Annotated in this window: 50 protein-coding genes and 5 tRNA genes (1 of these 55 running past the window's edge); 18 read left to right on the forward strand and 37 right to left on the reverse strand. The window is 39.0% G+C overall.

Annotated elements, in window-relative coordinates; all coding sequences use genetic code 11:
* The 5 genes from FVB32_RS00005 to FVB32_RS00025 form a co-directional block, all read right to left on the reverse strand.
* A partial coding sequence (locus tag FVB32_RS00005; protein WP_222707937.1) for a hypothetical protein occupies nucleotides 1-1,029 on the reverse strand: 1,029 nt, incomplete at its 3' end.
* A 335-nt stretch (nucleotides 1,030-1,364) separates the two neighbouring features.
* A complete protein-coding gene (locus FVB32_RS00010) occupies nucleotides 1,365-5,486 on the reverse strand; it encodes a proprotein convertase P-domain-containing protein (RefSeq protein ID WP_147740545.1) in 4,122 nt (1,373 codons plus the stop codon).
* 208 nt (nucleotides 5,487-5,694) lie between these two features.
* The gene (locus tag FVB32_RS00015) at nucleotides 5,695-7,647 is read right to left on the reverse strand and encodes an OmpA family protein (RefSeq protein WP_147740546.1); all 1,953 of its coding nucleotides are present in this window, start codon (nucleotides 7,645-7,647) and stop codon (nucleotides 5,695-5,697) included.
* 11 nt (nucleotides 7,648-7,658) lie between these two features.
* Nucleotides 7,659-8,609, reverse strand: coding sequence for a PorP/SprF family type IX secretion system membrane protein (locus tag FVB32_RS00020; RefSeq protein ID WP_147740547.1), 951 nt, complete (start codon nucleotides 8,607-8,609; stop codon nucleotides 7,659-7,661).
* Nucleotides 8,610-8,623: 14 nt separating this feature from the next.
* Nucleotides 8,624-12,853, reverse strand: coding sequence for a T9SS type B sorting domain-containing protein (locus tag FVB32_RS00025; protein ID WP_147740548.1), 4,230 nt, complete (start codon nucleotides 12,851-12,853; stop codon nucleotides 8,624-8,626).
* Nucleotides 12,854-13,253: 400 nt separating this feature from the next.
* Between FVB32_RS00025 and FVB32_RS00030 the strand changes: the two genes are divergently transcribed.
* Together FVB32_RS00030 and FVB32_RS00035 are read left to right on the forward strand one after the other, a co-directional pair.
* On the forward strand, nucleotides 13,254-14,843 hold the full coding sequence (locus FVB32_RS00030; protein WP_147740549.1) for a peptide chain release factor 3: 1,590 nt from the start codon (nucleotides 13,254-13,256) through the stop codon (nucleotides 14,841-14,843).
* Nucleotides 14,844-14,952: 109 nt separating this feature from the next.
* Nucleotides 14,953-15,390 (forward strand): hypothetical protein, encoded by a 438-nt coding sequence (locus tag FVB32_RS00035; protein ID WP_147740550.1) that lies wholly within the window; start codon nucleotides 14,953-14,955, stop codon nucleotides 15,388-15,390.
* Nucleotides 15,391-15,442: 52 nt separating this feature from the next.
* On the opposite strand, the gene FVB32_RS00040 is transcribed toward FVB32_RS00035, so the two are convergent.
* The 27 genes from FVB32_RS00040 to FVB32_RS00170 form a co-directional block, all read right to left on the reverse strand.
* Nucleotides 15,443-15,760: a DUF3467 domain-containing protein gene (locus FVB32_RS00040; protein ID WP_147740551.1), complete on the reverse strand. Its 318-nt coding sequence runs from the start codon at nucleotides 15,758-15,760 to the stop codon at nucleotides 15,443-15,445.
* 57 nt (nucleotides 15,761-15,817) lie between these two features.
* Nucleotides 15,818-20,116 (reverse strand): DNA-directed RNA polymerase subunit beta', encoded by a 4,299-nt coding sequence (rpoC, locus tag FVB32_RS00045; protein WP_147740552.1) that lies wholly within the window; start codon nucleotides 20,114-20,116, stop codon nucleotides 15,818-15,820.
* Nucleotides 20,117-20,172: 56 nt separating this feature from the next.
* Nucleotides 20,173-23,982, reverse strand: a complete 3,810-nt coding sequence (rpoB, locus tag FVB32_RS00050) for a DNA-directed RNA polymerase subunit beta (RefSeq protein ID WP_147740553.1) — start codon at nucleotides 23,980-23,982, stop codon at nucleotides 20,173-20,175.
* Between the two features lie 129 nt (nucleotides 23,983-24,111).
* Nucleotides 24,112-24,495, reverse strand: coding sequence for a 50S ribosomal protein L7/L12 (gene rplL, locus FVB32_RS00055; protein ID WP_147740554.1), 384 nt, complete (start codon nucleotides 24,493-24,495; stop codon nucleotides 24,112-24,114).
* 53 nt (nucleotides 24,496-24,548) lie between these two features.
* Nucleotides 24,549-25,064 (reverse strand): 50S ribosomal protein L10, encoded by a 516-nt coding sequence (rplJ, locus tag FVB32_RS00060; RefSeq protein ID WP_147740555.1) that lies wholly within the window; start codon nucleotides 25,062-25,064, stop codon nucleotides 24,549-24,551.
* Nucleotides 25,065-25,086: 22 nt separating this feature from the next.
* The gene (rplA, locus tag FVB32_RS00065) at nucleotides 25,087-25,779 is read right to left on the reverse strand and encodes a 50S ribosomal protein L1 (RefSeq protein WP_147740556.1); all 693 of its coding nucleotides are present in this window, start codon (nucleotides 25,777-25,779) and stop codon (nucleotides 25,087-25,089) included.
* Between the two features lie 19 nt (nucleotides 25,780-25,798).
* Nucleotides 25,799-26,236 carry a 50S ribosomal protein L11 gene (gene rplK, locus FVB32_RS00070; protein WP_097047425.1) on the reverse strand — a complete coding sequence of 146 codons (438 nt, stop codon included), beginning with the start codon at nucleotides 26,234-26,236 and terminating at the stop codon, nucleotides 25,799-25,801.
* A 148-nt stretch (nucleotides 26,237-26,384) separates the two neighbouring features.
* Nucleotides 26,385-26,936 carry a transcription termination/antitermination protein NusG gene (gene nusG, locus FVB32_RS00075; RefSeq protein WP_147740557.1) on the reverse strand — a complete coding sequence of 184 codons (552 nt, stop codon included), beginning with the start codon at nucleotides 26,934-26,936 and terminating at the stop codon, nucleotides 26,385-26,387.
* Between the two features lie 6 nt (nucleotides 26,937-26,942).
* Nucleotides 26,943-27,131, reverse strand: a complete 189-nt coding sequence (gene secE / locus FVB32_RS00080; protein WP_147743359.1) for a preprotein translocase subunit SecE — start codon at nucleotides 27,129-27,131, stop codon at nucleotides 26,943-26,945.
* A gap of 21 nt (nucleotides 27,132-27,152) precedes the next feature.
* A tRNA-Trp gene (locus FVB32_RS00085) sits at nucleotides 27,153-27,225 on the reverse strand.
* Nucleotides 27,226-27,345: 120 nt separating this feature from the next.
* Entirely contained in the window at nucleotides 27,346-28,533 is a 1,188-nt protein-coding gene (tuf, locus tag FVB32_RS00090) for an elongation factor Tu (RefSeq protein WP_147740558.1), read from the reverse strand.
* 47 nt (nucleotides 28,534-28,580) lie between these two features.
* Nucleotides 28,581-28,652: transfer RNA gene (locus FVB32_RS00095), tRNA-Thr, on the reverse strand.
* Between the two features lie 80 nt (nucleotides 28,653-28,732).
* Nucleotides 28,733-28,805: transfer RNA gene (locus tag FVB32_RS00100), tRNA-Gly, on the reverse strand.
* Nucleotides 28,806-28,915: 110 nt separating this feature from the next.
* A tRNA-Tyr gene (locus FVB32_RS00105) sits at nucleotides 28,916-28,997 on the reverse strand.
* A 24-nt stretch (nucleotides 28,998-29,021) separates the two neighbouring features.
* A tRNA-Thr gene (locus FVB32_RS00110) sits at nucleotides 29,022-29,095 on the reverse strand.
* Between the two features lie 101 nt (nucleotides 29,096-29,196).
* Complete coding sequence (gene hpf, locus FVB32_RS00115; protein WP_147740559.1) at nucleotides 29,197-29,499, reverse strand: ribosome hibernation-promoting factor, HPF/YfiA family; 303 nt, start codon at nucleotides 29,497-29,499, stop codon at nucleotides 29,197-29,199.
* A 58-nt stretch (nucleotides 29,500-29,557) separates the two neighbouring features.
* Nucleotides 29,558-30,448, reverse strand: a complete 891-nt coding sequence (locus FVB32_RS00120; protein ID WP_147740560.1) for a tyrosine-type recombinase/integrase — start codon at nucleotides 30,446-30,448, stop codon at nucleotides 29,558-29,560.
* A 94-nt stretch (nucleotides 30,449-30,542) separates the two neighbouring features.
* Nucleotides 30,543-30,737: a 30S ribosomal protein S21 gene (rpsU, locus tag FVB32_RS00125; RefSeq protein ID WP_147740561.1), complete on the reverse strand. Its 195-nt coding sequence runs from the start codon at nucleotides 30,735-30,737 to the stop codon at nucleotides 30,543-30,545.
* An 82-nt stretch (nucleotides 30,738-30,819) separates the two neighbouring features.
* A complete protein-coding gene (locus FVB32_RS00130; protein ID WP_147743361.1) occupies nucleotides 30,820-31,959 on the reverse strand; it encodes an acyl-CoA dehydrogenase family protein in 1,140 nt (379 codons plus the stop codon).
* A 33-nt stretch (nucleotides 31,960-31,992) separates the two neighbouring features.
* On the reverse strand, nucleotides 31,993-32,859 hold the full coding sequence (locus FVB32_RS00135; RefSeq protein WP_147740562.1) for a ComEA family DNA-binding protein: 867 nt from the start codon (nucleotides 32,857-32,859) through the stop codon (nucleotides 31,993-31,995).
* Between the two features lie 9 nt (nucleotides 32,860-32,868).
* Nucleotides 32,869-34,485: an alanine/glycine:cation symporter family protein gene (locus FVB32_RS00140; RefSeq protein WP_147740563.1), complete on the reverse strand. Its 1,617-nt coding sequence runs from the start codon at nucleotides 34,483-34,485 to the stop codon at nucleotides 32,869-32,871.
* 86 nt (nucleotides 34,486-34,571) lie between these two features.
* On the reverse strand, nucleotides 34,572-35,579 hold the full coding sequence (locus FVB32_RS00145; protein WP_147740564.1) for a potassium channel family protein: 1,008 nt from the start codon (nucleotides 35,577-35,579) through the stop codon (nucleotides 34,572-34,574).
* Between the two features lie 2 nt (nucleotides 35,580-35,581).
* Nucleotides 35,582-35,809: a PspC domain-containing protein gene (locus FVB32_RS00150; protein ID WP_147740565.1), complete on the reverse strand. Its 228-nt coding sequence runs from the start codon at nucleotides 35,807-35,809 to the stop codon at nucleotides 35,582-35,584.
* 2 nt (nucleotides 35,810-35,811) lie between these two features.
* A complete protein-coding gene (locus tag FVB32_RS00155) occupies nucleotides 35,812-37,098 on the reverse strand; it encodes a DUF2851 family protein (protein WP_147740566.1) in 1,287 nt (428 codons plus the stop codon).
* 72 nt (nucleotides 37,099-37,170) lie between these two features.
* A complete protein-coding gene (locus tag FVB32_RS00160) occupies nucleotides 37,171-37,482 on the reverse strand; it encodes a rhodanese-like domain-containing protein (protein ID WP_147740567.1) in 312 nt (103 codons plus the stop codon).
* Nucleotides 37,483-37,556: 74 nt separating this feature from the next.
* Complete coding sequence (locus FVB32_RS00165; RefSeq protein WP_147740568.1) at nucleotides 37,557-38,171, reverse strand: thioredoxin family protein; 615 nt, start codon at nucleotides 38,169-38,171, stop codon at nucleotides 37,557-37,559.
* Nucleotides 38,172-38,177: 6 nt separating this feature from the next.
* Nucleotides 38,178-38,732, reverse strand: coding sequence for a TlpA disulfide reductase family protein (locus FVB32_RS00170; protein ID WP_147740569.1), 555 nt, complete (start codon nucleotides 38,730-38,732; stop codon nucleotides 38,178-38,180).
* 132 nt (nucleotides 38,733-38,864) lie between these two features.
* On the opposite strand from FVB32_RS00170, the gene FVB32_RS00175 reads away from it, so the two are divergent.
* The 13 genes from FVB32_RS00175 (at nucleotide 38,865) to FVB32_RS00235 (ending at nucleotide 49,690) form a co-directional block, all read left to right on the forward strand.
* On the forward strand, nucleotides 38,865-39,311 hold the full coding sequence (locus tag FVB32_RS00175) for a MarR family winged helix-turn-helix transcriptional regulator (protein WP_147740570.1): 447 nt from the start codon (nucleotides 38,865-38,867) through the stop codon (nucleotides 39,309-39,311).
* 2 nt (nucleotides 39,312-39,313) lie between these two features.
* Nucleotides 39,314-39,946 carry an NAD(P)H-dependent oxidoreductase gene (locus FVB32_RS00180; RefSeq protein WP_147740571.1) on the forward strand — a complete coding sequence of 211 codons (633 nt, stop codon included), beginning with the start codon at nucleotides 39,314-39,316 and terminating at the stop codon, nucleotides 39,944-39,946.
* Between the two features lie 41 nt (nucleotides 39,947-39,987).
* A complete protein-coding gene (locus tag FVB32_RS00185; protein WP_147740572.1) occupies nucleotides 39,988-40,563 on the forward strand; it encodes a YceI family protein in 576 nt (191 codons plus the stop codon).
* Nucleotides 40,564-40,803: 240 nt separating this feature from the next.
* Nucleotides 40,804-42,201, forward strand: a complete 1,398-nt coding sequence (locus FVB32_RS00190) for an anthranilate synthase component I family protein (RefSeq protein WP_147740573.1) — start codon at nucleotides 40,804-40,806, stop codon at nucleotides 42,199-42,201.
* 2 nt (nucleotides 42,202-42,203) lie between these two features.
* Nucleotides 42,204-42,773, forward strand: coding sequence for an anthranilate synthase component II (locus FVB32_RS00195; protein WP_147740574.1), 570 nt, complete (start codon nucleotides 42,204-42,206; stop codon nucleotides 42,771-42,773).
* Nucleotides 42,774-42,811: 38 nt separating this feature from the next.
* The gene (locus tag FVB32_RS00200; RefSeq protein ID WP_147740575.1) at nucleotides 42,812-43,168 is read left to right on the forward strand and encodes a four helix bundle protein; all 357 of its coding nucleotides are present in this window, start codon (nucleotides 42,812-42,814) and stop codon (nucleotides 43,166-43,168) included.
* Nucleotides 43,169-43,194: 26 nt separating this feature from the next.
* A complete protein-coding gene (gene trpD, locus FVB32_RS00205) occupies nucleotides 43,195-44,190 on the forward strand; it encodes an anthranilate phosphoribosyltransferase (RefSeq protein WP_147740576.1) in 996 nt (331 codons plus the stop codon).
* Nucleotides 44,187-44,972: an indole-3-glycerol phosphate synthase TrpC gene (trpC, locus tag FVB32_RS00210; RefSeq protein WP_147740577.1), complete on the forward strand. Its 786-nt coding sequence runs from the start codon at nucleotides 44,187-44,189 to the stop codon at nucleotides 44,970-44,972. The genes trpD and trpC overlap by 4 nt, the downstream gene beginning before the upstream one ends.
* Nucleotides 44,969-45,610 carry a phosphoribosylanthranilate isomerase gene (locus FVB32_RS00215; protein WP_147740578.1) on the forward strand — a complete coding sequence of 214 codons (642 nt, stop codon included), beginning with the start codon at nucleotides 44,969-44,971 and terminating at the stop codon, nucleotides 45,608-45,610. The genes trpC and FVB32_RS00215 overlap by 4 nt, the downstream gene beginning before the upstream one ends.
* Nucleotides 45,607-46,788: a tryptophan synthase subunit beta gene (gene trpB, locus FVB32_RS00220; RefSeq protein WP_147740579.1), complete on the forward strand. Its 1,182-nt coding sequence runs from the start codon at nucleotides 45,607-45,609 to the stop codon at nucleotides 46,786-46,788. Before FVB32_RS00215 ends, trpB begins: the two co-directional genes overlap by 4 nt.
* Complete coding sequence (trpA, locus tag FVB32_RS00225) at nucleotides 46,785-47,546, forward strand: tryptophan synthase subunit alpha (protein ID WP_147740580.1); 762 nt, start codon at nucleotides 46,785-46,787, stop codon at nucleotides 47,544-47,546. Before trpB ends, trpA begins: the two co-directional genes overlap by 4 nt.
* Nucleotides 47,547-47,567: 21 nt before the next feature.
* Nucleotides 47,568-49,073 (forward strand): M20/M25/M40 family metallo-hydrolase, encoded by a 1,506-nt coding sequence (locus tag FVB32_RS00230; RefSeq protein WP_147740581.1) that lies wholly within the window; start codon nucleotides 47,568-47,570, stop codon nucleotides 49,071-49,073.
* A gap of 179 nt (nucleotides 49,074-49,252) precedes the next feature.
* Nucleotides 49,253-49,690 carry a LytR/AlgR family response regulator transcription factor gene (locus tag FVB32_RS00235; RefSeq protein WP_147740582.1) on the forward strand — a complete coding sequence of 146 codons (438 nt, stop codon included), beginning with the start codon at nucleotides 49,253-49,255 and terminating at the stop codon, nucleotides 49,688-49,690.
* A 15-nt stretch (nucleotides 49,691-49,705) separates the two neighbouring features.
* On the opposite strand, the gene FVB32_RS00240 is transcribed toward FVB32_RS00235, so the two are convergent.
* The 5 genes from FVB32_RS00240 to FVB32_RS00260 all read right to left on the reverse strand — a co-directional run bounded on the left by FVB32_RS00240 (nucleotide 49,706) and on the right by FVB32_RS00260 (nucleotide 55,562).
* Complete coding sequence (locus FVB32_RS00240; RefSeq protein WP_147740583.1) at nucleotides 49,706-50,377, reverse strand: uracil-DNA glycosylase family protein; 672 nt, start codon at nucleotides 50,375-50,377, stop codon at nucleotides 49,706-49,708.
* 20 nt (nucleotides 50,378-50,397) lie between these two features.
* Nucleotides 50,398-52,944, reverse strand: coding sequence for a phosphoenolpyruvate carboxylase (locus FVB32_RS00245; protein WP_147740584.1), 2,547 nt, complete (start codon nucleotides 52,942-52,944; stop codon nucleotides 50,398-50,400).
* A gap of 149 nt (nucleotides 52,945-53,093) precedes the next feature.
* Entirely contained in the window at nucleotides 53,094-53,855 is a 762-nt protein-coding gene (yaaA, locus tag FVB32_RS00250; protein ID WP_147740585.1) for a peroxide stress protein YaaA, read from the reverse strand.
* 91 nt (nucleotides 53,856-53,946) lie between these two features.
* Nucleotides 53,947-54,972, reverse strand: a complete 1,026-nt coding sequence (locus tag FVB32_RS00255) for an RluA family pseudouridine synthase (protein WP_147740586.1) — start codon at nucleotides 54,970-54,972, stop codon at nucleotides 53,947-53,949.
* Nucleotides 54,973-54,974: 2 nt separating this feature from the next.
* Nucleotides 54,975-55,562: a PASTA domain-containing protein gene (locus tag FVB32_RS00260; RefSeq protein ID WP_147740587.1), complete on the reverse strand. Its 588-nt coding sequence runs from the start codon at nucleotides 55,560-55,562 to the stop codon at nucleotides 54,975-54,977.
* A gap of 79 nt (nucleotides 55,563-55,641) precedes the next feature.
* Here FVB32_RS00260 and FVB32_RS00265 point away from each other — a divergent pair, with 79 nt between their 5' ends.
* From FVB32_RS00265 to FVB32_RS00275, 3 genes are all read left to right on the forward strand, one after another.
* Nucleotides 55,642-56,616: a D-alanine--D-alanine ligase gene (locus FVB32_RS00265; protein ID WP_147740588.1), complete on the forward strand. Its 975-nt coding sequence runs from the start codon at nucleotides 55,642-55,644 to the stop codon at nucleotides 56,614-56,616.
* Nucleotides 56,617-56,648: 32 nt separating this feature from the next.
* Nucleotides 56,649-57,107 (forward strand): pantetheine-phosphate adenylyltransferase, encoded by a 459-nt coding sequence (gene coaD, locus FVB32_RS00270; protein ID WP_147740589.1) that lies wholly within the window; start codon nucleotides 56,649-56,651, stop codon nucleotides 57,105-57,107.
* Between the two features lie 198 nt (nucleotides 57,108-57,305).
* On the forward strand, nucleotides 57,306-57,671 hold the 5' end (the start) of the coding sequence (locus FVB32_RS00275) for a PAS domain-containing sensor histidine kinase (protein WP_147740590.1). It continues 1,476 nt past the right edge of the window; the window shows 366 of its 1,842 coding nt (coding positions 1-366); its start codon is at nucleotides 57,306-57,308; the stop codon falls past the right edge of the window.

Genomic DNA, 57,671 nt, shown 5'->3' on the forward strand with positions numbered 1-57,671 from the left:
AGCCGCTATTGCTGCTGCATTAGCTGCTACGCCAGCTGAATCGTCTAAAGCAGAAATGTCCGCTGAAAAACTCGTCGCCCCTTCCGCTACAGTTACACTAGTACCATCAAAGCTCACTCCCGTAATGTCGTCGTCTGCCGTAGCATCCACATAGGCCTTCGTCGCCGCGTCCTGTGCATTGGTAGGGTCCGCAAGGTCCGTGATCGCATTGTTACCTGCGCTCGCGTCCTGACCAATTACATCTTCTAAATCTTGTATCTCGTTCGTATCACTTAAATCACCATCTGCCGTATTATGAGCCGCTATTGCTGCTGCATTAGCTGCTACGCCAGCTGAATCGTCTAAAGCAGAAATGTCTGCCGAGAAGCTCGTAGCCCCTTCCGCCACCGTTACACTAGTACCGTCAAAGCTCACCCCCGTAATGTCGTCGTCTGCCGTAGCATCCACATAGGCCTTCGTCGCCGCGTCCTGCGCATTGGTAGGGTCCGCAAGGTCCGTGATCGCATTGTTGCCCGCGCTCGCGTCCTCTCCGATAACATCCTCCAGGTCCTGCGCGTCTGTATTCACTAAGGCAGCAATATCAGCCAAGGCAACAGAAAAGGTATTGGTGTCGGAATCTGTAATTACCAAATTGGTATTAGTTCCATCAATACCAAAAGAAGTTATCGTAGTGTTTGTATCTGTAAGAGTATCACTCAAGCTACTTAAATCAACGTTTACACTTCCTCCATTTTCCAACGTCAATGTCAAATCGTTGGTTGCTCCATTGAAGGTGAATCCTGTAAGTTGCTGATCATCTGTGGAAGTTAATTCCCAAGAATCCCCATCCCAAAAAAAGATCGTTCCAGTACTGGTGTTCACATATATATCTCCAGCATCTGCACCACCTGGGGCAACAGCTCCTGGACTGGATACCGCTGTACCACTAAGCACTTCACAATTGCATTGATCTTGCAAAGTTACTGTGGTCTGCGAATAGACAAATCCAGAGAAAAATAGAAGCGTAACGACTATAATGCTCTTTTTCATGGGGTTAGCGTTAAATGACATTGTCTGTATGTGTTTTATGTAATCTTTTATGCTTATTCTCCGTGTAGCATCTCCTTATTCAGTATTTTGAACACTACTACACTTTACAAAATTACCTTTACCTATAGGGGAAGAAAATATTTGTTGTGTATGTCTGAATTCCGAAGGTATAGCCATCAAAACCTGAGGTCATCATGTTAAAAAAATTGTATTTTTTGAAGGTCATTGGTCGACAAAACCAGTAATTTCAGTAGCTCAGGTGATTGTTCAAAAACGCAAAATACACTTATAAGAGGCGATAAAACCTCTTATAAAAGCGCTCTTTTTTATTAAAATTAATCTCTATTTACCCTGTAGGTAATCCTTCGGTTGGTAATCACGCTGGAGACCCTAATGGTCAATTCGGCAGTGTTTGAGATTTCTGAACTACAGATGTAAGCTGAATTGGAAACCAGAACCCGATATTGCTCACCATTATTTGCTGTTGTCGGATTCGTAATGGTAAGTGTATTGGTTCCTGAACCGCTATAAATTCCGGTATCGGAAATGTCGTTCCATGTAGCGCCATTAAATCGTTGCCATTGGAACGCATCTGCATTTGTAGTGGTTATAGTAAAGGTAGTACCACAACCTGGGCAGGTTGCAGCGTCAACAGGCTGCACTGATATGGCAGGGGCAATTGAAGCTTCACGAAAATCAAAAACTGTATTTGTATCTCCGTCTGCAGGAGCTGTATAGGTAGCACCCTGAACGGAGCCATCAGCATTTATTAAGGGGGTTCCAGTACCGTAAGTACCATTATCGTCAGCGTCAGCGTTGACATCGGCATAGGCTTCATCCGCATCATTACAGCCATCGGCATCACTATCAGTTTCTGTATAATCATCATTTCCATCTGAATCTGAATCTGAAATCGTATAGTTTACCGTTCCACTATTTTCTTGACCGCTAGCTTGCACACTATCCGGTACACCATCCGTACCGACAGCACCAGTAAGTCTACCTGAGGAATGTGTCTGATCATGACCGGCTTCTACAACGTCATAAATACCATCGTTATCACTATCTAAGTCCCAATCGTCATAGACACCATCATTATCCGTGTCAATTGCTCCGGCCCAAATAATGACATTTACCAACAAGTCTTCACCTGCTGCATCGAAACCTCCTCCTCCATTTGAGTGAGGCACAATTCCTCTTTTACCTGGAGCGGTTCCAACTTCCATTGCATCGCCTTGTTCCCAAATAACTAAAGATCCTGCACCTGCGCTTGGATCCTGGCCTAAAACTGTTCCAGTGGTTAAACCATTTCCATAATACTGGGCGTCACCGATGGTATAATTTCCTAAAGCTAAACCCGAGGTTATGGGGTGTGTATTATTTACAATATTAACAGCTGTTGATGAACCATTTGAGCCTGAGGCAGCTCCTAAAATTTCATCGTGTAATGCAGGTTCACTTGTAATAACACCATTTGCCGTAGTAGTCATGTTCGCAACGTTTGCAAAGGCATCGCTACTAAAAACATCTTCATAAACAAATGTCACCGCAAAATTATTCGCATCTCCGCCAACATTATCATCAACTACTGTAACAGTGTATCCCAGAGCCGTTAGTTTATCAATGGTATTTTGTTCTTCAGTCCCCGGGGTTCCGTTTGTAACCCATAATACTGTTTTTGGAGATTCAACCGAGTCTAATATTCCGTCGTTATCATCATCCAAATCTGTGATATCAGAAATTCCATCGGAGTCACTGTCAATTGCAATGGTCAATGTAGCTCCCGAAGAGGTAATTGAAGGACAACTTCCAGTTGAATTTGAAACGATTACCCTGTAGATATATCCGTCCTTGGTCAAACTAGGAGACAAAACTGAGAGCGTAGCGGTAGTAACTCCTGAATACTCAGCTCCGTTTGAAACATTTGCAAAGCTTCCGCCACCATTGGTGCTGACCTGCCACTGAAAGGTATCCGTGTTGGTTGAACCTACAGTGAACGTCCCATTGTTACCTAAGGCAACTATTTGGTCGCTTGGTTGGGTATCAATTGTGATTGGGTCCACTGTAATGGTCTGGGTAACATCAATGCTATTTCCAGCTTCGTCAGTCACTCTATATGTTCTTGTGATTATTTCTGGGTTGGTACCTCCGTCACTTACGTCGCTAACAAAAGTTACCACTGGATTGGTAGTACAATTATCCATTTCATCTGTTACTACGGTAATATCTGTTGATGGCACATCTCCGCTACAAAATACCGTAACCGGTGCAGGGTTGCTTGCTGTTGGTGCAACATTATCAACCGTAAGTGTGGTAACTCCTGTTATACTTAGAACAGGATCACCTGTTGTACCTCCGTACTCAACAATATAGCCTTGAGGGGCATATGCTCCCCCACCTCCAGCTTCAGGTAAATCGTTCCAAGAGCCTGGGGTTGTTGTAACTGATGGATCTGTAATGTGTGCATAATCTTCATTTCCCGAGTTGTTTGGTTCTCCAGAGTTCCAAAATGCAAAATTGGGAGTAGTTCCACCAACACCACCATTCCAAAAGTTAGTTCCTGCCTCAGGACCGGTTACCCAGTTCCAAACACCTTCGGTAGTTGCATCACTACCTCCAATCCATCCTACCCCTTGCGCTTGAGAACCAGAAAAGTCTGCTTCAGCCTGAGAAGTTAAAGTTGCCAAATATCCTTGCAAACCAAAATAAGTTCTTAGTGCTGCCGCATCTCTGGCAGCAGTCCATGAAATTCCTGGATCAGCTATAAATTCGTAATAATGTCCTGTCGGCGGCAAATAATTTGCGGTTCCCGGTGTAATGGAAAACTGTCTAGTACCTGTAGGGCTACCTGAGCTACTGGAATATTCCACTGCAAGGATGGCAGCCTCAAACTCTGCAAAGGTCGTTGGACCTTGTAAGGTAAGCTCTCCTTCTACTGCATCCCAAGTTGCTGTAATGTTCGGGTGTGTTCCGGTAAGTGTCAATAAATCTTCTCCATTGATATATCCTGAAGAAATTTGAATAAATATGGCATCGGTAGTAGTATCATCTGGGTCGGTAAGGCTTACTGTTTCAACAATTGTTTGTGAAGTTCCGGGGCAATAAGCTTGATCGCCAGTTACTGTTAGTACAGGGGGTTGATCAGCAGTCGGCACTATTGATTCGCTTAAATCGTCTGCCGTGGCATTGCTATCCAATTGATCGGCAACTACAGCCGTTATTGTATTTGTAATTGTAGCTCCATTTGTACCTCCATTAACGTTCGCAACAATATTCAGAGTTGCTGTAGCTCCATTATTTAAGCTTCCAACAGTCCAGACGCCGGTTCCCGAGTTATAAGTGCCATCATCACTAACATAAGTAACTCCAGGCGGCAAAAGGTCCGTAATACTAACATTGGTAGCGTTTACCGGCCCATTGTTTGTTACAGCAAGCGTATAGGTTATGTTAGAATTCTCCTTGGGAGTTGCATTATCCACTATTTTGGTCACGGCCAAATCGACCGGTATGGCAGGGGAACTACAAATATGAATGGCAAAACCACTTAATGTTCCTGTATCTCCACTAGCATCATCAAATATAGCGAGTGTCCAAGTGCCGCTGGGGTCTTGACCATTAAAGTCAGAAAGATTTCCTTCCGGGGAAAAAACTCCAGTAAAAGGAGCTGTACCAGCGGTAACTGCCGTTCCAGCAGCATCGTCAAGGATTGTACCCGAATAATTATCTCCACTACCCCCATTATCCGTGGTTAAAACAACCGTTGTTCCCCCTGGACTAGTCAGGCTTATTTCCAAGTCATCATCCCATGTATGTTCTATGTTCAAAGTAACATTAACATCGGTTATTACTCCTGATGTAAAGCCACTTAAAGTCGAGTTTAGGGTAGTAAAATCGTTTATTGCCGAACCGGGTGCCGAACTTATTATTTCGCAACCAGATGAAGCGGAAGCAATTAAAATATTATCTACCGTAATGGTTTCACTTGTATTCCAACCTGAATCACCCCCTACAAACCTTATTGAAGAATTGGCAGATATTTGATCCGCTGTTAGGTCATAAGTGATAGCTCCGGTTATAGCACTATTAATGGTAAAAACCGTTTCATATGAAGACGTGTTATCGTTCCATAGCTGTACTAAAAGCGACTCATTTCCCCTGGAAGTCGCATCATAATTCATTGTTAGAACAGCATTAGAGACACCTGAAAGGTCAAGGGCCCTGCTAATGGTCCTACCATCAAGGTTATTGAATTCCAACTCATTACCAACAATCTCTATTCTTCCACCACTCGCACTGCCGTTATCACTTACTTCTGTCCAGTTACCAGAGAAGTTTTGCGTTCCGTCATTATTCGAATAGGATGTTGAGCTAAAATTATCACGATGCGTATCTTGTCCAAATGCAGAAGACCATGAAAACATCAATGCAATTGCAAAGAGTACTATGCCTTTTTTCATACTAAATACTTAAGTAAGCATACATTTAGGGGAATATGCCTTTATCAAATGTAGTAGTACTTGAAAATGTCTCTAAATAATTGTTGTGAAAGGGTTCATCGATAAAGTGAACTCCCATAAATATGGGGTAAAGTAAATACAAACACTCTTGCTTACACACTCACGGGCAAGTAACAACTTCTTGTTCAGGAGCTAAGACATCAACATATTACTCGAATATGATGAACTCCGATCTTCGATTCAACTGATGTTTTTCTTTGGAACAAGGTATTCCATTGGAGCAGTCGTTTACGAGTCTAGTTTCACCATACCCTTCTCCTTGTAATCTGTCTGCAGAAATTCCCTTGGAAACCATATATGCCACAGTGGATGCTGCTCTTTTTTTAGACAACCAAAGGTTGTAAGCATCATTACCACGGCTATCTGTGTGGGAATTGACTTTAATCTTTAAGCTAGGGTATTTCTCCATAGCAACGATTACTTTTTGAATTTCAATCTCCGCATCTGGGCGAATATTAAACTTGTTCAAATCAAAATAGATTGTGCTTAATTGTAACAATTTGGCCAAATCGTCACCAAAACCACCTGTAACTACATCCCTCTCCAAATAAAAATCTACAATTCTCGGCTTGCCATAAGATTTGTTCAAGTATTCCTCAGCTGGCACATAACCATCCCTTGAGGCTCTAACAAAGTTTCCTTTGGCACAATCCAATGCTAAAACATAATTTCCTTTTGAATCCGTAATGGTTGAGGAGACCTCATTGTTTTCTTCATCAATGATTTTTACCGTTGCACCTACCAAAACTTCATTAGATATGCGGTCTCTAACAGTTCCCGTAACATCTTGTAAACAATCTAAAACTAGAGGTTCATTTTCCGCAAACTTGTAGATATCATCTTCTCCCAAGCCTCCTGTTCTATTGGATGAAAAGTAACCTTCTTTGGTTTCTTCATTCATGATGAAAGCAAAATCATCATAATTGCTATTTATTGGTTTTCCAACATTTACTATAGGTTCATTAAGGTTGCCAAATGCAATCTTTGTAGCAAAAACATCTAATCCACCCAGACCTTGATGCCCATCTGACGAAAAATACAGTACTCCGTCTTTGGTAATAAACGGGAACGTTTCTCGAGCTCTTGTATTGATGTTTTTGCCTAAATTGGTAATAGGGCCGTAGGTGCCATCCCCAATGATTTCGGTCACAAAAATATCTGATTCTCCAAGAGTACCTGGCATATCTGAAACAAAATACAGCCTCTTTTCATCTGGGCTTAAAACCGGATGTGCAACAGAATATGAATCATTGTTAAATGGAAGCTCAATCACATTTGTCCATTCCCCATCAATTAAATCTGCTTTGTATATTTTTAAGCGAATCACTCCATTTTGATCCTTGTACTTTTTTCCATCCAGAAAATTATTTCTTGTAAAGTACATGGTTGTACCATCCTTAGTGACCGCCGAAGTGGACTCGTGAAGTCTGGTATTTACATCTCCTTCTAATTTTACCACATTATTATTGGAAATACTATCTGCATTGACTTTGTACAAATCCAAGAAGTCCCTAGAGTTCCAGGTGTGTCTATATCGAGCTAAATTTCCTGTATCTCTATCTGATGAAAAAATTAGACCTTGTTCGTAGTAGGATGCTGCGAAGTCTGAATACTTACTGTTGTATTCAAATTGTTTAATATCAACCCTGCCAGAATTCTGTTCTATTTTAGCTAGGTAATCTTCATCCAATGGATTTTCATCAGTAGTAGCTGTTAATTCCCTGAACTTGGCCATTATATTGGATGCCTCATCATAATCTCCCAACGTCTTTAGACTTTGAGCGTATCTGAAATAATAATCTGGTTCGGTATCGTCTGGGAAAGCTTCTGCCAAGCGCTTGTATATGTTAGCAGCTTCTTCGTATTTGGCATTGAAGTAATACGAATTTCCAAGCCGTTTTAATAAATCTAAAGACACATAGCCTTTGTCCAATACCTTTTTATAAATATCTATAGCGGGGCTGAAGGAATATTCGTCATATCTTTCATCGGCCTTGGCTTTAACCTTGGCCTGCTGTTTCTCATTAACCTTATCTTGTGCCGAGATATGGGTTAAATATCCTGAAAAAACAATAAGAAGTATAAGTATTCTTTTTAGCATTATAAACTGTATTAAAAGAATCTAGGCGATACTGTTTTTTGAAACGCTTTTACCAACTCCAATCTTAGAAACACTTCGAAAGATCCATCATTAAATTGGGTACCTCCCAATTCTGTGGTTTCACGATCGTAAGCAAGACCCAACATAATCTGATCGGTTATTTGAAATCCTGCCAGAGCACTTATTGCTGCATCCAATCTGTAAGCGGCTCCAAAGCTAAACTTCTCGGCGTATAGAAAATTGGCCGATAAATCAACCTGCAATGGTGCACCACCAACAGCCTTCGTTAATAGGGCAGGCTTAAATTTAAGATCTGCGTTTAAATCAAAAACGTAGCCCGTTATCACATAAAAATTAATTCGCTCCGTCGCCAAAAAATTAACAGAATTTACATCTCCTCTAGCGTTATCAAAATATTCTGTTTCCAAAATGTTTGGTGCGGAAACGCCAGCGTAGAATCTATCTGTATGATAATATAATCCCAATCCAAAATTTGGTGAAAATTGATTGTCTATATTATCTTGATTTACAACTTCTTGATCAAAGTTACGTAGTCCATTAAAGTCAAGATTTAGCATATTTCCTCCTGCTTTTAATCCGAATGACAGCTTGGAATCTAGCCCTACATCAATGGTATATGAGAGTACAGCATCTAAATACGTCTCCTGCACTACTCCATCACCTATATTGTCATTAACTATTGAAACACCATAACCCAGTCTACTGTTTCGTATTGGGGAATGAAGGTTCAATGTAAAGGTTTCGGGAGCTCCATCGAGACCAACCCATTGAGAGCGGTACAGTCCAGCAAAACTTAATTGCCCCCTGGATCCTGCATACGCCGGATTAACACTCAAGGTATTAAACATGTATTGCGTATACTGTGCATCTTGCTGGGCAACAAGGCCCTGAAATACTACAACAATAAATAAAAACGGAATTAAAAAGTGTTTCTTAATCATTCTGCTTCAATAGGTTACCTGCTAATGTATATGTATTCGGAGTCTGTAAAGCTTCCTTCATCCGTTTCGTAGTCAAATATATAAAAATATACTCCGGCCGGAAGATAATCATTCGCGCTTAGAGTGGACCTTCCCCTAGATCTTCCATCAAAGACATTATTCACATTGTTATAGTCTTTTCCTTCGTATACTGCAACACCCCATCTATTGAAAATTCTAAGGGTACTTGTCCTAATATTTCTAACACCTCTTATAAAAAGGAAATCATTTTTTAAATCTCCATTAGGGGTCAACATTTGGTTCACCGCAATACTTTCTATAGAAACCGTAACTATAGCAGTATCGCAATTACTTGGATTAGCAGTCTCACAAATGGTATATTCAATGGTATAGATACCATCAAGTGTTCCTGGGGCTACACGGACACTTCCATCCTCATTAACCGTTAGTACATTTGTTGGTGTCGAGGTCAAGTCTACATCGATTAAGGTAATAGGTTCACCATTGAGGGTATCGTTGGAAAGCACATCACTATCTGGAATAAGTCCACCGGAACTATTGGAACTGTAAAAATCATCTATAGCATCGATTACGTTCTCCATCCCAGGGCCAACTTCCACAGTAACAGTACCCGTATCACAATTATCTTCATCATCAATTTCACAAATGGTGTATTCAATGGTATAGGTACCTTCAGGTGTTCCGGGGGCGATACTGACACTTCCATCATCGTTGATAGTCAGTTCATCCGTACTGGTCGATGTCAAGATTATATTACTTAAAGTCGCCGGTTCGCCGTTTAAGGTATCATTGGAAAGCACATTACTGTTAGGAATTACACCAACCGAACTATCAGCACTATAGGCATCATCAACAGCGTCGATTATGTTACCCATTCCAGGGCCAACTTCCACGGTCACAGTGCCCGTATCACAGTTATCTACATCGGTTATATCACAAATAGTGTATTCGATAGTATAGGTTCCCTCAGGTGTTCCGGGGGTAATGCTAACACTTCCATCATCATTGATGGTCAGCTCGTCTGTACTGGTCGATGTCAAAATAACATCAGTTAAAGTAACAGGTTCGCCATTCAAGGTATCATTGGAAAGCACATTACTGTTAGGAATTACCCCAACCGAACTATCAGCACTATAATTATCATCAACAGCCTCAATTGTGTTACCCATCCCAGGGCCAACTTCCACGGTCACAGTGGCCGTATCACAGTTATCCTCATCATTAATTTCACAAATGGTGTATTCGATGGTATAAGTACCTTCAGGTGTTCCAGGCGCAACACTGACACTCCCATCATCGTTGATGGTCAGTTCATCCGTACTGGTTGATGTCAAAATAACATCAGTTAAAGTCGCAGGGGCGCCGTCTAAAGTGTCGTTGGAAAGCACATTACTGTTAGGAATTACCCCAACCGAACTATCAGCACTATAGGCATCATCCACCGCATCGATTACATTATCCATGTTTGGGTCCAAGTAATCCGGCGTGCCGTCATCATCGGTATCATCGTTCGTTGGGTCACCGTCACCGTCCACATCCTCGTCGGGAGTGTCGATCCCGTCCCCATCATCATCAAAGTCACGGTAGTTCACATCCTCCGTACCGTCCGTGTCAGGTAGATCGTTCGCGGGGTCGTCGATCTCATCGTTCACATCATAGCCATCATTCACATCGCTGCCCTCATAACCATCGTCCAGCCCATCGTTATCTGCATCGATGCCCGTGTATGTTTGGTCGGGAATACCGTCAAAGTTGAAGTCGTTCCCCTCGTTGTTGTCGGCAACTAGATCGTTGTCACTGTCATCATCCAAATAATCAGGAAGCTCGTCCGCTCCGTCCGTGTTCTCGGGCGTAAGGCCTCCAAGGTAGGCAGAGTTCACACCATCGTTCGCCGCGTAGGTCGCTGCATCGTCATCGTTTGGAGCTATGTATGTTGCCGTGGGCTGTGCCTCCACATTGTCCGGGATACCATCATCATCACTATCGATGTCCAAATGGTCGGGGCGGCCATCGCCGTCACTGTCCAGTGCATTGGTCAATGGGTCGTTATCGTTATCAAAATTGGGATCTTCCGTCGTGTCCAGGATACCATCATTGTCGTCATCAAGGTCGACGCTGTCCGGCACACCGTCATCGTCCGTGTCCTCTCCTGGGCCATCGGGGTCTAGGTAATCCGGTGTTCCATCATCATCGGTATCATCGTTTGTCGGGTCGCCGTCTTCGTCGACATCCTCATCAGGGGTGTCAATGCCATCTCCATCATCATCAAAGTCGCGATAGTTCACATCCTCGGTACCATCGGTATCGGGTAGATCATTGGCTGGGTCGTTTATCTCATCGTTCACATCATAGCCATCGTCCACATCACCGCCCTCATAACCATCGTCCAATCCGTCATTGTCCATATCAGTGTCCGTGAAGGACTGGTCGGGAATACCATCAAAGTTGAAGTCGTTGCCCTCGTTGTTGTCAGCGACCAAGTCATTATCACTATCATCGTCAAGATAATCCGGCTCGTCCTCGCCATCAGTGTTCTCAGGGGTCAACCCGCCAAGATAAGCAGAGTTCACTCCATCGTTCGCGGCATAGGTCGCAGCATCGTCATCGTTGGGAGCTATGTATGTTGCCGTGGGCTGTGCTTCCACATTGTCCGGGATACCATCATCATCACTGTCAATGTCCAAATGGTCGGGGCGGCCATCGCCATCACTGTCCTGTGCATTGGTCAATGGGTCGTTGTCGTTATCAAAATTGGAATCTTCCGTCGTGTCCAGGATACCATCGTTGTCGTCATCAAGGTCGACGCTGTCCGGTACACCATCATCGTCAGTGTCCTCTCCGGGACCATCTGGGTCCAAGTAGTCCGGCGTCCCGTCATCATCGGTGTCATCGTTCGTTGGGTCACCGTCCCCATCGACATCCTCGTCCGGGGTGTCGATGCCGTCCCCGTCATCATCAAAGTCGCGGTAGTTCACATCCTCTGTGCCGTCCGTGTCAGGTAGATCGTTCGCTGGGTCGTTTATCTCATCGTTGACATCATAGCCATCGTCCACATCACCGCCCTCATAACCATCGTCCAGCCCATCGTTGTCCGTATCGGTGCCCGTATAGGTCTGGTCGGGGATGCCATCGAAGTTGAAGTCGTTCCCCTCGTTGTTGTCGGCAACCAGATCGTTGTCACTGTCATCATCCAAATAATCCGGTTCATCCACGCCATCTGTATTCTCTGGATTTATACCCTCATCTCCACTTCCTTCATAGGCGTCATCTAATCCATCTTTGTCATCGTCATCTCCACTTGGAGGAATATATCCCGCGGTTGTCTGTCCTTCAACATTGTCAGGGATCCCGTCATCGTCACTATCTATATCCCTAAAATTTGGCTGATGGTCTGTATCGCTGTTGATCGGTGTTAATCCCTCTCCGGAACCTGGGTATGATTCATAATGATCATCCAATCCGTTTCCATCACTATCTATGCCACAAGGTGCTTGAAAATAGTCTGTTGTCTGCGCTTCTATATTATCAATTATTCCATCGTCATCTGAGTCGATGTCCCTAAAATCTGGGTGGTGATCGTAATCGGTATCCACCGGCGTCAGCCCTTCACCGCCTCCTGGGTAACTTTCGTAATGATCATCCAATCCGTTCCCATCACTATCAACTCCGCATGGAGCTTGAAAATCTTTTGTTGTTTGTGCCTCTACATTATCCAGTATGCCATCATCATCAGAATCAATGTCTACATAATCTGGATGGTGGTCGTAATCTGTATCAATTGGGGTTAATCCTCCACATGCACCGGGAGTTTCTTCATAGGCATCATCCAATCCATTACCATCTTTATCTTTTCCTGATGGGGGTATGTAGCCATATGTTGTTTGTGCCTCTAGGTTATCCAAAAGACCATCATCATCCGAATCTATATCTAAGTAATCTGGAACACCATCTCCATCAGTATCTGTAGGATAGGTCCAATAGCAATCATCACCATCAGCATTTTGATCCTCGACGGTATTGATTATTCCATCACCATCAATATCAATATCCTTGTTATCTGGGACGCCATCTCCATCCGTATCAGTATAGATATCAAACGTGGTTTTGAAGTTTTCGTTTGAAACCCCCAACAAGACTGTGCCTGAATATGCGGTAAGTGCAACTACTGAAAAAAGACTGTATAAAACCTTTTTCTTAAAATCTAAGAAAGTATTCTTTTCCATAAATGATAGTTTTGGTCAACTAATCACCATGGCAAAGGGTTCTCGTAAGTGTAAGAAAATGGGGCTTTTCTTATTTAATAAAGTGGTTATTTGTGTTCTCTACACTCCAAATAATCTCAAACGCATAATTAATGCATTTAAAACGTATCACCTATTTTAATCGATAAAAGGCGCATTCTTCATCATTATTTACCACTTATATTAATACGTAAGGTTTTTGAAAAAAGATTACGGTTAGGTAAAAAACAAAAACCTCAAGCGCTCGAAAATTACTTTACTTTTTTATCTTTTTGGGTGATTATTACGTTTTTTTTCTCCTAATTCTATTAACAATTACTTATGATGTTTTAAATCAATCGAAAAAGGGATAATTACGCTATTTTTGCCCAAATTTTTGCAGATGGAATTTGATAAGGAAATAGCTAGACGAAGGACTTTTGGTATTATTTCACACCCTGATGCAGGGAAAACTACCTTAACGGAAAAACTACTTTTATTTGGTGGAGCTATTCAAGAAGCAGGTGCGGTAAAGAACAACAAAATAAAAAAATCTGCTACCAGTGATTTTATGGAGATTGAAAGGCAACGTGGAATATCAGTTGCCACCTCAGTTTTGGCTTTTATTTATAATGATAAGAAAATAAACATTCTGGACACTCCTGGGCACAAGGATTTTGCCGAAGATACTTTCAGGACCTTAACCGCGGTAGATAGTGTCATTGTAGTAATAGATGTTGCCAAGGGTGTGGAGGAGCAGACAGAGAAATTAGTAGAAGTTTGCCGAATGCGAAATATTCCTATGATTGTTTTTATCAATAAGCTGGACAGGGAAGGAAAGGACGCTTTTGATTTATTGGATGAAGTTGAGCAAAAATTAGGGCTTTCTGTTACGCCCCTTAGCTTTCCTATTGGTATGGGATATGACTTTAAGGGGATTTATAACATTTACGAAAAGAACATCAATCTTTTTAGTGGAAATAGCAAAAAGAATATTGAGGAAACCATTGCTTTTACAGATATAGAAAGTACTGAACTTGAGGATATTATTGGCGAATCTGCGGCACTAGAATTGAGAGATAACTTGGAACTCGTACACGGAGTTTACCCAGAATTCGATAAGGATGCTTATTTAAAGGGAGAGCAACAGCCTGTTTTTTTTGGTTCTGCATTAAACAATTTTGGGGTGAGGGAATTGCTGGATTGTTTTGTGGAAATTGCCCCTCCGCCAAGACCTAAAATGGCAGAAGAGCGTTTGGTTGAAGCAAACGAAAAGGACTTTTCGGGATTTGTATTTAAAATACACGCCAATATGGATCCCAAACACCGAGACCGACTGGCCTTTATAAAAATTGTATCTGGCACTTTTGAGCGGAACAAGCCATATTTGCATGTGAGGCATGCGAAGAACCTAAAATTTTCCAGTCCCAATGCCTTTTTTGCTGAGAAAAAAGAAATTGTGGACATCTCCTATCCTGGCGATATTGTTGGGCTACATGACACCGGTAATTTTAAGATTGGGGATACGCTAACCAGTGGTGAAAAATTAAATTACAAAGGAATTCCAAGTTTTTCTCCTGAACATTTTAGGTACATCAACAATGCTGACCCCATGAAAGCCAAACAATTATACAAGGGTATTGACCAGTTGATGGACGAAGGTGTGGCACAGCTATTTACTTTGGAGTTGAACGGAAGAAAAGTAATTGGTACCGTAGGAGCTTTGCAATATGAAGTTATTCAGTACCGACTGGAACATGAATATGGAGCAAAATGCACTTATGAAAACTTCCCAGTACACAAGGCATGTTGGGTTGAAGCCGAAGATGCTACCAACGATGAGTTTAAAGAATTCAAGCGGGTAAAACAGAAGTTTTTAGCAACGGATAAACATGGACGACTCGTTTTTTTGGCTGACTCGCAATTCTCCTTGCAGATGACACAGCAAAAATATCCTACAGTAAAACTTCATTTCACCTCGGAATTTGACTAAATATTCAAGAGTTTTTGGTTATGAGTTGTACTTCCAAGCTTATACGTTCAGGATGGATTACTACTTTTTTTGTACTTTATAAGCACATAACCAATAAATACTTTTTTTTATGACAACTGATTCTATTAGTAAACCACCAGTTTGGTTCTGGGTGGTAAGCGTTATTGCATTGCTGTGGAACCTTATGGGAGTAAGCGCTTATTTGGCTGATGCTTATACAAGTGTTGAGCAATTGGAACAAATGAGCCAAGAAATACGAGAACTTTATGAAGGTAGACCAGCTTGGGCAACTGCTGGTTTTGCCATAGCGGTTTTTGCAGGTGCCATTGGGTCAATTGCGTTATTGCTTCGTAAGAAATGGGCCAGACCTTTACTCATTTTATCTGTTTTAGGCTCTATCATCTTGAATATTCACACCTTTTTTCTGAGCAATGCCTTGGAGGTTATGGGTGCTAACATAGTGATCATGCCAATTGTTGTTATTGTTTTTGGCATCTACCTTATCTTTTTTGCCAAAAAAGGCATTCAAAAAGGGTGGCTTAGTTAACCCGAAAAATAGATCGCAATAAAAAAACCGACAATAGTCGGTTTTTTTGTTCTTATGCTTCTCCAGTAGGTCCAAAATTTAACGGAATTGGAGGTTGTTCATAATCCTTGATTGTTCCATGTGCTTTCTCAAACCTTGTTACATTATCATTCAATGCCTTCAAGAATTTTTTGGCATGTTGTGGGGTTAGAATTATTCTGCTCTTCACTTTCGCTTTTGGAGCTCCGGGCATCATGCTTATAAAATCGACCACAAATTCAGATACCGAATGATTGATGATTGCCAAATTGGAATATATTCCCTCGGCCATTTTTTCATCCAATTCAATATTGATTTGCTTTTGGTTTTGGTTTTTATCTTTTTCAGCCATTATGCTTGTCTTAATATATAGTAAAAGAAAACCCTGACTAGTGCCAGGGTTTGTTTATTAGAATTTGAATTCCTCTTTTCGAGCCATGATTTCATCGTACTCTTCTTTTGAGCCTACAATGATACTATCATAATCCCTCATACCGGTACCGGCAGGAATTTTATGTCCTACAATAACATTTTCCTTCAATCCTTCCAAGGTATCTACTTTACCGCTTACTGCAGCTTCGTTCAATACTTTGGTGGTTTCCTGGAATGATGCTGCAGAGATAAATGATTTAGTCTGCAATGAAGCACGTGTAATACCTTGTAAGATTGGAGTTGCCGTAGCAGCTACTGCATCTCTTGCACTTACTAGAGCTTTATCCGCTCTTCGTAATACCGAATTTTCATCTCTTAAGGCACGGGCAGAAATAATCTGTCCGGCTTTAAGATTTTCAGAATCTCCAGCTTCCTCTACAACCTTCTGTCCAAAGATTTCATCATTCTCACGAATAAAGTCATCTTTATGAACCAATTGATTCTCTAGGAAGGTAGTATCTCCAGAATCTTCAATACGTACTTTACGCATCATCTGTCTTACCACAACTTCAAAGTGCTTATCATTAATTTTCACACCTTGTAAACGATATACTTCTTGAACTTCGTTCACCAAATACTGCTGTACTGCTGATGGTCCTTTTATTGCCAAAATGTCTTCTGGAGTAATAGATCCATCAGACAAAGGCATACCAGCGCGAACATAATCGTTCTCTTGTACCAAAATCTGGTTTGAAAGTTTTACCAAGTATTTCTTGATCTCACCCAATTTAGATTCGATAATAATCTCACGGTTACCACGCTTGATCTTACCAAAGGAAACTACACCATCAATTTCAGAAACAACCGCTGGGTTAGATGGGTTACGTGCTTCAAAAAGCTCTGTAACTCTTGGAAGACCACCTGTAATATCACCTGCTTTAGCTGATTTACGAGGAATCTTAACCAAAATTTTTCCTTCTTTAATCTTCTCACCATCGTCCACCATAATGTGTGAACCTACTGGTAAGTTGTAAGAACGTATGGTTTCCCCTTTACCATCCTTAATCAATAGGGTTGGAATGAGTTTCTTATTTCTAGATTCAGAAATTACCTTTTCTTGGAAACCAGTTTGCTCATCAATTTCTACCTGATACGTAACCCCTTGCTCAATGTTTTCATAAGCAATTTGTCCCGTAAATTCAGAAACGATTACACCATTATATGGATCCCACTGACAGACAACAGTTCCTTTTTTGATCTTATTCCCGTTCTTCACGAACAGTTGAGATCCATAAGGAATATTATTTGTACTTAGGGTAATTCCAGTAGTAGCATCGACAACTTTAATTTCAGAAGTTCTTGAGATAACAATATTGGCTTTTTCGCCTTCATTGTTTTCTCCAACAACGGTTCTTAAATCTTCAATCTCAGCAATACCATCAAATTTCACTTCTAATTTGTTGTCTTCAGAAATGTTACCTGCAATACCACCCACGTGGAACGTACGCAATGTTAACTGTGTTCCTGGTTCACCAATAGACTGAGCGGCAACAACACCTACAGCTTCTCCTCGTTGCACCATTTTATTGGTTGCCAAGTTTCTACCGTAGCATTTACCACAAATTCCTTTTGGTGCTTCACATGTTAATGCTGAACGCACCTCGATTCTTTCTATTGGAGCTGCTTCAACTTTCTTCACATCTGCCTCAGAAATTTCCTGACCTGCAGCCAATACCAATTCCTCCGTCAATGGATTGTATACATCATGTAATGATACCCTTCCAAGAATACGTTCACCAAGCGTTTCAACTACTTCTTCATTCTTCTTCAACGCTTTAACCTCAATACCTCTTAGGGTACCACAATCTTCAATGTTGATAATAACATCTTGTGAAACATCCACCAAACGTCTTGTTAAGTATCCTGCATCCGCCGTTTTCAAAGCGGTATCTGCAAGACCTTTACGTGCACCGTGCGTAGAGATAAAGTATTCCAAAATCGATAATCCTTCCTTAAAGTTGGAAAGAATCGGGTTTTCAATAATCTCACCACCACCAGCAGTAGATTTTTTAGGCTTGGCCATCAATCCACGCATACCGGTCAACTGACGAATCTGCTCTTTTGAGCCCCTTGCTCCAGAATCCAACATCATATATACCGAGTTGAATCCTTGTTGATCTTCACGAATTCGCTTCATCGCCAATTCCGTCAACATCGCATTGGTAGAGGTCCAAACATCAATCACCTGATTATAACGTTCGTTATTGGTGATAAGACCCATGTTATAGTTTGCCATAATACCATCAACTTGCCCATTGGCATCATTGATCATCTCCTGCTTCTCTGGTGGAATAATAATATCACCCAAACTGAAGGATAGACCCCCTTTGAAGGCGAAATCATATCCCATGGACTTTATTTTATCCAAAAATGCCGCAGTAGCTGGTACATCTGTAACTGCAAGAATATCTCCAATGATATTTCTTAGCGATTTCTTGTTCAATACCTCATTGATGAATCCAGCTTGCTCAGGAACAACACTGTTAAACAACACACGCCCCACTGTAGTGGCGATGATTTGGCTAACAAGTTCTCCCTCTTCATTGAAATCTTTGGCTCTCACCTTGATTCCTGCATTCAAATCAACTTTTCCTTCGTTAAAAGCAATTTCCACCTCTTCTGCAGAGTAGAATGTCAATCCTTCACCTTGAATAGGCACTTCCTTGGTTGACTTTCTTTCTTTGGTCATATAATACAAACCCAAGACCATATCCTGAGAAGGAACGGTAATTGGAGAACCATTTGCAGGATTCAAGATATTCTGCGATGCCAACATTAAAAGTTGTGCTTCCAAAATAGCTTCTGGACCCAATGGCAAGTGAACTGCCATCTGATCACCATCAAAATCCGCGTTAAATGCCGTACATGCCAATGGGTGCAAACGAATCGCCTTACCTTCAATAAGTTTTGGCTGGAACGCCTGTATACCCAATCTGTGCAATGTAGGGGCACGGTTCAGTAATACTGGATGCCCTTTAAGGACATTTTCAAGGATATCCCATACTACGGGTTCCTTTTTGTCTATGATTTTCTTAGCGGACTTAACTGTTTTTACAATACCTCTTTCAATCAGTTTTCTGATAACGAAAGGCTTGTACAATTCCGCTGCCATATCTTTTGGAAGACCACATTCGTATAGGTGCATTTCTGGACCTACAACAATCACGGAACGAGCAGAATAATCTACACGTTTACCCAAAAGGTTTTGACGGAAACGACCTTGTTTACCTTTCAAGGAATCTGAAAGGGATTTCAATGGTCTGTTTGATTCTGTTTTTACCGCAGAAGCTTTTCTTGTGTTATCGAAAAGAGAATCCACCGCTTCTTGAAGCATACGTTTCTCATTTCTCAAGATTACCTCTGGAGCTTTTATTTCCATCAATCGCTTTAAACGATTGTTACGGATAATAACCCTACGGTATAGATCATTTAAATCTGAAGTAGCAAAACGACCACCATCCAATGGCACCAATGGGCGTAATTCCGGTGGAATAACAGGAACCACCTTCATAATCATCCACTCTGGTCGGTTTTCCCTATTTTCTTGAGATTCACGCAAAGCCTCAACAACTTGAAGTCTTTTTAAGGCTTCTGTTTTACGTTGTTTTGAAGTCTCCGTATTTGCTTTGTGTCTTAATTGATAGGACAGTTCTTCCAAATCAATTCTTGCCAATAAATCGATTAAACACTCGGCACCCATTTTAGCTACAAACTTGTTAGGGTCTGTATCTTCCAAATATTGGTTTTCTGCTGGAATGGACTCCAAAATGTTCAAATACTCCTCTTCAGTCAAGAAATCCATTTTATTGATTTCTTCTCCTTCTGGACCTTTAGCGATACCTGGTTGAATTACAACATATCTTTCGTAATAGATAATCATATCCAATTTCTTGGATGGTAATCCCAATAGGTATCCTATTTTATTTGGAAGGGAACGGAAATACCAGATATGTGCAACGGGAACCACTAAATTAATGTGCCCCACACGGTCTCTACGTACTTTTTTCTCCGTTACTTCTACACCACAACGATCACAAACAATACCACGGTAACGGATACGCTTGTATTTTCCACAGGCACACTCGTAATCCTTTACAGGACCAAAAATACGCTCACAGAACAATCCGTCACGCTCAGGCTTGTGCGTTCTATAGTTAATAGTTTCAGGTTTTAAAACCTCCCCACGGGATTCTCCCAAGATTGACTCAGGAGAAGCCAGTCCTATGGAAATTTTATCAAACCTTTTTGGTGCGTTATTATCTTTTATTCTAGCCATAATACTATGGAGATGATATAATTAATAAACTTTTTTTCAATAGTGTTAACTATGTACTACTCTTCCAATCTAATATCCAAACCTAATCCCTTAAGTTCGTGCATCAATACATTGAAAGATTCTGGCAATCCAGGTTCTGGCATGGTTTCACCCTTAACTATGGACTCATAGGTCTTGGCTCTTCCGATAACATCATCCGACTTAACGGTCAATATTTCGCGAAGCGTTGATGAAGCTCCGTAGGCCTCAAGTGCCCAAACCTCCATCTCACCAAAACGCTGACCACCAAACTGGGCTTTACCACCCAATGGTTGTTGTGTGATCAATGAGTATGGTCCAATAGATCTAGCGTGCATTTTATCATCTACCATGTGTCCTAATTTCAACATGTAGATTACACCAACGGTTGCTGCCTGATCAAAACGTTTTCCTGTTCCACCATCATATAAGTGGGTGTGTCCAAATCTTGGTACGCCTGCCTCATCGGTAAGTGCATTGATTTGATCCAGTGTAGCGCCGTCAAAAATTGGAGTTCCGTATTTTCTACCCAACTTAAGACCTGCCCAACCAAGAACCGTTTCATAAATCTGACCGATGTTCATACGGGATGGTACTCCTAATGGATTCAATACGATATCCACTGGTGTTCCATCTTCCAAGAACGGCATATCTTCTTGACGAACGATACGTGCTACGATACCTTTATTACCGTGACGACCTGCCATTTTATCACCAACTTTAAGCTTACGCTTTTTAGCGATATAGACCTTAGCCAACTTCATGATACCTGCTGGTAATTCATCACCTACGGAGATGGTAAACTTGTCCCTTCTAAGATTTCCTTGAATATCATTCAATTTAATCTTATAGTTGTGCAACAAATCGGCTACTTGCTCATTTGTTTTATCGTCTGTTGTCCAGCTTCCGCCAACCAAGTGAGCGAAATCGTCAACAGCGTTCAACATTTTAATGGTGTATTTCTTTCCTTTTGGAAGAACTTCTTCTCCAAGATCGTTCATTACACCTTGAGAAGTTTTACCATTGATCAATCCGAAGAGTTTCTCTATCAAAACATCTTTCAACTGCTCAAACTTAACTTCGTAATCCATCTCCAATCTGGAGATTGCTTCTTTATCTTCTGAACGTTTTCTTTTATCCTTAATAGAACGAGAGAACAATTTCTTATCGATAACAACTCCTCTTAATGAAGGTGAAGCTTTAAGCGATGCATCTTTTACATCTCCTGCTTTATCACCAAAGATTGCACGAAGTAGTTTCTCTTCTGGAGTTGGATCAGATTCTCCTTTTGGGGTAATCTTACCAATCAAAATATCACCAGGTTTAACTTCAGCACCAATTCTGATCATCCCGTGTTCATCCAAATCTTTGGTAGCTTCTTCAGAAACGTTAGGGATATCATTGGTAAGCTCTTCTGCACCTAATTTGGTATCTCTTACTTCTAAGGCGTACTCATCAATATGGATAGAGGTAAAGATATCTTCACGTACTACTTTTTCCGAGATTACAATCGCATCCTCAAAGTTGTACCCTTTCCAAGGCATAAATGCCACTTTCAGGTTTCTACCTAGTGCCAATTCACCTTTTTCAGTTGCATAACCTTCACAAAGCACTTCTCCTCTTTTAACTTTATCGCCTTTTTTAACGATAGGTTTTAGGTTGATGCTGGTTCCCTGGTTCGTTTTTCTAAACTTTACCAAGTTATAGGTTTTGGAATCTTCCTCAAAGCTTACTAATCGCTCGTCCTCAGACCTGCTATATTTGATTGTTATTTTCTGAGCATCTACATATTCAATAACACCATCACCTTCAGCATTGATCAATACTCTAGAATCGGTAGCAACTTGTCTTTCCAAACCTGTTCCCACAATAGGAGACTGTGGCTTTAATAATGGAACTGCTTGACGCATCATGTTTGATCCCATCAAAGCCCTGTTTGCATCATCATGTTCCAAGAACGGAATTAACGAGGCAGAAATGGAAGCAATTTGGTTAGGAGCAACATCCGTGTAGTTCACCTCTGATGGATCTACTACTGGGAAATCACCTTCTTCACGAGCAATTACCTTATCATCCTGAATTTTTCCTTTCTCATCCATTGGGATGTTGGCTTGGGAAATCTTCATTCCTTCTTCCTCCTCGGCACTTAGATATCTGAAATCCTTGGTATCAACAACACCGTTCTCTACTTTTCGGTATGGAGTTTCCAAGAAGCCCATTGGGTTTACTTTTGCAAATACTGAAAGTGAAGAAATCAAACCAATGTTTGGTCCTTCAGGGGTTTCAATAGGGCATAATCTTCCGTAGTGTGTATAGTGAACGTCACGTACCTCAAATCCTGCTCTTTCTCTTGATAGACCTCCTGGTCCTAATGCTGACAATCTTCTTTTGTGGGTAATCTCTGCCAATGGATTGGTTTGGTCCATAAACTGAGATAGCTGGTTGGTACCAAAGAACGAGTTGATCACCGAAGACAATGTCTTAGCATTAATCAAATCGATTGGCGTAAACACCTCATTATCACGAACGTTCATACGCTCACGAATGGTACGGGCCATACGTGCCAAACCTACTCCAAACTGTGATGATAACTGCTCACCTACTGTTCTTACACGACGGTTGGACAAGTGATCAATATCATCAATCTCTGCTTTTGAGTTAATCAGCTCAATTAAGTACTTGATAATAGTGATGATATCTTCCTTGGTCAAGACCTGCTTGTCCATTCCAATATCCAACTGCAATTTTTTGTTCATTCTGTAACGACCAACTTCACCTAAGTTGTAACGCTGATCAGAGAAGAACAATTTATCTATAATACCACGAGCCGTTTCCTCATCTGGCGGCTCTGCATTACGCAACTGTCTGTAAATATGCTCTACCGCTTCTTTTTCTGAGTTGGTAGGGTCTTTTTGCAATGTATTGTGAATAATTGCATAATCAGACTGTGCATTATTTTCTTTGTGAAGTAAAATGGTTTTTACATCTGCATCGATGATTTCATCCACGTGTTCTTTTTCAAGAACGGTATCACGATCTAGGATGATCTCATTACGCTCAATGGAAACCACCTCACCTGTATCTTCATCCACAAAATCCTCATGCCAAGTGTTCAATACCCTAGCAGCCAATTTGCGTCCCAATACTTTTTTAAGTCCAGCTTTTGAAACCTTCACTTCTTCCGAAAGGTCAAAGATTTCCAAAATATCTTTATCTCTTTCAAATCCGATAGCACGGAAAAGCGTAGTTACTGGTAATTTTTTCTTTCTATCAATATAAGCGTACATCACGCCATTGATATCCGTAGCAAATTCAATCCAAGAACCTTTAAAAGGAATTACCCTAGCTGAGTATAGCTTTGTACCATTTGCATGGAAAGATTGTCCAAAGAATACCCCTGGAGATCTGTGCAACTGAGAAACCACAACTCTTTCGGCACCATTGATTACAAAGGTTCCGCTAGGAGTCATGTATGGTATTGTTCCCAAATACACATCCTGAACGATAGTCTCAAAATCTTCGTGCTCTGGATCGGTACAATATAATTTTAGACGCGCCTTTAACGGTACGCTATAGGTAAGTCCACGCTCTATACATTCTTGAATGGAATATCTTGGTGGATCTATAAAATAGTCTAGAAATTCAAGTACGAATTGGTTTCTAGTGTCTGTAATTGGAAAATTTTCCATGAAGGTATTGTAGAGACCTTCATTTCCTCTTTCATCAGATTTGGTTTCAAGTTGAAAAAAGTCTTGAAACGATTTAATCTGAATGTCCAAGAAATCCGGGTATTCCGGTATGTTCTTAGCGGATGCAAAATTTACTCTTTCAGTATTGTTTGTGAACATCTATGGACAAATTTTGATAGTGAATTCTCAAAAAGGGTTACGTGTGCCATCACACGCTGCTATAAAAACAGGCTAAGGTCTGACCGTTTTTACGGAAAGACCTTAACCAAGTTTGTATGGTAAAAGCTATTATTTAAGCTCAACTTCTGCTCCTGCTTCTTCCAATGATTTTTTGATACCTTCTGCCTCATCTTTGGCAACACCTTCTTTAACAGCTTTTGGTGCGCTGTCAACAATGTCTTTAGCATCTTTCAATCCAAGACCAGTTAATTCTTTAACTAGTTTTACTACTGCCAATTTAGAACCACCAGCAGCTGTAAGGATTACATCAAATTCTGACTTTTCCTCAGCAGCCTCAGCGTCACCACCAGCAGCAGCACCGCCACCAGCAACAGCTACTGCAGCAGCAGCAGGCTCAATACCGTATTCATCTTTTAATATGTCGGCCAACTCATTTACCTCTTTTACTGTAAGGTTTACCAACTGTTCTGCAAAATCTTTTAAATCTGCCATTTTTCTATCGTTTAATCAAATTTTTAAAATATACTTAGTTTATTGTGCGCGAATTATTTTTCAGATAATGTTTTAAGGATACCGGCCAATTTACCGCCACCAGATTTAAGTCCAGAAATAACATTCTTGGCTGGTGATTGTAATAATCCGATAATATCCCCAATAACCTCTTCTTTAGACTTGATGTTAACAAGTGAGTCAAGGTTTTCATCACCTACATAAACAGCTTCTTCTATAAAAGCTCCTTTAAGTAATGGTTTATCTGATTTTTTTCTGAAATTTTTGATAAGTTTCGCTGGTGCATTCCCTGTTTCAGAAAACATCAAAGATGTATTTCCTTTTAAAACATCGGGAAGTTCCCCAAACTCCTTATCAGAAGCTTCCATTGCTTTTGCAAGCAAGGTGTTCTTTACGACCGCAAGTTTAATGTTTGCCTTAAAACATGCCCTTCTAAGATTAGAAGTAGTCACGGCATCCAAACCTGATATATCCGCCAAATAAATATTAGCGTTATCAGCCAACTGTGAGGTCAAATCTTCTATTACGATTGCTTTTTCTTCTCTTGTCATAATTAAAATATTGAACTACCAGTTACGAAACTGCTTTTGGATCTAATTGAACACTAGGACTCATTGTACTTGACAAGTAGATGCTTTTCATATAAACACCTTTTGCCGCAGCTGGTTTCATTTTAACCAAAGTATCTAATAATTCCTTGGCATTACCAGCAATCTTATCTGCAGAGAAAGATGCCTTTCCTATTGCAGCATGTACAATTCCAGTCTTATCTACTTTAAAATCAATTTTACCTGCCTTAACATCAGATACCGCTTTTGCAACATCCATAGTTACGGTACCAGTTTTTGGATTGGGCATTAAACCTCTTGGGCCTAAAACTCGACCTAATGGCCCAAGTTTACCCATAACGCTAGGCATAGTGATGATTACATCAACGTCTGTCCAACCGCCTTTAATTTTATCCAAATATTCATCCAACCCTACAAAATCAGCACCTGCTTCTTTAGCTTCTGCTTCTTTGTCTGGAGTCACCAATGCTAAAACTTTTACGTCTTTACCTGTTCCATGAGGAAGGGTAACAACACCACGCACCATTTGATTTGCTTTTCTCGGATCTACACCCAAACGAATTGCAAGGTCAATGGAAGCGTCAAATTTTACATTAGTTATTTCTTTTACCAAAGCTGATGCTTCTTCCAAAGAGTACAATTTATTCTTGTCTATTTTAGAATGAGCGTCTTTTTGCTTTTTTGTCAATCTTGCCATTATAAATTGCTTTAAGATTTTAAAAAGGTCTTTTGCCTGCTACTTTTAAACCCATAGATCTAGCAGTACCTGCAACCATACTCATTGCAGACTCTACTGTAAAAGCATTCAAATCGACCATTTTGTCTTCAGCGATTTGCTTTACTTGATCCCAGGATACAGAACCATTTTTAACTCTGTTAGGCTCGCCAGATCCTTTTTTAATCTTAGCTGCTTCCATCAATTGAACTGCCGCTGGTGGTGTCTTTACAACAAACTCGAAAGATTTGTCTTTGTAAACGGTGATCACAACAGGTAATACTTTACCCGGTTTGTCCTGTGTACGAGCATTAAACTGCTTACAGAACTCCATGATGTTAACACCTGCAGCACCTAAGGCGGGTCCAACCGGTGGCGACGGATTCGCAGCACCTCCCCTAACTTGTAATTTAACTACCTTATCTACTTCTTTTGCCATTGTTTTTAGTTAAAATGAAAGTGTGTCAATTGGAAGCAACACAGCTTTATATATGTAACAGCTCTTTTTTTAGATTTCAGAATTCAGATGTGAGATTTAAGACAACTCTTTTTAATATCAAATCTAACATCTTACGTCTCACTTCTTATCAAACTTTTTCTACTTGCATATAGCTGAGTTCCAATGGTGTTTTTCTTCCGAAAATTTTTACCATTACCTCAAGCTTACGCTTTTCTTCATTGATTTTCTCAACGGTTCCATTGAATCCGTTGAAAGGACCATCAATAACTTTTACAGTTTCACCAAGTACGAAAGGAATGGCAACATTATCTGTGTTCACAGCCAACTCATCCACTTTTCCTAACATACGGTTCACCTCTGATTTCCTTAAAGGAACAGGGTCACCGCCTTTGGTTTCACCCAAGAAGCCAATTACATTGGTAATGGAACGGATGATGTGAATCATCTCTCCTCCCAAATTGGCTTTTATCATTATATATCCCGGAAAGTAAACGCGCTCTTTGTTTATTTTCTTTCCGTTACGTATTTGTACTACTTTTTCTGTTGGAACAAGAACATCTTCAAGGTAATCTGCAAAACCATTACGCTCTACCTCACTTTCAATATAGCCTTTGATTTTATTCTCTTGGCCACTTACAGCTCTTACTACATACCATTTTTTCTCCAGAACCTCAGACATATCCAACTACCCTATTATGTTATCAAAATACAATCGAATCAACTTACTGAAAAGAGAATCCACTCCCCATGTCGCCAAAGCGAACAAGATTGAAAAAACAGCTACAACCACCATCAAATTAGAGGCTTTTTCCCTGTCTAGCCAGGTGACGTTGTTTTTTAATTCCTCAAATGACTCTTTAATGTAAGTGAACATATTATACTTGTATTTTTCTAGCACGGGCGGAGAGGCTCGAACTCCCGACACCTGGTTTTGGAGACCAGTGCTCTACCAACTGAGCTACGCCCGTAAATTAATGGCGTCTTACTATCTCAATTTTCAGAGATGAACTACACCCGCTTCTATTTACGTCGAAAGGTATCCGTCATATGACGGACACCCTTTAACGTAAACTATGATTATAAATTTTTTAATCTAAAATCTTAGTAACCTGACCAGCACCTACTGTTCTACCACCTTCACGGATAGCGAAACGTAGACCTACACTTAATGCAATTGGCTGAATCAACTCTACAGTAATAGTTAAGTTATCTCCAGGCATAACCATTTCAACTCCACTTGGAAGAGCAATGTTACCTGTTACATCTGTAGTTCTAACATAGAACTGTGGACGGTAGTTATTATGGAAAGGAGTGTGACGACCACCTTCTTCTTTCTTAAGGATATAAACCTCAGCTTCAAATTTAGCGTGTGGCTTAACTGAACCTGGCTTACAGATTACCATTCCACGGCTAATTTGAGATTTTTCAATACCTCTTAACAAGATACCTACGTTATCTCCAGCCTCACCTCTATCCAAAATCTTACGGAACATCTCAACACCAGTAATTGTAGAAGCCAGTTTCTCAGCTCCCATACCAATGATATCAACTGAGTCTCCAGTGTTTGCAATACCAGTTTCGATACGTCCTGTAGCAACAGTACCACGACCAGTAATCGTGAATACATCTTCAACAGGCATCAAGAAATCTTTATCAACATCTCTTTTAGGCAATTCGATCCACTCATCAACAGCAGCCATCAACTCCATTACAGTATCAACCCATTTTTGCTCACCGTTAAGTGCTCCAAGGGCAGAACCAGAGATTACAGGTCCATTGTCACCATCGTACTCGTAGAAAGAAAGCAATTCTCTTACTTCCATTTCAACAAGCTCTAAAAGCTCCTCATCATCAACCATGTCAACTTTGTTCAAGAAAACAACGATTCTTGGAATACCGACCTGACGTCCTAATAGGATGTGCTCACGAGTTTGTGGCATTGGCCCGTCAGTTGCAGCTACAACCAATATTGCACCATCCATTTGAGCAGCACCAGTAACCATGTTCTTTACGTAATCCGCGTGACCTGGACAGTCAACGTGCGCATAGTGACGGTTTTGAGTTTGGTACTCCACGTGAGAAGTGTTGATTGTAATACCCCTTTCTTTTTCTTCGGGAGCATTATCAATAGAATCAAAGCTTCTAAGCTCTGACAAGCCCGCATTTGCCAATACAGTAGTAATAGCAGCGGTCAACGTTGTTTTACCGTGATCCACGTGTCCAATAGTACCAATATTTAAGTGCGGTTTGGAACGATCAAAAGTTTCCTTTGCCATTTTAAATAATTTTAATCTTAGTTTATATTAGTGTACAAATCGTTTTGAGCCAATGACGAGATTTGAACTCGTGACCTCTTCCTTACCAAGGAAACGCTCTACCCCTGAGCTACACCGGCGTAAAGTGTTGAATCAACTACTTTAAAATAGTTCTCCCATAAATTGGAAGAGATTCTTGCTTTCGCAAGGATGACTTTAGAGCGGGAGACCGGGTTCGAACCGGCGACATTCAGCTTGGAAGGCTGACGCTCTACCAACTGAGCTACTCCCGCATTTTTTTTGGGCAAAAACCCAAAATATTTCAATATTTCAAATCTGAAATTCCTAAAACTGTTTTTTTAACAGATTTCCCAAACAGGATTTCAGCACTCTTATTTTTGTGTGGGGAGAGCAGGATTCGAACCTGCGAAGACATAGTCAGCAGATTTACAGTCTGCCCTCGTTGGCCGCTTGAGTATCTCCCCATTCTTGATTTTCAGTACATTAAGAGCCGATGGAGGGACTCGAACCCACGACCTGCTGATTACAAATCAGCTGCTCTAGCCAGCTGAGCTACATCGGCATTTTACCACCTTTTTAACACAAAAAAAGTCCGCTATTTCTAACGGACTGCAAATGTATATATTTATTTATTTAATCAAAATAAAATTGCAAAAATTTTAATCAAGCTTTTGCTCTTAATTTTTCTTTCTTTTTTACCAACTTTCTCTCCAAAGAACTGCAAGCAGAATCCACCGCTTCCTCAAAAGATTTACATTGCTTTTTTACAATGAGTTTATCTCTAGGCACCAATAACTTTATCTCCACTATCTTATTTTCTTTTGCACTGGTATTCTCAACTTTCAGATAAACATCGGAACCGATTACTTTATCATAAAAATTTTCGAGCTTGTCCATTCTTCTTTGGATAAAATCCATAAGTTTTCCGTCCGCAACAAAATTTACCGATTGTGCATTTACTTTCATAAGATGTAGTTTTTAGTGCTGCCCAATGACAGCTAGGTTAAACAATACAAGAAATCTGCTATTTCTTGTTTCTGGGGTGGGCGTTTAAATGAACCTTCTTTAGCTCTGCTATGCTATTGTGCGTATACACCTGCGTAGACGCCAAACTGGAATGACCCAATAATTCCTTTACCGAATTTAAATCCGCTCCCCTATTAAGTAGGTGTGTTGCAAAAGTATGCCTCAAAATATGAGGACTCTTTTTTACTTTAGGGGATACTAAACTAAAATACTTATTTATGGTACGATAAACAAGTGTTTCATAAATTTTAAGACCTCCTTTGGTTAAAAAAAAATAGGTGGAGTCGGTTATATTTTCAAGCTGTGAACGTAACTCCAAATACTGATGAAGCAATTCAATTGTTGCCGGTAACAGGGGTAGAATCCGTTCTTTGTTTCGTTTCCCCAAAACTTTTAAGGTACTACTGGATACATTAAAATCCTGTACTTTGAGATGAACCAACTCTGCCCTTCGAATTCCTGTGGCATACAGCAATTCAATAATACTTCTATCTCTTACGCCTTCAAAGTCATCATCAAAAGGTATTTCCAAAAGGATTTTTTCCATCTCTTGCTCAGAAAATGGGACTTCCAAACTTTTACTTGTTTTAAGGGCTTTGTGCTTTACCAATGGTGATGTGTTTATCTGATTTGTTTTCTGCAAAAACTTGTAAAACGCCCTTAAGGAAGATATTTTTCTATTTACTGTTCTGTTGGAAATCCCCTTGTTTACCAAAAAAACAATCCAGCTTCTAATAATGGTATAGTCAACACTCACAATAGATGCCAAATCATAATCGTCCATACAGAATCTGGAAAATTCGGCGATGTCCTTTTCATAAGCACTTATGGTATGCTTGGAATAATTCTTCTCTAGTTGGAGATATGAAATAAAGGCCTTTGTGGACATGACCCAAAGTTAGCCAAATAATAGCTGTTGGATAAAACAAAAAATCCCGTTTCATAGTATATGAAACGGGATTCGTCTTTCTTGTGCAAGAACACTAAATCTCTTCTTGATCTCTAAGTCCTTGTATATATTGAGCTTTTTGAACTTCAGCTCTTCTTTTTACTGAAGGTTTTGTAAACTGTTGCCTTTTTCTTAACTGGCGCATAGTGCCAGTCTTATCAAACTTACGCTTGAAACGCTTTAAAGCTCTATCGATGTTTTCTCCTTCTTTTACTGGTATTATTAACATTGGCTACAACCTCCTCTCTTTAAAATGATACCCGCGTTAAACGGGGCTGCAAATATACAAATGTATTCTTTGTAGAAAAGTTTTATTTTAAAATATTTTTTGAGATGACCACTTTTTGAATTTCAGTTGTTCCCTCTCCTATAGTGCAAAGCTTGGAATCCCTATAAAATTTCTCCACGGGAAAATCTTTGGTATATCCATATCCTCCATGAATCTGCACTGCATCGTTAGCAATTTTAACACAGACTTCTGAAGCATACATCTTGGACATTGCTCCCATTGTGGTAACCTTTCTTCCTGAATTTTTTAAGAATGCTGCTTTATGCAACAACAATTCGGATGCTTCAATTTCTGTAGCCATATCCGCCAGTTTGAAAGAAATTCCTTGGAATTCACTAATAGGTTTACCAAACTGCACGCGTTCTTTAGAATATTTTAAAGCTGCCTCATAGGCTCCTTTGGAAACGCCTAATGACAACGCTCCTATTGAAATTCGACCTCCATCCAACACTTTCATCGATTGTATAAATCCATCACCTACTTCACCCAAACGATTTTCATCTGAAATTCTACAGTCAGAAAAAATAAGTTCTGCTGTCTCACTGGCGCGCATACCTAATTTATCTTCCTTCTTTCCACTGGTAAAACCAGGAGTGCCTTTTTCAACAGCAAAAGCAGTCATGCCATGACTATCACCTTTTTCACCAGTTCTGGCTATCACAACGGCGATATCTCCACTCTTACCATGTGTAATAAAGTTTTTGGCACCGTTCAAAATCCAAGAATCGCCATCTTTTATAGCGGTAGTATTCATGCCTCCGGCATCAGAACCTGTATTATGCTCGGTTAAACCCCAAGCACCTATCCATTCTGCTGTTGCCAATTTAGGAATCCAACGTTGCTTTTGCTCTTCACTTCCAAAAGAAAGAATATGATTGGTGCATAACGAATTATGGGCCGCCACGGAAAGTCCTATAGCCGGGTCAACCTTTGAAATCTCTTCCAAAATGGCAATGTACTCATGATATCCCAGGCCAGAACCTCCAAGTTCCTCAGGCACCAAAACCCCCATAAAACCGATTTCCCCAGCTTTCTTAAAAACCTCAACTGGAAATGTTTGTGATTCATCCCATTCCATTACATGGGGAAGAATATAATGCTGTGCAAACTCTCTAGCAGATTCTGCTACCATCTTTTGGGTCTCAGAATAATCAAAGTTCATTGTGGATAAAGTATCCGTTATCATAGTACAATTTTATAGGGTCAAATATAGCTTAATTCTAGCAATCCTGTCTAGTGGAAAAGTCGGTACATGCTTCAATTCATCAAGTGATTTATACCTTCCGTGCATTTCTCTATGTTTAACTATTTCCTGTGCTAATTTACGGTTGATATAAACTAAACGGGACATTTCTTCCACACTTGCTTTATTGATGTTAATTTTTTCAACTTTTGGCGGGTTGAGCACTTTAAACTTGTTTAGAGCTCTCTCAACCACCTCAACATCCAATCCATAGACATCATATAGCTGTTCATCTTCTAAAAATCCTCCTAACCTATCCCTGAACTTAATAATCCTGCTAGAAAGCTTTTCTCCTATACCGCTTATGGTCTTTAAATCTTCTTCCGTTGCTGAGTTTATATCTGCAACTTGTATTGTCTTCTTTTTAGTACTATTATTTGAATAGGATGAAGCATATTTAGCTTTTTGCTTCCATTTGGGAAACTTAAACAAGGGTGCTATTACTTTTAGTAATGAATCTGAGATTTTGGTGACTTGCTGAAATTCTTCAGCAGAATTCACAAATTTTCCTTGTTCTCTAAATGCAAACAGTCTATCCAAAGCTTCAGGTGAAATTCCCAAGGTATATCCTTTATAATCCGAAATGTAGTTTGGGTTAAACGAAAAGGTTTTTAGCTCCTCTTTTTGAAGTGCGCTTTTTTTAAGGCTGTCCAGTTTAGATTGCACCAACGTATTGACAGCAATCTTGGACTCAGTATCATAAGGCTTTGCTTTAATAAATAGATGCACTCCTTGAAGCACCACAATAATCAGCAGCAAAAAGAAAATCCCACTTCGTTCTTGTTTGTTAAACTTGAAGTGGGATTTGAAATTATTCAATGCTCTGAGTTATTTACTCTTTACAAAATTCTTTATATCCGTCAAATACTTATCCATCTCTTCCCTAACTCTTGGGAACAAGAACAACAAACCAATCATATTCGGGAACACCAGTGCTAAAATCATTGCATCGGAAAACTTGATAACCGCATCCAGTGTGGCAGCAGCTCCAATAACTACAAATAACAAAAACATTACTTTATAGACAATGTCGGCTGTCTTTCCTCTTCCAAAAAGGTATTTCCAAGATTGTAATCCGTAGTACGACCAAGAAATCATGGTTGAAAATGCAAAAAGTATTATTGCAATGGTCAATACATACCTAAAACCTGGTATTACCGAATCATACGCCATGGAAGTTAAATCAACTCCTCCTACATACGCTCCAGATTCGTTAAGCAATACTGTACTACCAACAGCATTCCCATAATCAAAAGCGCCAACATCCATATTGAAAAAGATAATAACCAAAGCCGTCATCGTACAAATGACAACCGTATCAATAAATGGTTCTAAAAGCGCAACAACACCTTCACTCGCAGGATATTTTGTCTTTACTGCAGAGTGGGCAATGGCCGCTGAACCGGCACCTGCCTCATTGGAAAAAGCTGCTCGTTGAAAACCAACTATGATTACTCCAACAATTCCTCCAAGACCAGCTGCAGGTGTAAAAGCACCGCCAATGATCATTCCAAAGGCATCACCAATGTATTCGAAATTTGCAAAAATGATAATTAAGGAAGCTAGGACATAAACCCCGGCCATAAAGGGAACTATTTTCTCCGTTACACTAGCAATCTTTTTGATGCCTCCAATAATTACAATCCCTACTAAAATGGCTAAAATGATTCCGATGATTACACCTGTCGCACCGCCTTCAAGGCTGAGCATTGTTGAAAGCTGTACTGCTGCCTGATTTGATTGAAAAGCATTACCTCCACCAAAGGAAGCCCCAACGCAAAGGATAGCGAAAATGACGGCCAATACTTTTCCAAGGCCTTTCATTCCTCTTTCTTTCAATCCCTTTGATAAGTAGTACATAGGTCCACCATAAACTGTTCCATCTGGACCTACATCTCTATATTTAACCCCTAAGGTACATTCCACAAATTTAGTCGACATACCTATTAACCCACAAACTATCATCCAAAAGGTAGCACCAGGTCCACCCAGTGCAATTGCAACGGCAACACCAGCTATATTTCCAAGTCCAACAGTACCTGAAACGGCGGTTGCCAAAGCCTGGAAGTGGCTAACTTCTCCTTCTTTACTTTCATCTTTGATTGTTCCTGGAAGGTCTCCATCAGGTGCGCTCAATTCAGTTTTTTCAACACTATGATGATCCAATTCATCATACTTGCCTCTAACAGTATTAATGGCCAAGCCAAATTTGGTGATATTGGGAAATTTGAATGTTATAGTGAAGAATGTAGCTCCAATAATTAGAAGAATCAATACAATGGGTAAGTTATATCCGGCGATTGAAATTGGAGTTAGAACAAAACCCTCCCACCAAGATGCAAATGGCATAAAGGCATCGTTTACTTTCTCGTCCAAGCCTTTTTCCTGAGCACTTGATAACAATGGAAATAAAAATGTAATTAACGCAAGAAGTCGATACTTCATAATATTTTATTTGGTTATGTTAATTTGATGTAAAGTGGGCAATATCCTAAAAAAATTCAACGGAATCAAATTTAAAAGTTATAAACCTAACCTATTTGAAACATTTGATTGAGTTTTTTAATTTGTTCTGGTCTTCCTAAAACAATGACCTTTCCTTGAGGTTGCAACACTAAATCTGCCTCTGGATTTATGATGTAGTTGCCATTGGGCTCTATATATCCTATTATGGTGCAGCCCGTTTTTCTACGTAAATCCAAATCTCTTAAGGAATTGCAATCCATTTGATCTGTAAAATCTTCAATTTCCACTTCTTCTAAGTTAGTGGTGTGTTCCCCTTCAACAGATAATTTATTAATGAACGTCACCAAATCTGGCATGACTACTAAGGAAGCCATATAATCGCCCCCTATCTTATCTGGCATTATTACTTTATTGGCACCGGCAAACTCCAGTTTCTTCTGACTTGTAATTTGTGAGGCCCTGCTTATGATGAACAGATCCTTATTTAACTGGCGTGCTGAAAGCACAATAAATAAGTTTGCCGCATCATCTGGCACTGCAGTAATGAGGTATTGCGCACGATCTATTCCAGCAGCTAACAACACCTCATCTTCGTTCGCGTCTCCTTCAACAAAAAGGGCTTCATTTTCATGACGTTCGATAAGCTCTTTATCCTTTTCAATAACTACAAAAGGTCTTTTGTACGCTTTTAACTTTTCGACCGCCTGCATTCCATTTCTTCCATAACCGCACACAACAATATGATTGGATAAACTATCTATTCTCTTTTTCACTTTTTTCTTTTTTAATATTTGAAGTGAATTTCTTCCTAATAAATATTCGGTTATGACCGATAGGGCAAAACCAAAAATAAAAACACTGGTTACAATTAAAAATACGGTAAAAATCTTTGCATCGGGATCTAACGGACGTACCTCCGAAAAACCAACGGTGGTCACTGTAATAATGGTCATATAAATGGCTTCTATCCAGGTAAAATCCGAAATGAATTTATAACCTATTACTCCAAATAAAAGCACCAACAACATTAAAGAAAATGCCCACACTATTTTGGAACGTAATAATCGTATCATAGTTAAAGATCAAAAACGGAGGTTCGTTTGGTATAGACCAAATCTTTAATTTTTAACCAAAAAGCCATAAAAAGATAGAGTGCAAAACCAAAGCCCAAGGTTGCAAAAGTTAGATATATGAAGGTAGTACGCACAACCCTGGCACGTATTCCAAGACGTTCTGCAATTCGTCTGCAGACCTCAAAACCTCTCTTCTGAAAGTAATAGAGTGTATTATAAAACAAACTCATATTTAAAAATATGTATTTCTATTCAATAAATGTGTGCCCAAGGTACACTGTAGGCATTTATTTTTTGAACAATAGTTGTTATACAATTCTAACTTCGCCTGACTTTCCAAGGCATTTTTGGTCTTGGAGCCGATAGTTCGAAACCCAGAAATAATAGTATTTTCTTCTTTTTTAATTTGAGAAACGAGTGAAATTAGCTGGTCCGTTTCATCCGTCCCCGTGTATTTGGAATAGCAAAACTTGATTGGTATGATCGTATTAATAATGAGTAAATCTATAAAGCTTTTGGAAAGCTTCTTTGTACTCTTTCTTGAAACTTTTCCAAATGTGAAATGGTCCTCCCAATAGGAACTGGCACGTATTTCAAAAATAGAATATAGATTTTCTAACGTCTTTGATTCCATCAGTCTGGAAAAGAAATCTTGCTGTTTTGCATATAAGTTAGATAGTTGTGACAACCGTATGGTAGGAAAATTAGCTGGCCTTAAACCGAAGAACCCTGGTTTGCCAATACAAGGTGATAGCTCAAACTTTTTAGTCAAATATTGGTATTCTTTTTTTAACCGTAAATAATACACGTCCGAACATTCTTCTTGCCCCAACAAGCCAAAAAAACCAAACAATACGCTTTCTAATTGATCTGGGTTGTTTGCTGTTTTTCTAATTATTGAAAAATTTAATTGCTTGGCCCTATCCAAAAAGAAGGTTCCATTTATTTTAGACCCAAAACTTTTTATCAATAGTGTAAAAAGAACCCCTTCCCAATCGTTGTTGGATTCATCCAACAATTCATAGATCAGATTGGATTTCTGTTCTAACCGTTCTACATAAAGTCGATGCAACCAATTTTCGACAAGAAATGAATCAAAGGTCTTAAAGTCCTTTTCACAATTAATAAAGTTGGATTTGGTATTTTCCAATAGCTGTCGATATGCGTCCAAAAGATCTAATGGAATAACGCTCTTTAATGCCAAGGTTGGGATTTTGGAGCCATCTTTTCTAAAAACGGAAACATCATCTTCCCAAACTACATGAAGAATCACATTGTCATAATTGGAATCTGTTTCATGGTGATGTGCATACCAATCCGATGATTTAAGGTGCATTTCCACATTGCCTGCCCAGAGCTGACCTCCAACCTCAACCGAAGCATTAAAAAAATCCGGACCAGCATATTTGTTTAAGGTACCTGGGTTTTTAATGACTATACTTTCGGAGGTTGTTGTGGTAAGTGGTTGTCCTTGAAGCTTATCGCACCTCCATATAAAATGGAGTAGGTCTTCCTTCATGCAACTAAAATAGGAAAATGATTGTTAATTTCCAGTGTTGGGTTAGGGTACTAATCAGAATATCCACAAAACTTATTCGGCTACTTCACCTTCCCAATTCATAAAACCACCTTCAAGATTATATGCGTTCTCAATACCAATGCTGTTCATTATAGCACAGGCCTGACCACTTCTGTTCCCCGATCTGCAGTATACATAATAGTTTTTGGTCTTATCCAATTTTTCAAGCTCATTCAAGAACTCTTGTCCTAAATAAATATCAATGTTGGTAGCCCCTGGAATGTATCCTTCTTCTACTTCTTCAGGTGTGCGAACATCTAAAATGAAGGCGTTAGTATCATTTTCTAACTGATTCTCCCATTCTTCTTGTGATAAATCTGACATTTTTAACAATTTAAGTTCTGCAAAAATAAAAATCCGGAGCATTACCCCGGATTTAAATCTATTTATTCTCCTAATTAAACTTTTATACCGCATCCGATGGCCCTTGTAGTGGTCACCTTTATCTCTTCTCCGGCCAACATGGCATCTACTGCATTTTCGACAAACTTTTCGTCAACTTTTGCAGCGTTTCCAGAATTATCATCAATAGCTCCAATATATTTTACCACATTTCCGGTTGTCGTTTTTTCCAATAAAAAAACATGCGGCGTTCGTGTGGCACCAAATTTTGGAAATACTTTTTGTCCTTCATCCAGTAAATAGGGAAAGGTGAATCCTTTTTCAGTTGCTCTGGTTTTCATTGCCGCAAAGCTATCTCCCGCCTTAACATCTGGATTGTTAGGATTAATGGCTATTACCGGCACTCCTTTAGTTTTGTATTTTAGGTCCAAGGCTATAATTCTATCTTCATATGCTACTGAATATGGACAGGTATTGCAGGTGAAAATCACCAAAAAACCTTTGGCGCTTTCAAAATCTGATAGAGAAACCATGCTGCCATCTACATTTTTCAGTGAAAAATCTTCCGCAGCGTCTCCAATAGCGTAACCATCTACTGATGTAAATTTTGTTGAGAAGGCACATAACACTAGAATAAATGTCAATGTACCTAGGATTTTAACTGTTTTCATATGGTCTTAGTTTATGAATTTGCTTATTTCTTTATTTAATTCTTCATAGGTAAATCCCTGCGGATAAAAACTCCTTTTGTTCTTACTATATATTAAAGTAGCAGGAATTCCTCCTCCCCAATCTTCAGCTATTTTTGGAATCCAATCATTTTGCTTGGGGTCATCCAGAATCACAACTTTGGATTTGAGCCCTTTCTTCTCAACGAATGGTTCCAATTTAGATTTCCACATAGAAGGCATATCCAGGCTTACCAAAACAACCTCTACATTATTATCTTTTTGTTCGGCATACACCTGTTCAAAATATGGGAGTTCTACAATACAAGGCTTACACCAAGTGGCCCAAAAATTTATCACATAGGTTTTTCCATCGTCCTTATAGAGCAATGGTTTAAGCCCTTCATAATCATATATTGGAAATTTAACCTGATCAGCTGTTTCAGATTGTGCTTCTGCGTATTCAGGAGTAACATCTTTATTGTCAGTCTTGGACTTTTGTTCGCCTTTACAACTGGACATAAGAAAAAGTACAGTCATTGATAAAAGTAACAAGTGCTTCATTATCTGTTATTTATAATATTAAAAGTAAATAAAGGGATTTTTGAAGATTTTAATTTAACAAAATTTTATCTGTTAAAGATACGTGGACATCAATAAACCACTTACATTTGTATATACAATTGTTGTATTAACATGAATGTAGAGGGAATCATAAAAACGGAAAAAAAGCTCTCCTTGAAAACGAGGACCATGATTCATTTGGCTTTGGTGAGCAATAAAATAAGCGAACAAATTGCCATTGCTCTAAAACCTTACGAAATTTCGGAACAACAATTTAATGTGTTGCGTATTCTAAGAGGGCAAAAAAATAAACCCGCCAACCTATCTACAATCAACGAACGTATGGTTACTAAAATGAGCAATACCACCCGCTTGGTAGACAAGCTTATTTTAAAAGATTATGTAAAGCGATGGACTTGTGAATCCAATAGACGCAAAGTGGAGATTTTAATCACTCCCAAAGGAAAGTCCATTCTGGCTAAAATTGATAAAACAATAGAAGATGCGGAAAAAGAAATCCTTAAAAATTTCACCAAAAAAGAACTTGAAGAATTGAATGCATTACTAGATAAATTTTAAAAATGAACAATATTATAGAAAATAGGACCTGGCGCTATGCCACAAAAAAGTTTGACAGTACAAAAAAAGTGTCAGATGAAGATTTGGAATTATTGCTTGAAGCCACTAGACTAAGTGCTTCATCATATGGCCTTCAGCCATACCATGTATTTGTTATTACAGATGATAAAATTAGAGAGCAGTTAAGACCTGTTTCCTGGGGTCAATCTCAAATTACAGACGCTTCGCATCTTATTGTTTTTGCCAATGTCACCGATTTTGGAGAAGAAATGATGGATGACTATTTACAAAATGTAAGTTCCACTAGAAAAATTCCAGCTGAAGGATTAAAAGGTTACGGCGATTTTATGAAGTCAAAATTACTGGATTTACCAGCCAATATAAAGGGTGTTTGGACCGCCAGACAAGCTTACATTGCATTCAGTAATATGATGCAAGCGGCTTCTGAACTAAAGATTGATTCCTGCCCAATGGAAGGTTTTGAATCTGAAGCATATAATGAAATTCTAGGCCTTTCAGAGAAAAATCTTAATGCCTCGGTAGTGCTTGCAGTAGGGTACAGATCAGAGGAAGATGAGACCCAGCATTATGCAAAAGTTAGAAAATCAAAAGAAGAATTATTTACCCATATATAAATAGTAAACCTTAATTAAAACAAGAATTTAAACACAAAATCATGAAAAAGACAATTTTAAGTTTAGCGTTAACAGTGGTATTCGGATTTACTGCAATTGCCAATCCAATTGATGGCGAAAAGAAAGCTGTAAAAGTTGATGAAAGCACAGTAACATGGAAAGCCTATAAAGTAACAGGGTCACATACAGGCACTATAGCACTAAAATCTGGTGCATTGGAATTTGATGGTGATAAGCTAGTAGGCGGAGAATTTGTGGTGGATATGACCTCCATTACCAATACAGATCTAGAAGGTGAATACAAAGGTAAGCTTGAAGGGCACCTAAATTCAGATGACTTTTTTGCAACCGCATCCAATCCAACTTCAAGTTTAGTTTTCACTAACGTTGAAGCTTCTGGCAAAAATTCATACCAAGTGACTGGCGATTTAACTATTAAAGGAATCACAAAACCTGTAACTTTCGATGTATCTGTGTATGGAAGCAAGGCAACAGCTACTTTAAAAGTAGATAGAGCAGCATACAACGTAAAATATGGCTCTGGAAGTTTCTTCGAAAACCTAGGAGACAAAACCATCTATGATGAATTTGATTTGGTAGTTGATTTACAACTATAATTAATGCTAGTTTAGTGTTTGAAAATCCCATTTGAGAAAACTCAAAATGGGATTTTTAATTTTAAAAGCTCAAAATTTGCAAGTTTAAATTTCCTTTCTATCTTTGAAGCAATGAACAACAGAACAGTTAATACTTGGTGGTGGATTAATTTACGTCGAATGTCGTGAACTGGTCCCCCATTGTAATCATATAGAGGCTTGTCATCACGACAAGCCTTTTTTAATTTATCACTATTTGAAATGACTTATAAACTAGACACACACTACAAGAAAATCCTGGCCGATACCATTACCCCGGTTAGCGTTTATCTTAAGATACGGGATAAATTTCCTAATAGTATTCTATTGGAAAGTAGTGACTACCATGCCAATGACAATAGTTTTTCATATATCTGTTGCAACCCTATTGCTTCCATAAAAGTGCAAAATGAAGTTATTACCCAAACCTTTCCAGATGGTTCAACGGAGGAATTTCCAATTTCATCCACAACAGATGTAACCAAGGTCATCCATGATTTTAGTAAGAAGTTTTCGGTTTCCAGCAATGGTTTTAAATTTATAAACAATGGCCTTTTTGGATATATGTCTTACGATGCCGTTCGTTATTTTGAAGATGTGGAAATTTCATCCAAAGATAATTCCATTCAAATACCAGATATCTATTATGCGGTATATCAGAACATCATCGCTATAAATCATTTCAAAAATGAAGCATACCTCTTTGCCCATTGTTTTGAAAGTGAGAGCAATGTTGATGAAATAGCACAATTGTTTAATGTAAGAAACTTTGCGTCTTATAATTTTTCAAAAGAAGGAGAACCAAAATCCAACTTAGAAGATGAGGAATATAGGGAGCATGTAAAATTGGCCAAAAAACATTGTCAGCGAGGTGACGTATTCCAGTTGGTGTTGTCACGTAGATTCTCCCAAGCTTTTAAAGGAGATGAGTTTAATGTGTACAGGGCACTACGCTCCATAAATCCATCACCATATCTATTCTATTTTGATTATGGGGATTTTAAAATTTTCGGAAGCTCACCAGAAGCTCAACTCATTGTAAAAGGTGGAAAAGCAGAAATCCACCCGATTGCAGGCACCTACAAAAGAACAGGGAATGATGAGCAAGATGCCGAACTGGCAAAGCAACTAGCACAAGATGATAAGGAAAATAGCGAACATGTAATGCTGGTAGATTTGGCACGAAACGACCTCAGCAGAAATGGAAACACCGTGAATGTGGAGACTTATAGAGAAGTGCAATATTTCTCTCATGTGATTCACTTAGTATCTAAAGTAACAGGACAAAAGAAAAAAGATATCTCAACCATGAAAGTTGTTGCAGATACCTTCCCGGCAGGCACCTTGAGTGGAGCTCCAAAACATATGGCCATGCAACTCATTGAAAAGTATGAAAAAACTGGTCGTGCATATTATGGTGGTGCTATTGGCTTCATGGATTTTAAAGGCAATTTTAACCATGCCATTATGATCAGAACTTTTTTAAGTAAAAATCATGAATTACATTATCAAGCAGGAGCAGGACTTGTAGCTGCCTCCGACCCAGAAATGGAATTACAAGAAACCTATAACAAATTAGGTGCTTTAACAAAAGCATTGGAAATAGCGGAAACTATCTAAGCATGGGAAGAAAGATTTTAATGATTGACAATTACGATAGTTTCACTTATAATTTAGTGCACTATCTTGAGGATTTAGATTGCGATGTTACGGTAAAGCGTAACGACCAATTGACTTTGGAGGAGGTTGAAGCTTTTGACGAAATTGTCCTGTCTCCCGGTCCTGGAATTCCGGATGAAGCGGGATTACTAAAAGAAATTATCAAAACCTATGCGCCCACAAAACGGATTCTTGGGGTCTGTTTGGGGCAACAGGCCATTGGTGAGGTTTTTGGTGGGACGCTGGTCAACCTTGATCAAGTCTATCATGGAATTGCTACCGCCATAACGGTTACCAAAGAAGATGTCATTTTTGAGGGTATGCCAAATACAATTGAAGTGGGTCGTTATCATTCTTGGGTAGTGCATCCAGATTTACCGGAAAGTTTAGAAGCTACCTCCATAGATGAAAATGGACAAATAATGTCCCTAAAACATAAAACATATGATGTAACTGCAGTCCAGTTTCATCCGGAATCTGTATTGACCCCGCAAGGAAAACAAATGCTAAAAAATTGGCTAAATAGAGTATAGATATTAGGCATTAGATTTTAGATTTTAGATTTTAAATAATGAATAATTACAAAGAACTTATTGTGTGGCAAAAATCAATAGCGTTGACAGAATTGGTTTATAAAATGACCTCTTGTTTTCCTAATGAAGAGAAGTATGGCCTAACAAACCAAATTAGAAGAAGTGCTGTTTCAATTGCTTCAAATATTGCAGAAGGAGCGGGAAGAAATTCTAAAAAGGAGTTTAGAAATTTTCTTGGAATTGCCAATGGTTCTTTGAACGAATTAAATACACAACTAGAAATATCAAAAAGATTAGAGCTTATTGATAAGAATGAACTTGATGAGGTTTCAATGCTAAGTGATGAAATTCAAAAAATGATTTACACGCTTATCAAAAAATTTGCTCAAATCTAAATACTAATATCTCATATCCAATAAATATGAAAGAGACTCTCAATAGACTCATCAATCACGAAATCCTATCAAAAGGCGATGCCAAGCAAATCTTGGTTAACATCGCCAAGGGTGATTACAATACATCTCAAATTGCGGCTTTCTTGACCGTTTATATGATGCGAAGCATCACTATTGAAGAACTGGAAGGTTTTAGAGATGCGCTTTTAGAACTTTGTTTGGCTGTAGATTTATCTGACTATAATCCCATAGATTTATGTGGTACAGGAGGTGATGGTAAGGATACCTTCAACATATCGACATTGGCATCTTTTGTCACTGCCGGAGCCGGTATAAAAGTGACCAAACACGGAAACTATGGTGTTTCGTCCAAATGCGGTAGTAGCAATGTCATGGAGTTTTTGGGCATCAAATTCAGCAATGAAGCTGACTTTCTTAAAAAATCTATTGATGAAGCTGGAATATGTGTTTTGCACGCTCCCCTATTTCATCCTGCCATGAAAAATGTAGCACCAATCCGAAGAGAACTTGCCGTCAAGACCTTTTTCAATATGTTGGGGCCAATGGTAAACCCGGCATTTCCAAAAAATCAGATGGTTGGTGTATTCAATTTAGAACTGGCCAGAATGTATGGATACCTCTATCAAAACACCGATAAAAATTTCACTGTGCTCCATGCATTAGATGGTTATGATGAAATTTCTTTGACAGGCGCAACAAAAACCATTTCCAATGGTTCCGAAGGAATGCTCACCCCTTCCGACTTTGGAGTTCAACGTATTTTGCAAGAAGAGATTACCGGAGGAGAAGATGTAGCACAATCCGCTCAAATATTTCTGGATATTTTAAACGGACGAGGAACCGAGGCTCAAAATAATGTGGTTTGTGCCAATGCGGGAATTGCGATTTCGACGGTGGAAGGGACAACACCAAAAGAAGGTTTTGAAAAAGCTAAAGAATCGCTTCTAAACAAAAAAGGATTGGGAGCATTAAAAAAATTACAAGAGATAAGTGCATCATGAACATCCTTGATAAAATAGTAGCCGATAAACGTAAAGAGGTCGATTTAAAAAAGGCACTGATTCCAGTTTCGCAATTGGAGCAAGCTGTTCTTTATAATCGAGACACAGTTTCTTTAGCTACCTCATTAAGAAATAGTAGTTCTGGAATTATAGCAGAACACAAACGGCGTTCCCCCTCCAAATCAGTCATCAATCAAAGTTTAAATGTTCAAGATGTTGCCAAGGGATATGAGGAAGCGGGAGTTTGTGGAATGTCCGTTTTAACCGATGGTAAATATTTTGGAGGCTCTTTGGATGATTTGTTACTGGCAAGGGCCGTTGCAAAGATTCCATTGCTCCGAAAAGAGTTTATTATTGATGAATATCAAATCTTGGAAGCTAGGGCACATGGTGCCGATGTGATTCTATTGATTGCAGCTATTTTATCAAAAAATGAAATCAAAGCTTTATCGGAAACTGCTAAAAGCTTGGGGCTGGATGTACTTCTGGAAGTTCATAATGAAGAAGAATTGCATAAATCTATTATGCCCAGTCTCGATATGCTCGGTGTAAACAATAGAAATCTAAAAACATTTGAAGTGAGTTTGGAAACCAGTAAGACTTTGTCAAAACTGATTCCGGACGAATTTGTAAAAGTTTCTGAAAGTGGGATAAGCTCCATTGATGCCATCAAAGACTTAAAGCAATACGGATACCAAGGGTTTTTAATTGGAGAGAATTTTATGAAAACGGAGAATCCCGGAAAGCATGCAGATGAATTTATAAAAGCGTTGATATCATGAAATTAAAAGTCTGTGGAATGAATCATAATCCAAAAGAAGTTGCTCAATTGCAACCAGATTATTTGGGCTTTATATTTTGGAAACCTTCCACACGCTATTTTGATGGTAACATGCCAGAACTGCCAAAATCGATTAAAAAAGTTGGAGTTTTTGTGGATGCTTTCGTTGAAGAGGTGCTCCAAAAAGTTAAAAAGTACAGTCTAGATGCCTTGCAGCTTCACGGGACAGAAAGTCCTGAATATTGTAGTAATCTAATACAAGCTCAGGTTGACATCATCAAAGTATTTTCCATCAAGGATGACTTCGATTTTTCAGTCCTTGAAGCGTATGAAGCTTCCTGTGATTATTTTATGTTCGATACCAAAGGAAAACTGCCTGGTGGTAACGGCTATGTATTTGATTGGAGTATTCTAAAAGAATATCCTTCCAGCAAGCCTTATTTTTTAAGTGGCGGTATTGGACTAAATGAAATTGACAGCCTATTGGCTTTTTTAGAAAGTCCGGCATCGAAACAATGCTATGCTATCGATGTCAACAGCAAGTTTGAAATAGAACCAGGATTAAAAAACATTAAACAATTAAGAGAATTTAAAAAGTTGTTATCTAACAACTTTCAATTTAATACGGACAACTCATGAGTTATCACGCTAACGAAAAAGGCTATTATGGTGAGTTTGGCGGGGCATTCATTCCAGAAATGCTTTATCCCAACACAGAAGAACTTCGCCAAAATTACATCCGAATTATGGAGGAACCTTCTTTTAAAGAAGAGTTCGATCAATTGCTACAAGATTATGTGGGCCGCCCTACCCCACTCTATTTTGCAAAACGATTATCGGAAAAATACGATACCAAAATCTACTTGAAACGAGAAGATTTATGCCATACTGGAGCACATAAGGTGAACAATACCATTGGCCAGATATTGATGGCAAAAAAATTGGGCAAAAACAGAATCATTGCAGAAACTGGAGCGGGTCAGCATGGAGTTGCTACGGCAACCGTTTGCGCCTTAGCCGGTATTGAATGTGTTGTGTATATGGGTGAAATAGACATTGCCCGCCAAGCTCCGAACGTGGCACGAATGAAAATGTTAGGAGCTGAAGTTAGACCAGCATTATCTGGAAGCAGAACCTTAAAAGATGCCACCAACGAAGCGATACGGGATTGGATCAATAATCCAGTTGACACGCATTATATAATTGGTTCCGTGGTAGGCCCTCACCCCTATCCTGATATGGTCGCGAGATTTCAATCAGTGATTTCCAAAGAAATCAAAAACCAATTGTTAGAAAAAGAAGGACGTGAAAATCCTGATTATGTTGTGGCTTGCGTTGGTGGAGGAAGTAATGCAGCAGGGGCTTTTTATCATTTTCTGGATACTCCCGAAGTTGGTATTATCGCCGTTGAAGCTGCAGGAAAAGGTATAGATACCGGGGAAAGTGCTGCCACTTCGGCTTTGGGGAAAATTGGAATAATTCATGGTAGTAAAACTTTATTGATGCAGACCAATGATGGTCAAATTACCGAACCGTATTCCATTTCCGCGGGATTGGATTACCCAGGTGTTGGCCCCATGCATGCCCATTTGTTCCAATCGGGAAGAGCTGAGTTTATTTCGATAACGGATGATGAGGCCATGACTTCAGGATTGGCACTATGCCAATTAGAAGGCATTATTCCAGCCATTGAATCATCACATGCATTTGCCATTTTAGAACAGAAAAAATTCAGTCCTTCAGATGTTGTGGTCATCAATTTATCTGGAAGAGGTGATAAAGATTTACAGAACTATATTGATTATTTCAAATTATGAATAGAATCAACCAAAAATTAAATGAGGATAAAAAACTCCTCTCCATATACTTTACAGCGGGCTATCCAAATATAAATGACACTTCAAAAATCATCCAAGACCTTGAAAAACATGGTGTGGATATGATTGAAATTGGATTGCCTTTCAGTGACCCTCTAGCTGATGGCCCTACCATTCAAGCAAGTTCCACTGCTGCCCTTAAAAATGGAATGCATACGGAGCTGTTGTTTGAGCAGTTGGAAGGTATACGAAAGACTGTATCTATTCCACTGATTATGATGGGGTATTTTAATCCTGTGCTACAATATGGTGTGGAAGCTTTTTGTAAAAAATGTCAAGAAATTGGTATTGATGGAATTATTTTACCGGATCTACCTTTGGATGTATACCAAGAAGAATACGAAGCCATTTTTAAAAAATATGGCCTCATTAATGTCTTTTTGATAACGCCGCAGACCAGTGATGAACGTATTCGCCAAATTGATGAAGCCTCTGATGGTTTTATCTATATGGTAAGTTCTTCCAGTACTACAGGGGCAAAAACTGGTTTCGGAGATGAAACGGAAACTTATTTTAATAGAATCAATGAAATGAAGCTCAAGAACCCTCAAATTGTTGGCTTTGGGATTAGTAATTCTGAAACATTTAATCATGCTACCAAAAAAACAAAGGGGGCAATAATTGGTTCCGCTTTTATAAAACATCTGACCCAAAATGGGGCCGATAAAATTGATGAGTTTGTAAAGGGAATTCGCTAAATTGAACTCAAATTCAATAGAATGTTCACAATCAAAAAATTTGTATTTCTAGTAGCTCTAATTTCTTGTTTTTCAATTTTTTCACAGAATTCTACGGCAATAAAATCTGAGGTGGCTGATGCTATAAACGAACTAAAAGATTTTGTTTCCATCCCTAATGATGCCCTTAATGCCGAAGATATAGACGACAATATCTTTTGGTTAAAGAAAAAGTTTGGTAAGCGTGGGTTCAACACAACAGTTTTGGAAACCGAGAATTTACCGTTATTTTTTGCCGCATTGCCCATGAACGACTCCAAGCCAACAATGCTTATCTACATGCATTTAGATGGTCAATCAGTAGACGCTTCAAAATGGGATCAACCCAATCCGTACGAAACTGTATTGAAAAAACCAGTTGATAATGGTTATGAAACCATTTCCTTTGATGCTCTGGATGATGACCTTAACTACGATTGGAGATTATTCGGTCGTTCAACCTCTGATGATAAAGGACCAATCGTCATGTTTTTGAATGCGATTGACTTGCTTAAAAAAGATGGTAAAGAGCTTCCTTTCAATGTTAAAGTAATTTTGGATGGTGAGGAAGAAAAGAGTAGCAAACCCTTACCCAAAGCGGTAAAGCAATATAGAGAGTTGCTTGAAGCTGATTTTTTGGTCATCAACGATGGGCCAGTTCATCCTTCTGGCAATCCAACCGTTACATATGGTTGTCGTGGTATCACTTCGTTGACCTTAACCACTTATGGTCCAATAACGCCCCAGCACAGCGGGCATTATGGCAACTACGCACCAAATCCTGGGTTTCAACTTGCACAATTGTTGGCAGGTATGAAGGATAAAGAAGGGCGTGTAATCATTCCAGGGTACTATGATGGAATTTCCTTGGATGATACCGTTCAAGACGTTTTAAAGAGTGTGCCTGATAGTGATTCCGACATTGCAGAAAAACTTCAATTTAAATCTGCTGAAAAGGTCGGAAGCTTTTACCAAGAAGCTTTGCAATATCCTTCTTTGAATATTAGAGGATTGGGTTCTGGTTGGGTCGGAAAAAAAGCACGAACCATAGTACCAGAAAGTGCAACAGCTGAACTTGATTTGCGTTTGGTCCCAGAAAGTGATGGAACACGATTAAAGAAACTGGTGAAAGACCATATTGCCAAACAAGGATTCCATGTTTTAGATCATATCCCATCCAAAGAAGAACGCATGACCCATGATAAAATCATAACGATTACAGAAGGTAGTGTTACTGATGCTTTCCGCACCAACTTGGACAATTCCTATGGAAACTTCCTGGTGGAGACATTAGAATCTGCTTTTGAAAAAGATGTAGTCCGGATTCGTATTATGGGAGGTACCGTGCCTATTGCTCCTTTTATCAATGAATTAAAAATACCTGCGTTTATTGTTCCCATGGTAAATGCGGACAATAACCAACATAGTCCTAACGAGAATTTAAAAATTGGTCAGTTGGCTTATGGGATTAGAGCATTTTACAGCATTCTCTCCACACCGAATGATTAATCAAAGACACTTATGGGTCTATCCATAAACCGCAATTAACTTCGATATACAAAAACGTAGTTTAAGGAAAAATGCCAGAAATCATGATTTCACCTGTGTAAAACCGTAGTACATCTCCATTTTTCCAATTAAACATGTAGGTAAATATAACTTTGATATACAATTTATACCTACTAATAATGAAGTATACTACGCTTGTCATTGACGATTCCTCAATTCAGCGTTTGGCAACCACCGTATTGGTCAAAAACCATCCAGACTTGAAATTAATTGGTTCTTACCAGAATCCATATTGCGGTATAAAAGCTGTTTATGATGAAAAAGTGGATATTGTCTTTTTGGATGTTCTAATGGAACACGTTGATGCTTTTGAGCTTCTTGACAATATTGAAATAAACGCTGCAATAATTATGAATTCAACATGGTCCGATTTCGCTGCCAAAGCCTTTGAGTATGGCATTGATGATTTTTTGATGAAGCCTATGCCTAAAAAAAGATTCAATATTGCCGTGGATAAAATCATAAAACAAATAGAGCAAAGAAAAGTAGTTCCTCCAAAAGTATATTTGCTTTCAGAAGTACTTTCTACATTCAAGGAAGCCACCATTAAAAAGTGATGTTGGTCGCCTCTATTATCCCATAAAAAACTCTTTATACTGCATTACCCTAAAATCCAATGTGTTGAAGTTTGGATTTTCGATTTTTAAGTCTTTATATGCTTGCAGGCTTCCTACAGCCCTATTGGCTGCACCGGACGGGGCAGTTAAGGAAACCGTTTTTAATGTTCGCCCATCCAATATAAGTTGATGTATTCTTGGAACAATATCAGACACCACATCCAATCGCAATCCTTTTTCTTTCAATAGTTTTCTAAAAAAATATTCAGGTCCATTTTTACTATTGCCACCCATAAACAATAGGGTATCTATTTTAGGGTAATCCTTGAGATAGCCCAACATATTGCGAAGCTTCACATTTTGCATTCCCAAATCAGATGCATCAATTTTATTTCGTTCTGCACTACCCACAATATCGCAAACCCCAATCTTGTGTTTTAATAAAAAGTTTTTCCTTTGGTCAGCAGCTTCTTTTGTGGTTTCATATTTTAGATTCAAATCAAAAAGACGATTTAGAATGGGCCAAAGCATGCCATTGCGACTGCCATAACAGAAATCCACATCATCATGTTTTAATTCACCAGTAGTGAATCGTGGTGGTGGCAAAGTACCTACTATCAGTTTTGTCGCTTCTGGAAACAGAAAGGGTTTGTAGGGGTGGGTATGAATAAATGGCTTTGAACTCACGATTTGAATACAACCTCTTTTTAAGCCGAATTTCTACTTGCATTAATATTTCCGTACAATGACCTTGTCACTATTTTCTCGTACAATTCCTTGTATTCCGAATTCTGGGTAATATGGTATAATGCATTCTGTTGAATTACAAGCAAGGGAAGAACGATTTTTTCCCGAATCTTTACAGATTCCCTTGAAACCGCCTCATCCTCCATCAAAATTTTTAGTCCCGAAATCTGTAATAACATTTCTTTGGACAATTGGTATTCTTGATTTAGTATGCTCCAGAACTCACCAAACTCTTCATCATCTTTCATGTAACTGGTCAAATCAAAATTGGTTTTTGCCAATGACATCATGCTATTCAACATTAATGCTTTAAAGAAAGGAACATCTTTATATAGTTTTTTAAGCTCACTTAATCTACCCTCATCCTTCAGCTTTTTCATGGCTGACCCCAAACCAAAATATCCGGGTACGTTCTGTTTTAACTGGCTCCACGACCCCACAAAGGAAATGGCCCGTAAATCTGAAAGCTCTAGCTGTTTTTTATTTCCCCTTTTACCTGGTCGACTTCCAATATTGGCTTTGGTATAGTACTTTAAGGTACTACGATGCTCTAAATATGGGATGAATTTCTCATGCTGTTTAAGGGTGTCATATTTTTCAAAACTTAAGTCTGAAAGTTCTTCAATTAATTTTCTTTGGGCTGATGAAATAACGTGTTCTTTTCCAAACAGATTATTACTAAGACCTGCGGTTAGTAATTGCTCTGAATTATGCATAAACTGCTGTTTAGTACCGTAGGTACTAGTAATGGTCTGGCCTTGAATGGTCAATTGTATTTCGTGATTGGCCACATCTTTTGTCTGTGCAGCATAAAATCTATGTGTTTTACCACCTCCACGTGCTGGCGGCCCCCCCCTGCCATCGAAGAAAATAGCTTTGATGCCATTTTTTTTGCATACTTTACTTAGGGTTTCTTTTGTTTTTAAAATAGACCAATTTGCTTTCAAGTATCCACCGTCCTTGGTACCGTCCGAGAAGCCCAACATAATGGTGTGTACATTTTTCCTTCTTTCCAAGTGTTCTCGATAAACAGGAGTATCAAACAGCGTCTGCATTACTTCTTCAGAGGCTTCCATGCCTTTCATTGTCTCGAACAACGGAACAATATCAAAGGTAATATCGTCCTCTTTCCAGCCGCACCACTTAAACAATCCGAACACAAAAAGTACAGCATAGATATCTTCGGAATTACTAATGATATACCGGTTACATCCTTCCTCACCATTCTTTTCCTGAATCTCTTTTAATTGTTGAATATTCGCAATAGTATCTTTTACAATTCCCTCTTCAAAATCTTCTGGTTTTAGTTGAAGATCCTTTTCCAATAACCATTGTGTTAAATCAGCGTCCTTTAATTCTTCAAGGTTTTCTTTTATAGCTCCTTTCTGCTTTAAAATGGTTTCCACAGCTAATTTGTGCTTGCTATGATCTTGTCTAATATCCAGTGTAGCGAAATGGGTTTTAAATATGTGTACTTTATCAATAAACTGATCCAAATTATTCAAATACAATTCGTGATAATCTGTTATAAGTTTTTCTCTAATTTCCTCTAGTCTCCGAATGATTTCTGTATAGCTTATAACGGCCTTGGAATCAAACATGGCCTTGTACAACTTGTTGCTCAACCCATTTAAGTCGTCCTGTAAATTTTTGAAAGTCAATTTTTTACGTAACGATTTAAGCTCATTGTAGTAGCACTTCATTAATGTAAGACGAAGTTCATCTGCCACTTTTTTGGTAATCTCCGCAGTTACAAAAGGATTTCCATCGCGATCACCACCTGGCCAGAATCCCAGTTTAATAATGTTATAATTATCAAAGGCTTCATCACGAATATTGCTTTTCACATATTGAAAAAGTTCACCAACCGCATCGTAATAGGTGTTTCTTAAGATATAAATGATGTTTTTGGCCTCATCCAAAGGAGTTGGTTTTTTGGCATTTACCAGAGAGGTAAGCCCCAACTGCTGTAAAGTAAGGTCTATGTGATGAATCCTATCATCATCTATAAGTTCCCTTAATTCCGCGATTATGTCAAGGACCGCAGGTGTATAAAATTGCGTGGGATGCGCAGTAAGTACAATTCTGGCGCTAAAAGTGGAAAGCTGTTTGGATATGTTATCCCAGCTTTTGGTGCTATTCACCAGTTCAAAATAGTCCTTGATGGAAAGTGAATTGGTGTATTCTTGCAATTTTGGAAATGCGGAATCTTCAACACTATCATACAAGACCACTTGCCGTTCTACATATTGAATGATTCGGAACATAAAATCCAATCGTTCTCGCTCATCTTTTATATCTACAAAATTGGTAAAGAAGGTTTCTAAAATTTCCTGAGGGTTTTTACCTGCTTCCAGTCCTTTCTCGCATTGATCGAATAAAAGAGGCACAAGCATCCCAACATTTTCAATATTTCTATAAGGTAGATTTAAAAAAAGGCTGTTATAAATATTGAACTTATTAGTAACAAATTTTTTAAACTCTTCTAGACGTCTAGATTGCTGCATGGTGGTTCTTTTAGTTTTTTAGTGACTAGATAAGTCTTCAAAGATCGTGATAAAAGCTAAATCTATAGCAGTATTTTATCTACATCACAATTTAAAGCACAAGGGGTGCAAACCTAACAGCTTTTTAATAAAAGACCGTTAATTAAAGGTTATCTAATAAAAACGGGTTGGTTTTCTTTTAAAGTGTGTTCTGCGCTATACACGTAATTGTCATAGTCAAAACCTTTAATGTCAGCCATCGTTTTCGCATCGGTATCCAAAATATAACGTACCATGGAACCACGTGCCTTTTTGGCAAAAAAGCTGATAACTTTTAGTTTGTCATTTTTCCAGTCCTTAAAGATTGGGGTAATCACTGGTACTTTGAGTGTTTTTTCATCCACGGCGCCAAAGTATTCATTACTGGCCAAATTGATAAACAGCTCATCATCTTGTAGTTCTTCGTTTAAATGTGCTGTTAATTGCTTTTTCCAAAACTCGTATAGGTTTTTCTTTCGAGCTACTTTTAATTGGGTTCCCATTTCTAAGCGATACGGTTGAATTAAATCCAGAGGCTTCAAAATACCGTAAAGTCCAGATAATATTCGAAGTGTTTCTTGAAGCTTATCCAGTTTGTTTTCTGGAATGGTATAAGCATCGAGGCCTTGATATACATCCCCATTGAATGAAAATACCGCCGGTCTTGCATTTTCTGGCGTAAATGGTGTTGAAAATTGCTGATTTCTTTGCCAATTAAGCTGTGCCAAATTATCTGAAATGGACATCAACTTAGATAAGGCCTTTGGTTTTTTCTTTGCCAAAACCGTATTCAATTTAATAGATTGATCTAAGAACTGGGGCTGACTGTATTGTGATGTAGGCAATGCCGTTTCAAAATCAAGGGATTTGGCAGGAGAAATTACAATTTTCATGAAAACTAATTTTTAGTAAAAATAGCAATGAAATTGGTTTTTTTGCATATACCACAAAAGGTGTTTTCAATCTAAGGATTGATGAAACCTATTATTCGCTATGCTTTGCATAATTCCGCCATTTTTCGATACAATGGACCATATCTTCTGGTAATTCGGAATCAAATCGCATAAACTCGCCAGTTGTTGGATGCTCAAACCCCAAAGTCTTGGCATGTAGTGCCTGTCTGGGTAAAATTTTAAAGGCATTATCAACAAATTGTTTGTATTTGGTAAAGGTGGTACCTTTTAAAATCTTATCTCCACCATAGCGCTCATCATTGAATAACGTATGCCCAATGTATTTCATGTGCACCCGTATTTGGTGAGTTCTTCCAGTTTCAAGCTTACAGGAAACCAAGGTGACATAACCAAGTCTTTCCACTACTTTGTAATGGGTAACGGCTTCTTTTCCTTGATCACCTTCAGGAAAAACCATCATTTGCAATCTGTTTTTTGGGTTACGGGCAAGATGTCCCTCCACCGTTCCTTCCTCCTCGGAAACATTGCCCCACACCAAGGCTAAATACTCCCGTTCACTGCTTTTATCAAAAAACTGTTTTGCCAAATGTGTCATTGCGGCTTCAGTCTTTGCAATGACCAATAGACCCGAGGTGTCTTTGTCTATTCGATGCACTAGGCCAGGTCTTTCGGAACTGTTCTTTGGTAAATTCTCAAAATGATGAACCAAGGCATTAATCAATGTTCCGGAATAATTGCCATGTCCAGGGTGCACAACCATTCCTGCAGGCTTGTTGACCACCAACAACACCTCATCTTCGTATACAATATCTAATGGAATATCCTCTGGGGTAAGTAAAAATTCATACGGTGGATGTTCAAACATCACTTTTACCTCATCCCCTGCTTTTACTTTGTAATTTTGTTTTACAATGACCTCATTTACCCAAATATGACCTTGTTTGGCGGCTTGTTGAATTTTATTTCGCGTTGCATTTTCTATGAAGTTCATCAAAAATTTATCTACCCGTAACGGTTCTTGCCCTTTTGAGGCTACAAATTTGTGATGTTCAAATAAGTCGTCTTGAGAAAGTTCTGGGTTTTCAGCGGCATCCATAGTTATTCTGAATCAGCCTGAATACGAGCACTTCCGGGAATGGTCCCATTACCACAAATCAATTCAATTTTTGATGTTTTCGGTAGCTTATCACCAGGCTTAAGGTATTTTCCTTTGTGCTTCATCCTATAGACCATATCCTTGCCCAATTCATCTATATAGGTCACGCGTTGCACATCCAACCCAACAGCCCTTAACATAGAAGCTGCATTACGCTGAGTTACTTGTATAATATCTGGGACGGTAACTTTTTTATATCCAGATGGATTTACAGTAAAATAAATCTTCCTATTGGATTTTACTTTGTTTCCAGCTGGGGGATCTTGCTCCAAAATGGAAAAACGTGGATAATCTGGGTTATAATTGGAAGAATCCAACACTTGGTATCGCAATCCCGCATCCTCCACCACTTTGCGCATTTCCATAACCGACATTTTTGAAAAATCCGGAACTTCAACAAACTCACCATGATTGGTAGAGCTTTTTAACCATTGCAACACCAAAAAGCAAAAGAGAACCGCAGCCACCAACGCCAAACCCAATTGGATTAAAAAAGTCTTACTTTTTAAAAAGCTTAAAAAATGTTTCATGCGCAGTTCCTTATCTGGACAAATATAGGAAAGCCAGTCCTTTTTTCTTTACTTTGACAAAGTGATATTCGACAAACGGATGAAAAAAAATATTGCCATTATAATGGGTGGCTACTCCAGTGAGTATGAAATTTCAATAAAAAGCGGTAACGTAGTTTATCAACATTTAGATAAAACCAGATACCGTTCGTACCGCGTTATTATATCTTCAGAAAAATGGGTTTATCTCGCTAATGATGGTACTGAGTTTCCTATTGACAAATCTGATTTTAGTATTGAGATCCATAACAAAAAAGTCAATTTTGACTGTGTTTTCAACGCTATACACGGCACTCCGGGAGAGGATGGAATTCTACAGGCTTATTTTGAGTTGTTAAACATTCCACAGACATCCTGTAATCATTATCAAGCAGCATTAACTTTTAATAAAAGAGATTTACTAAGCACACTAAAACCCTATGGCATCAAGTGCGCTACGTCATACTATCTAAACTTGGGAGAGCCTATTGATGAAGATGAAATTATAAAAACAGTAGGGCTTCCCTGTTTTGTAAAGGCCAACAGAGCGGGCAGCAGTTATGGCATTTCGAAGGTTTATGAAAGAGAAAATCTGAAAGCAGCCATTGCCAATGCTTTTACAGAGGACAATGAGATCATTATAGAATCCTTTTTAGACGGAACCGAGGTTTCTGTGGGGGTTATCACTTATAACAATGAGGTCACTGTACTACCGATTACGGAAATTGTCTCAGAAAATGATTTTTTTGATTATGAAGCTAAATACCAAGGGAAATCGCAAGAAATCACCCCGGCAAGAATTACCAAAACCCAGGAGGCTAATGTCGTTAGGTGGGCAGAGTATATTTATAAAACCTTGGGATTGAAAGGGTATACACGAAGTGAGTTCATTTTTATTGAAGACATTCCATATCTTTTAGAGGTGAATACTACTCCCGGACTTACAGAAGAAAGTATTTTGCCAAAGCAAGCCAAAGCGGCAGGTATATCCCTTGAGAAATTGTTCGGCAGTGCCATTGACGAAGCATTACGATAGAAAATCTGTATTTTTAGACAAACTTTCCATTCATGAGACGTGCCATTTTCCCAGGTTCTTTTGATCCACTGACCTTAGGTCATTACGATATCATAAAAAGAGGAATTACCTTGTTTGATGAGCTTTTAATTGCCATTGGGATAAATGCAGATAAAAAATACATGTTCTCTTTAGAGGAACGTACCGATTTTATTAAAAATGCTTTCAAGGATGAACCTAAAATAAGGGTAGTAACCTATGAAGGTCTGACCGTTGATTTTTGCAAAAAAGTTGACGCTGATTTTATTTTAAGAGGGTTGAGAAATCCGGGGGATTTTGAATTTGAAAAAGCCATTGCCCACACCAACAGGCAACTATCAGAAATTGAAACAGTCTTTTTATTAACCTCTTCAGGGAAATCCTATATCAGCTCTTCCATTGTGCGGGACGTTATCAGAAATGGAGGTGATTATACGGGATTGGTGCCCAACACAGTTCGAATAAAGTCCTAGTTCCGTAGAAATTCAATAGAATTCCATTAAGCTTCATCCTAGCTATATTTCACTTTTACCCACCTATCCAACCTTACCGTTCGTCGAGGAAACAACATATTTCTGCCCATTCACAACATTAACACCCCAAACATTTAGAATACCATTATTTTAGTAAGAAATTTCGTATAATTTCAAAACCCAAATCTAACCCCCACTTTGAAAGCAACTAAAACGATCCCCCAACATTACTTGCTTAAGCAATTGCCACACCCAACCGCTCTTCTGGACCTTGAACACGCACTAGTAGATGCCTCCGATTCATGGATAGCTCTTTTTGATAAAAACCTAAACGATTGTATAGGCACCAAAATAGAAGAATTCTATAACAAGCATGAAAAGGTTTGCGGTAATAGCTTGGAGCAATGTCTTACCCAAGGCAAAACACACATCTTAAGACATAAAAAGGGAAAAGGAGCCCAAGAACAATGGTTGGAAAGCACATTTGCCCCATGGTTTGATGAAAAGGAAAATCTGTTGGGAACTGTTATCCATACAAATGACATTAGCAGTGAAATTGAAAAA

Source organism: Flagellimonas hymeniacidonis (genome assembly GCF_008040165.1).
Taxonomy (GTDB): domain Bacteria; phylum Bacteroidota; class Bacteroidia; order Flavobacteriales; family Flavobacteriaceae; genus Flagellimonas; species Flagellimonas hymeniacidonis.

Bases quoted from the DNA above. Each gene is read 5' to 3' on its own strand.
- secE (WP_147743359.1), bottom strand. From the start codon at position 27,131: ATGTTCACTTACATTAAAGAGTCATTTGAGGAATTAAAAAACAACGTC.
- FVB32_RS00185 (WP_147740572.1), top strand. From the start codon at position 39,988: ATGAAAAAGACAATTTTAAGTTTAGCGTTAACAGTGGTATTCGGATTT.
- trpB (WP_147740579.1), top strand. From the start codon at position 45,607: ATGAGTTATCACGCTAACGAAAAAGGCTATTATGGTGAGTTTGGCGGG.
- FVB32_RS00010 (WP_147740545.1), bottom strand. From the start codon at position 5,486: ATGAAAAAAGGCATAGTACTCTTTGCAATTGCATTGATGTTTTCATGG.
- FVB32_RS00190 (WP_147740573.1), top strand. From the start codon at position 40,804: ATGACTTATAAACTAGACACACACTACAAGAAAATCCTGGCCGATACC.
- trpA (WP_147740580.1), top strand. From the start codon at position 46,785: ATGAATAGAATCAACCAAAAATTAAATGAGGATAAAAAACTCCTCTCC.
- FVB32_RS00260 (WP_147740587.1), bottom strand. From the start codon at position 55,562: ATGAAACATTTTTTAAGCTTTTTAAAAAGTAAGACTTTTTTAATCCAA.
- FVB32_RS00170 (WP_147740569.1), bottom strand. From the start codon at position 38,732: ATGAAGCACTTGTTACTTTTATCAATGACTGTACTTTTTCTTATGTCC.
- yaaA (WP_147740585.1), bottom strand. From the start codon at position 53,855: ATGAAAATTGTAATTTCTCCTGCCAAATCCCTTGATTTTGAAACGGCA.
- rplL (WP_147740554.1), bottom strand. From the start codon at position 24,495: ATGGCAGATTTAAAAGATTTTGCAGAACAGTTGGTAAACCTTACAGTA.
- rpoB (WP_147740553.1), bottom strand. From the start codon at position 23,982: ATGTTCACAAACAATACTGAAAGAGTAAATTTTGCATCCGCTAAGAAC.
- FVB32_RS00175 (WP_147740570.1), top strand. From the start codon at position 38,865: ATGAATGTAGAGGGAATCATAAAAACGGAAAAAAAGCTCTCCTTGAAA.
- FVB32_RS00230 (WP_147740581.1), top strand. From the start codon at position 47,568: ATGTTCACAATCAAAAAATTTGTATTTCTAGTAGCTCTAATTTCTTGT.
- FVB32_RS00140 (WP_147740563.1), bottom strand. From the start codon at position 34,485: ATGAAGTATCGACTTCTTGCGTTAATTACATTTTTATTTCCATTGTTA.
- rpoC (WP_147740552.1), bottom strand. From the start codon at position 20,116: ATGGCTAGAATAAAAGATAATAACGCACCAAAAAGGTTTGATAAAATT.
- trpC (WP_147740577.1), top strand. From the start codon at position 44,187: ATGAACATCCTTGATAAAATAGTAGCCGATAAACGTAAAGAGGTCGAT.
- hpf (WP_147740559.1), bottom strand. From the start codon at position 29,499: ATGAAAGTAAATGCACAATCGGTAAATTTTGTTGCGGACGGAAAACTT.
- FVB32_RS00245 (WP_147740584.1), bottom strand. From the start codon at position 52,944: ATGCAGCAATCTAGACGTCTAGAAGAGTTTAAAAAATTTGTTACTAAT.
- FVB32_RS00035 (WP_147740550.1), top strand. From the start codon at position 14,953: ATGACAACTGATTCTATTAGTAAACCACCAGTTTGGTTCTGGGTGGTA.
- FVB32_RS00235 (WP_147740582.1), top strand. From the start codon at position 49,253: ATGAAGTATACTACGCTTGTCATTGACGATTCCTCAATTCAGCGTTTG.
- rpsU (WP_147740561.1), bottom strand. From the start codon at position 30,737: ATGTTAATAATACCAGTAAAAGAAGGAGAAAACATCGATAGAGCTTTA.
- FVB32_RS00040 (WP_147740551.1), bottom strand. From the start codon at position 15,760: ATGGCTGAAAAAGATAAAAACCAAAACCAAAAGCAAATCAATATTGAA.
- FVB32_RS00015 (WP_147740546.1), bottom strand. From the start codon at position 7,647: ATGCTAAAAAGAATACTTATACTTCTTATTGTTTTTTCAGGATATTTA.
- FVB32_RS00020 (WP_147740547.1), bottom strand. From the start codon at position 8,609: ATGATTAAGAAACACTTTTTAATTCCGTTTTTATTTATTGTTGTAGTA.
- trpD (WP_147740576.1), top strand. From the start codon at position 43,195: ATGAAAGAGACTCTCAATAGACTCATCAATCACGAAATCCTATCAAAA.
- FVB32_RS00120 (WP_147740560.1), bottom strand. From the start codon at position 30,448: ATGTCCACAAAGGCCTTTATTTCATATCTCCAACTAGAGAAGAATTAT.
- rplA (WP_147740556.1), bottom strand. From the start codon at position 25,779: ATGGCAAGATTGACAAAAAAGCAAAAAGACGCTCATTCTAAAATAGAC.
- FVB32_RS00195 (WP_147740574.1), top strand. From the start codon at position 42,204: ATGGGAAGAAAGATTTTAATGATTGACAATTACGATAGTTTCACTTAT.
- nusG (WP_147740557.1), bottom strand. From the start codon at position 26,936: ATGTCTGAGGTTCTGGAGAAAAAATGGTATGTAGTAAGAGCTGTAAGT.
- tuf (WP_147740558.1), bottom strand. From the start codon at position 28,533: ATGGCAAAGGAAACTTTTGATCGTTCCAAACCGCACTTAAATATTGGT.
- rplJ (WP_147740555.1), bottom strand. From the start codon at position 25,064: ATGACAAGAGAAGAAAAAGCAATCGTAATAGAAGATTTGACCTCACAG.
- rplK (WP_097047425.1), bottom strand. From the start codon at position 26,236: ATGGCAAAAGAAGTAGATAAGGTAGTTAAATTACAAGTTAGGGGAGGT.
- FVB32_RS00165 (WP_147740568.1), bottom strand. From the start codon at position 38,171: ATGAAAACAGTTAAAATCCTAGGTACATTGACATTTATTCTAGTGTTA.
- FVB32_RS00200 (WP_147740575.1), top strand. From the start codon at position 42,812: ATGAATAATTACAAAGAACTTATTGTGTGGCAAAAATCAATAGCGTTG.
- FVB32_RS00030 (WP_147740549.1), top strand. From the start codon at position 13,254: ATGGAATTTGATAAGGAAATAGCTAGACGAAGGACTTTTGGTATTATT.
- FVB32_RS00025 (WP_147740548.1), bottom strand. From the start codon at position 12,853: ATGGAAAAGAATACTTTCTTAGATTTTAAGAAAAAGGTTTTATACAGT.
- FVB32_RS00155 (WP_147740566.1), bottom strand. From the start codon at position 37,098: ATGAAGGAAGACCTACTCCATTTTATATGGAGGTGCGATAAGCTTCAA.
- FVB32_RS00215 (WP_147740578.1), top strand. From the start codon at position 44,969: ATGAAATTAAAAGTCTGTGGAATGAATCATAATCCAAAAGAAGTTGCT.
- FVB32_RS00130 (WP_147743361.1), bottom strand. From the start codon at position 31,959: ATGAACTTTGATTATTCTGAGACCCAAAAGATGGTAGCAGAATCTGCT.
- FVB32_RS00265 (WP_147740588.1), top strand. From the start codon at position 55,642: ATGAAAAAAAATATTGCCATTATAATGGGTGGCTACTCCAGTGAGTAT.
- FVB32_RS00180 (WP_147740571.1), top strand. From the start codon at position 39,314: ATGAACAATATTATAGAAAATAGGACCTGGCGCTATGCCACAAAAAAG.
- coaD (WP_147740589.1), top strand. From the start codon at position 56,649: ATGAGACGTGCCATTTTCCCAGGTTCTTTTGATCCACTGACCTTAGGT.
- FVB32_RS00150 (WP_147740565.1), bottom strand. From the start codon at position 35,809: ATGAGTTTGTTTTATAATACACTCTATTACTTTCAGAAGAGAGGTTTT.
- FVB32_RS00145 (WP_147740564.1), bottom strand. From the start codon at position 35,579: ATGATACGATTATTACGTTCCAAAATAGTGTGGGCATTTTCTTTAATG.
- FVB32_RS00160 (WP_147740567.1), bottom strand. From the start codon at position 37,482: ATGTCAGATTTATCACAAGAAGAATGGGAGAATCAGTTAGAAAATGAT.
- FVB32_RS00255 (WP_147740586.1), bottom strand. From the start codon at position 54,972: ATGGATGCCGCTGAAAACCCAGAACTTTCTCAAGACGACTTATTTGAA.